Genomic DNA, 57,671 nt, shown 5'->3' on the forward strand with positions numbered 1-57,671 from the left:
TCTGTGCTTGCATCGTGTGAAGCAGGCTTTTCCTCGGCATAAGCCGCAAGAGAGAAGAGGGTTGCAGCTGCAGCAGCTAAGGTTGCTCCGGTTATACGATTCATGGTCATTCTCCAAATTTTGCTGGATAGGCAACAAGCACGATTGCTTGCTGACTCTTAGTCGTAGCAGATCAGCAAAATATGACGAAGATTTTTTTTATTTTTTTTGGATGATGGTGTCAGTATTTGTGTGGATTATTGTAAGTATTATCTATTCTAGTAGACATCACTTTGCTTGCCACTCGCAAGCTTCTGCTAGCCAGCACTAGCCAGCACTAGCCAGCACTAGCCAGTCAAACTGATCGACTAAATCTTAAGCGCCACAAGCTTGGGGAAAATAAGCGACCAGCCTATGCAAGTGATCTGCGTGTGTTAGTTGAAGATATTTACCGCAGAATTGGCAAGGTGAGCATGGCATTTACTCCGCCATGTTCATGCTGGCTTAATTCGAGCTTGCCATTAAAACGCTTGGCGATGGCGGCCACGATAGATAGGCCAAGCCCGCTGCCTTTTGTGCTACTACGCCGCCAGAAACGCTGGGTCACTAAGGCGAGCTCAGCGGGCTGAAGCCCCGGCCCTTGATCAATAATGCAAAAACAAATGGCATCTTCCAAGTAGTGTATTTCCACTCGCACCACGCTATTGGCTGGGGAGTAATTGAGTGCGTTATCCAGCAGATTACGCAGCGCCGTTACGGCCAGCGCTTGAGGTAGGGCAAGCTGATGAGCTGCGATTATTTCGCCTGCATCTATTCGTTCTGGCCGCTGGGGGGCGGCGTCTCTGATGGCAAGTTTTAAGATCTCGTTGGTAGAGGTGCTTTGCCCGTCATCCCAGCAAAAATCGCCTTCAATTTGGGCGAGGGTCAGTAGTTGCGTCAGCGTATGTTGTAGCCTTGCTACGCTTTCTTCGGCGTAATCTAAAGCAGTTTTTGCTTCTTCGCCTTCGGTAATGCGGGCGACTTGTAAATGGATTTTGATGGCGGTAAGCGGGGTGCGTAATTCATGCGCGGCATCGCTGGTGAGCTGGCGTTCCCGCTCCAGTGTTTGCTCTATTCGGCTGAGTAATTGATTTAAGGTTGTTACTAAAGGCAGCAAGTCTTTGGGAATATGCAGGGCAGAGAGTGGGCTTAAGGTTTGCGGCGTTTGGCCTGCAAGGGCTTGGCGAATTTTCTCTAGCGGCCGCAGCCCTTGCTTTACGCCAAACCAAAGCAAAAGCAGGCTGCCGATCAGCGCAACCATAAAGGGTAGCGTAGTGGCGAGCAGCACATCCTGCAGCATTTGATTTCTTTCGCTTAGCCGATCGGCGGTAGTGACGCGCAGGCCGAAGGCTTCGATGGTGTAGCTGCGCCATTGCTCTTTATTAATGGTTAAATCAGTAAAGCCCAGCGTTTTAGAGCGAGTGGCATCCGGATGAGTATGATCGGTGCGCGCCAGCACTTCGCCGCGTAAAGAGCTGATCTGGCAGGCTAAGCCCTTGCCAGCAGGTAGTAGCAGGGTATCGCGTTTTTTGCCTTTGGCCGCCGCATCCCAGGCGGCGGCGTTTTGCGAGATTAGCCCCGCTACCATTTGCGCCGACATGCTAAGGCGCTGATCCAAAGTGTGGCGAATTTGCCGGTCTAGATTATATAAAGTCCAAGCCGTTACACCGCCCCATAATAGGCTCAAAGAAATACCAATCAGCAGTAATAAACGCAGACGTAAGCTCATTGTTTGATTCCACCGTAGCGATAACCCATGCCGCGAATCGTCTCGATAATCTCGCCGCCTAATTTGCGGCGTAGATGATAGATATGCACATTGAGGGCATTGCTTTCGATTTCTTCGCTGAAGTCGTAAAGCCGGTCTTTAAGCTGCTCGGCACTGAGTATTCGATCTTTGGCTTGCATCAGTGCGGCCAGCAGTGCCATTTCCCGTCGGGATAAGGCGATGGGTTGCTCATTAAGGCTGACATGGCCGGTAGCAGGGTTGAGTTTTAATGGCCCGTCTTCAATCAGATCAACACAACGCCCAGCTACGCGGCGCTGTAAGGCATGTAAGCGGGCGACTAATTCATCTAAATCAAAAGGCTTCAGCAGATAATCATCGGCCCCTAGTTGCAATGCCATGACTTTGTCTTTAATTGAATCACGCGCGGTGAGCACCAAGATGGGTAAAACAATGCCTGTTGCTCTTAAGCGCGGCAGAAGCTTCATACCATCTTCGTCAGGCAAGCCAAGGTCTAGAATCAACACATCGCAATTTAAGGTGGCAAGCGCGGCCTCTGCCATTGCAGCACTTGCCACGCTGTCTACCGTGAGTTGATGAGCCCGCAAGCCTGCTTTAATGCCATGGGCAATTAAATCGTTGTCTTCTACCAGCAGCACGCGCATGGGTGATTTTTCTTTGCTCTGAATTCAGGCCGCAGATTATTGCACAGTTAATGTTGCCTTAATCCAAAGGCGACATCCTTACATTTCCGGTTTTGATTTTGGAGAGATTGATGTTGCGTTCATTATGGATAGGCCTGCTACTGGCCCTGCTATGGCTGCCTTTTGCTCAGGCTGAGGATAATTTTTTGCCACCAGAGCAAGCTTTTAAGCTGGTGGTGAGCAAGGAGCAATCTGGCCAGATTAAGCTGCACTGGGATATTGCCCAAGGCTATTACCTTTATCGTAAAAATATAAAAGTAGAGAGCCTGCCTGCGGGGCTTATTGAAAAAACAGAGCTACCCGCTGGTATAGCTAAAACGGATGAATTCTTCGGCGAAACCGAGGTATATTTTAATCAGGTGGATGTGCTGCTGAAAGCCCCGCATGCCAAGGTGCTGGCCATCAGCTGGCAGGGCTGCGCTGAAGCGGGGCTGTGCTATCAGCCGCAAACACGGCAAATTAAATTGGATCAGCTGGATGCCTTAGATAGACCCGCCAGCCCACTTAATCGTAGCGATAGTCAGTTGCCGGTGCTTAAAGCTGGGCCAGTAGCCGAGCTGGGTGAAGATCAGCAAATTGCACAGCGATTAAGCCAAGCGCATTTGGGGTGGATGTTGCTGATGTTTTTGGGCCTAGGTTTACTGATGACGTTTACCCCCTGCGTGTTACCGATGATACCTATTCTCTCTAGCTTGATTGCGGGCAGTGGGGCCACGCCTCGGCGCGGTTTTATTCTGTCATTGGCTTTTGTTTTACCTATGGCGTTGACTTATGCGGCATTGGGGGCCGCTGCGGCGATGGCAGGGGCTAATCTGCAGGCCTTTTTGCAAAATCCTTGGGCGCTGGGCGTGTTCGGCATGATTTTTGTGCTGTTGGCGCTGGCGATGTTTGGGGCGTACGAATTGCAGCTGCCCGCCGTAGTACGTGATCGGCTATCGCTTGCCAATCAAAAATCACAAGGCGGAACAATTGCAGGTGCGGCCACGATGGGGTTTTTATCGGCCTTACTGGTGGGGCCGTGCATGACTGCGCCATTGGCAGGTGCTTTGCTTTATATCAGCAATACCGGCGATGTATTGAAAGGAAGCTTAGCGTTGCTCTCAATGGGGCTGGGAATGGGCTTGCCACTGTTGCTGGTGGGTACGCTAGGTGCACGTTTTCTGCCGCGCCCCGGCATATGGATGAATCGGGTCAAAATGGTGTTTGGCTTTGTGCTGCTGGGTATGGCTATTTTGTTCATGGCCCGCATCATGCCGCCAGCACTGGCTTTGGCGTTATGGGGGGCTTTATTACTGGCGATGGCTTTTTGCCTGTGGGCTTTATTGCTGCCAAGCCAAGCGTGGGCAATCCGTAGCCTTGCTGCTGTGATGGCGCTTTGGGGCGCGGCAATGGTGCTGGGCGCTGCCGCTGGTAATCATAATCCGTATCAGCCCTTGGTTTTTATGCAGGCAACAGCGGCTCATTCCCAAGAGAGCCCTTTTTTGGAGCGTTTTATCACGGTGAACAGCACTGGCGAATTGGCTGCACAAATACAATCGGCCAGCGAAAAAGGGCAGTGGGCCTTGGTGGATTACTACGCGGATTGGTGCGTGGCTTGCAAAGAAATCGAGCGTGATGTGCTGGGGGACGCCCGCGTGCAGCAAGCCTTGGCGGGGATGAAGTTAATCCGCCCTGATGTGACGGCTTCGGGAGAGCAAAGCCAAGCGCTGCTCTCTGCTTACCAAGTGCTTGGCCCGCCCACGCTATTATTGATCGGCCCCGATGGCAAAGAGCGGCGAGCACAGCGGATTGTAGGCAAGCTGAGTGCCGATGCTTTTCTTGCTCGTTTAGCACAAGCCAAGTTATGAATAGCATGATGAGTATCGGCCCTTTTCCTCTGGCCTATGCAGTGTTGGGTCTATCGCTCTTGATCGGTGCAGGCGTGGGGCGCTATCTGGCGAAAGGGCTCGGCATCGGCTCCTTGCTGCTTGATCTTTTATGGGTAGGGGTGCTGGGCGCGCGCTTGGTGTTTATTGCCTTGTGGTTTGATCTTTACCCCTCACTTTGGGCCATGATTGATATACGCGATGGCGGCTACAACGTATGGGGCGGCTTGGTGGCGGCCTTGCTGTATGCAGCGTGGCGAGTGAGATTAAACATCCCTTTGCGCCAACCCCTTGCTTGGAGCTTGCTGGCTGGCGCATTGGCTTGGGGAGCCATGACAGCCATCGTGAGCATGCAAAAGCCCGCACAACTTTCCGCCTTGCCCTTGCAGCCTTTAGCGGGCACAAATACCACGCTGGCGAAATTAGCGGATGGTAAGCCGCTGGTGCTTAATTTATGGGCCAGCTGGTGCCCGCCTTGCCTGCGTGAAATGCCGGTGCTGCAAGCCGCTCAGGTGGTAGAGCCCCATATCCGCTTTGTGTTTGCAAATCAGGGCGAAGCAAATGCCGTTGTTGAGCAGTATTTGCACAAAAATAAGCTGAATTTAAGCCATGTACTGGTCGATCCTTTTAGCTTGCTAGCTAAGGAATACGGCGCGGTGGCGTTTCCAAGTACTTTGTTTTTTAGTGCAGATGGCCAATTACTCGACACACATCGTGGTGAGCTGTCTGCAGCTTCTTTAGCCAGTAAGCTTAAATTACTGCGCTCTGCCCAGTCAGAATAGGAATAATCCAATGAAAGTAATGATCGCTACATTAGTCAGTAGCTGCTTGATCATGAGCCATGCACAGGCCGCAGCCGATTGGCCTGCGCCGATTAAAGCGCTAGAAAGAAAAGGCATGGAAGTGCTGGATAGCTTTAAAGCCCCTGGCGGCGTAACAGGCTACGCTGCTTTGTATCAGCAGCAGCCGGTTACGGTGTATTTAACTGCCGATGGTAAGCAAGCAATTATTGGCTCGATGGTCGATAGCAAAGGCGAGGCGCTTAAGCAAGCGCCGGTTGATCAGCTATTTAGCAATAAGCTTTGGAAGCAGTTAGAAGATAGCCATTGGATTAGTGACGGCAATAAAAATGCGCCAAGGATTGTATATATGTTTACCGATCCTAATTGCCCTTATTGCAATAAATTGTGGAACGATGCTCGGCCATGGGTTAGCTCTGGCAAGGTGCAGATCCGGCATATTATGGTGGGCATTATTAAAAGCGATAGCATGGGCAAAGCCGCCGCGCTGATGACTGCCAAAGCGCCAGAGGCGGCGCTTTATCAACATGAAATACAGCATGCCAGCGGTGGGGTAAAGCCTTTGGCGCAGATCCCTAAAGACGTGCGCAGCAAGCTAGATGCCAATTATCAATTGATGCAGCGATTTGATCTTTTTGCTACACCCGTCACGTTTTACAAAGACAGCGAGGGCAAAATGCAAAAAGCACAGGGCGCACCATCAGCCGAAATGCTGCCCAAAATATTTGGCCCGCGCTGATTCAGGATCTTGCAGGCATAAAAAGGAGTGCTAAAAAATAGAGCCACTTAGGATTAAGTGGCTTGAATGAGAAGATTGAATGCGCCGCAGGCTTAGCGGCGCATTCTGGCATCCAGCTCTTCTACTTTACTGCGCGCCCAAGGTGTGCGGCGCAGGAATTTTAGGCTGGATTTAATCGAGGGCTCTTTTTCAAAACACTGAATCGGGATGCGGCGGGCCAGCTCTGGCCAGCCAAAGTGTTCAACTAAATCGCTCAGCATTTTTTCTAAGGTAATACCATGCTGCGGGTTATTGGTCTGGGTCATTCAGTGAGTTTCTGTTGTGATGATTAATTTGTGGGGGAGCTATATAGTGTGGCGGCGCGTACTGGCTAGTGCAGCGGCATATCAAATATCACTAGTGTTTTCTTTGCACCAGTGGAATGCTGAAGATGGCATTGAGCTCGACCGGATTATTAATTAAATCTTGCAGGGTATAGCGATCTAGTACGCTGTAAAACGCTTGCATGGCTTCATTGAGCACGCCTTTTAAACGGCATGCCGCGCTGATACTGCAGGTGGAGTGTTCGCGGTCGAAGCATTCCACCATGGGACTATCTGCCTCGCTTAAGCGCACTAGGGCACCAATGCTCATTTCATGAGCAGGGCGGGATAAACGCATGCCACCGCCTTTGCCACGGGTCGTGTCTAAAAAGCCATTACGGGCTAGAAAGCTCATGACTTTCATCAGATGATTGTCAGAAATAGCATAGGCAGTAGCAATCTCGCCCCGAGTGACAATGCCATCATTCTGTACACCAACGTAAATTAAAGTGCGCAAACAGTAATCGGTAAAAACATTCAGGCGCATTGCTGTTGTCCGGACTTTAAAATAAGCATTTATAATACATCTTCATTCGTAATAAGAATATGTCGTTTAATGCCAGTGTGCTGCACTTCCTAGAAATCAGCTGCGCTGATGCAGGCTCGCCGGTACCCATATCGAATCCACAGCCTTGCCCTGCATCAGTTTCAATACGCGGGATAAGCTTTCGCTGGCGAGCAGCTGGCTGTCTTGCACCACGGATTGAATGCCCCAAGGTAAGCAGTTCAGCAGGTTATGATCGTCAAAGGTCATTAAATGCTTAGGCATGCCATTTTGTTTTTCGTTGATATAGGCCAGTGCGCCTTCTAGCAAGGTGAGCGAGCCGGTAAACAGGCTGTCTGGATAATGCCCCAGCTTTTCATAGCATTCGGCCATCATGCTGTAGCCCGATGGGCGCAGGTAATCTCGCTGCCAAACCCAGTGCTCCTGTTCTGTTATGCCGCTGAGTTCTAGGCCTTTGCGATAGCCTGCAAGGCGGTCTTGGCTGGGGGATAAATCGGCTTGGCCGCCAAAATACACCACCTCTTGGCTGCCATTGGCGATGGTGTGCACCACTAAGGAGGTGACCGCATCAATGGCGTCGGTCACCACAAAGGGAATGGGGCAGTCTTTAATATGGCGGTCTACAAACACCAGTGGTAGGCGCAAAGACCATTTTAAATACTGCGTGGCATCGCTGCTGCAGGGCACCACAATCAGCCCGTCTACTTGGCGGGTGAGCAGATGCTCGATGCCTGCAGTTTCCATGCTGGCTTGCTCATTACTACTCATTACCAGTAATTGATAGCCTGCCTCACGGCAAAGCGGCTCTAAAGCTTGCGCAAGGCTGGCGTGGGCAAAGTTGCTTAGCTCCGGCACCAGTAAACCTAAGGTGCCACTTTTGCGCGAGCGCAGTGTTTTGGCCGATTGGGATGGTTGAAAATGATGCTCGCGCGCGATGGCAAGCACGCGCTCTTTAGTAGATTCGGCGATGCGATATTCGGCAGAGCGGCCGTTTAGCACTAGGCTAGCCGTGGTTTTGGATACATTGGCCAGACGGGCAATGTCATCCATAGTTAGGCGAATAAATTGACTCACGATGACTCAGTTCTTCATACACATTCAAGCGGCAAGGTTACCACGACCGTTTGAATTGTATACTTGTGATTTAAGGGAAAATTAAGCAATCGTTGCCCGCTTGCCAAGCAGGAAATTTTTGCATGCAGTGCGAAAATTCGGTACTGCTACAGAAAAAATATAGCCACTGCTTTAACTTAGGATAAGGGGCCGAGTCAAACCATTTTGGATCAACGCTAGAAAATTGGCGCACAAATGGAAAAATCGCCAGATCTGCTAAGCATATTTGATTGAGTCGCAAAAATGTAGTTTGTTCCAAGCATTGCTCTAAATGCTGCAAAAAGAGCTCGCCTTGGGTGCGATAATATTCTTGGCTGTGATCTAGATAGCGATCAGCGTATTTATATTGATCTAAATGCAATTTAAAAACTTGATCATTGTGAGTAATGAGTTCGCGGATAGATATTTGTAGCGCTGGGTTTTTTAGACAAAGGTAATCGAGCGGATCGTGTTGATTTAATGCCCAAAGCATAATTTCAAGGCTTTGTTCAATGATTTGCTGATTGCCTAGTACTAAAACAGGCACCGTGCCTTTGGGGGAAGCGAGCAGCATTTTAGCGGGTTTATTTCGCAGCATAATTTCGCGCAATTCAACGGCGATGCCGCTGTATTGAATCGCCATTCTGGCCCGCATGGCATAAGGGCAGCGGCGGAAGGAATAAAGGATGGGGAGCATGATCAATAAAGTAAATGGCTTAAGCGAATGATACGCCTTATTGATTGCTCCACGAGTGCGACTGGCTAGACGAGTATTGCTCTTGCTTTATCTAGTAGAGTAGATCGGTTCAAACTGAGTAAGCTATGATTTTTGATAGGGTGAAGCCCGATCGTATCGGCTTTCACCCAAACCCTTAGGCTTTCTTTAAGAAGCACGCTTTTAGCATAAAGTTGCCTGCATCCATCCGGCAATCTACTTCATGATCGCCACCAGAAACCAAGCGAATACTCTTCACTTTAGAGCCTTGCTTCAGCACAGTAGACGTGCCTTTTACTTTTAAATCTTTAATGAGTACAACCGCATCGCCATCAACCAGCACGGTGCCGTTAGCGTCTTTGATGAGCACATCATCGCTGTCGTCGCTGGCGGCTGCTTGAGGCCATTCAAAACCACAGTCGGCGCAGATATAGTTTTCTGCATCTGGGTAAGTGTTTTCTAAAGTGCACTGTGGGCAAGTGGGGATATTAGACATGATTTTTTTTCTAGACGTTGATTTAGATCGGCTGGATTATACGCCGTTGCTTGCATGGCCTTTCTTCTTAGCTAAAAAGTACCCAAACCTGTGTTTTAGTCTGGATTTTGGTGGGCAATATGCAAATCGATATACATAAAGGAGCCGGCGAGCTGTAATCCTTCTATAAGAAAAAAAGAAACCGACTATAAAACTTAGCTGGGATGGCATTAAATTTTAGGGACGCAGCAACAAGTTTTATAATTATCTAGTGCTTAGGCGCTGCTATGATTATGGCGGCGTATGATGTGATAAATATAAAAAAGTGATGTTAATTCAGTGGGTTACTGTTGTTTTGGCACTGTTAAGCTGCAAGTATGTGCACAGTAATCACTTTAATCCTTGCATCAATTGTTTTTTACAGGCATTATTGAGTCAGTGAGCGTGTGCTCACAATGTTTAGTTCAAGGTAAAGAGCAATGGCAACTGGTACTGTAAAGTGGTTCAACGATGCAAAAGGCTTCGGCTTCATCACTCCTGATCAAGGCGGCGAAGACTTGTTTGCCCACTTTTCTGCGATCACTTCAAGTGGCTTCAAGTCACTTCAAGAAGGTCAAAAAGTAAGCTTTGATGTGACAACTGGCCAAAAAGGTCAGCAAGCATCGAACATCCAGCCGCAATAATTTATTGCCGCTTAAGAAAAACCCCGGTTTTGCGCCGGGGTTTTTTATTGCCTATAAAATCATACCTACTTGTATCTGCAGTTTGTGTGGCAGAGTTTGAAAATATTCAGCCGTAATAGCAATTAAGCTGAAGTACTTGTTACTTCGGATAAAGAATCATCTGCGTACAGCGAAACAACGCGATGGTTTTTCCCGTTTCTTGATGGCTAACTACCGCATCCAAAACTTGGGTGGTTTTACCCTGATGGGCCACTTTGGTGGTGCAGCTTACTATTCCATCCCGTGCTGTGCCAAGATGATTGGATTTAAGCTCGATGGTGGTAAATCCCGTTGCTCCTTCTGGTAGATATGGCGATATAACCATAATCGGTGCAGCTATCAGCCAAGCTGATCACGCTGCCCACATGTAAATAGCCATTTGGAGGCAGTAAGCTTTTTTGAACTGGCATTACCGCGCTGACCTTGTCTCTAGATAATTCTGTAATCACAATCCCAAGTGCCCAGGCAGATACTCAGCGCCAAATTGATTGGCATCGTCTTTATCAAGCATGAATGGCTTTCTTTGCTGCTTAATTGTTCCTGATTATGCCTCTTGCTCAATCTCATTATAAATATCGTAGGGCGGGTGAAACCCGCGTATTTCTTCAGCATTGCTCGCGGGTTTCACCCGCCACCAATTCCAAAACCAAGGCAAGCACTCAAAAATTTCATCTACACAGAGCCCATTGAGCAAGAGGCATAATCAGGTAATTGTTTAATTTCACTGAATGCTCAGCAATAGCCCCAATGCTTTACTTAATGGCTATGCTAGCTGGGCTTGATATTGTCTTGTTAATTAGCATGCTTTGATACTCTTTTCTAAAAACTGAGGCTGTAGAGCAAAGTTTGGCATAAAGAGATTACACCCTAATCTGCACTTTATCTTTGGCATAAAAAACCCAAGCAATGAAGCTTGGGTTTTTTATGCTATATAAAATATTAAAACGCTGGAACAATGGCGCCTTTGTATTTTTCAAGGATAAAGGCTTTAACCGCTGGGCTATTCAGTGCAGCAATTAATTTTTTAATTGCTGGGCTGTTGGCGTTGTCAGCACGGGTAGCAATGATATTCGCGTAAGGGGATTGCGCACCTTCGATGGCGAGTGCGTCTTTGCTTGGGTTTAGGTTGGCAGCAAGGGCGTAATTGGTGTTAATCAGGGCGAGATCAACTTGGGTGAGTACGCGTGGTAGGGTGGCTGCTTCTAATTCGCGGAACTTCAATTTCTTGCTGTTTTCTACAATATCACGGCTTGTTGCAAGGATGTTTTTGCTGTCTTTTAGTTTAATCAAGCCGGCTTTTTCTAGCAGTAGTAATGCACGGCCACCATTGGTGGCATCGTTAGGAATCGCGACAGTAGCACCATCAGCCAGCTCTTTAAGGGATTTTACTTTAGTTGAATAAGCACCAAATGGCTCGACGTGTACATTGGCCACGCTTTGCAGATTAGCGCCCTTGCCTTTGTTAAATTCGTCTAAATATGGCTTGTGCTGAAAGAAATTAGCGTCGAGACGCTTTTCTAATAATTGCACATTAGGCTGCACGTAATCGGTAAACACTTTAATTTTAAGCAGTACACCATCTTTAGCCAGCTGTGGCTTTACAAATTCTAGTAGCTCGGCGTGAGGAACTGCCGTTGCACCGATGGTGAGCGTGTCAGCTGCATATGCATTTAAAGCCAGTGTTGCGGTAAGGAGAGCGAGTATCTTTTTCATAAAGATGATTCCCTTGAGAGTTGAGTGTGCTTGCTAAAAATGGCTTATGACTGGTTGAGTGTGCTTTGCATATAAGATCAGCACTCCACAGCACACAGCCAAAGTTTATTTACGGCTAAAGTGGCTCACTAAACGATCGCCAATCATTTGTAATATCTGCACCAAGATCAGCAGTAATACAACGGTAACCACCATGACATCAGTTTGAAATCGCTGGTAACCAAATCTAATCGCCAAATCGCCAAGTCCACCGCCGCCAATAACGCCTGACATGGCGGCATAGGATACCAGCGTGATTGCGGTAACCGTCATGGCGGCTAATAATCCTGGCAATGCTTCTGGCAGTAGCGCACCAAAAACAATTTGCCGTGTATTGGCACCCATGGCTTGGGTGGCTTCGATAATGCCTTTGTCTACTTCGCGTAGTGCTGTTTCAACTAAGCGGGCAAAAAATGGTGTTGCGCCTACTACCAGTGGTGGAATCGCCCCTGCTACGCCGAGCGATGTACCTGCAATCAGCACCGTAAACGGAATCATGATAATCAGTAAGATCACAAATGGCACAGAGCGCAATATATTTACTAAAAAGGACAATATGCTGTAAATCACCGGCTGATCGAGCAATTGGCGTTTGCCGGTTAAAAATAGCAAGATGCCTAGTGGCAGGCCCAGCACCAAAGTGAACACCAAGGAGCCAAGCAGCATCAGTAAGGTATCTTGCCCAGCCAGCCAGATCTCTGCCCAATCAATATTGGCCGTCAGTTGATTTAAAAGTTCCATTAACGTAATACCTCTACATCGATTCCTTCAGCGGCAAAACGCGCTAAGGCGGCGTCGATATCATCGCCACTCAGGGCAATGGTTAGCTGGCCGCAAGGTGTGTCTTTAATCCGTTCGATACGGCCGGCTAAAATACTAAAATCAACCGCGCAATCACGCGCTACCGATCCCAAAATGGGCTGATAGGTTGATTCGCCAATAAAAGTTAAGCGAACTACTTTGCCGCTAACATGCGCATAGTCGTCAAATTGCTTATTTTCATCGATATGCTCTGCTTCAAATACAAAGCGGCGCGTGGTGGGGTGCTTGGGATGTAGAAAGACTTGCGTGACTTCGCCTTCTTCCACAATAGCACCACCATCAATAACAGCCACGCGATCACAAATGCTGCGAATCACGTCCATTTCATGGGTGATCAAGACAATAGTCAGGCCCAGTTGACGATTAATATCCAGTAGTAATTGCAAAACCGATTGGGTGGTTTGTGGATCGAGTGCGCTGGTGGCTTCGTCGCAAAGCAATACTTTGGGGCGATTAGCCAAGGCGCGTGCAATGCCGACGCGCTGTTTTTGCCCGCCAGATAGTTGAGCTGGGTATTTATCTTTGTGCTCAGTGAGGCCAACCAGTGCGAGTAATTCATCGACACGTTTACTGATCTCGGCCTTGCTAAGTTTGCCAGCAATTTTTAAGGGAAAGGCGACATTATCACCAATGGTTTTGGAACCCAGCAAATTAAAGTGCTGAAAAATCATCCCAACTTGCTGGCGTAAGCCACGTAGCCCAGTGGTGCTTAGCTGGGTAACATCGTCACCATCTAGTACAATGCGGCCACCCGTTGGGCGTTCTAATAGATTGATAAGCCGAATCAGCGTGGATTTACCCGCGCCTGAATGGCCAATAATGCCAAATACGGTTCCGGCAGTAATCGATAAAGACACACCAGCAAGTGCTGGAATATCGCGGCCATCGACCCGATACGCCTTGCTGACGTTTTCAAGTTTAATCACGGTAGTGCAAACCTTGTGGGCTTGATTTAAAAAAAGCGGGTAAATCCCACAGAGTAATTCAGGATTGTATAGCCCCTTACATATAATCCTAAAATCTTTTATGCCATAAACTAAGCTCTATAAAGCATAAAACGGCCAAGCAGAACGCTGCCGAGCCGTTTTAATATAGAGATATAGCACTTTATGCCAGCTGCGTTGAATTATTTAATCCGCATAAGGCAATTGATAAATCAATTTTATGTAAGGATTATACCTGTTTCTGCTCTGCTTAGCCGCCATTGCGTTGGAGACTTGCCGCCGCTAAGTCATCTATTTATTTTAAAAGTTGTTGCCGCCATGCTTGGAGCGCAATAAAGGCCACTTGAGTACAGGCTATGGCTTGAATATGTAATTGTTGATTATCAGGCTGGCTTTCTAATAGGCCAAGGCTAGTACTGAGCTGATGCGCGCCAATTTGCCCTGCAATTCCTCTCGCGCTGTGTGCATGACGGCTCTTGTTCTCTAGATTACTTTCTGCTGGTATTGCCTCTAATAGTTGGCTAATTCTATCTAAACCTTTTTGTGCCATATTTACACATTTTTCTAATGAGTAAGCGAGCGCTTGGCAGGCCGCCTCTAAATCAAGGATTTCTTGTTCCGCTGTCGGTGGAGTAGGCAGTCTGGCTTGATTTTGTAGGGCGGCAAACAGTGTTTCTCGATGAAAAGGTTTTTCTATCCATTGGTCTATCCCTGCCGCCTGCAGCGTATCGGCTTGAGGGGAATGCCCCGCACTAAGTAGTAATACTTGTCCTTTAAATCCTAGTGCCCGCAGGCTGCGTGAGACTTGCATGCCATTCAGAAGCGGCATATGGTAATCCAACAATACGGTAGCAATAGAGCTATCGCAGCGCCATGCATTCAGTGCCGATAATCCATCTTCAACGGCCGTTACTTTTGCCCCAGTACTGATCAGTAGATCATTCAGCAGCTCGCGGTTAATGGCTTGATCTTCGGCAATTAAAATATGCTGACTATCTAGCCGTATTTTATTGGGAATTGCTAAGGTGGCTTGACAGCTTGAAACGGGCTTGATTTTAACGGGTACACAGAGGGTAAAGCTTGCGCCTTGCCCTAGCGTACTTTCTACATGCAAATTGCCCCCCATTAGTAAGGCAAAATCTTTACTAATGGATAGGCCAAGCCCTGCGCCGCCGGCGCGTTTACCTTGTAGAGTTTGCTCAAAGGGGGCAAATATTTTTTTGCAATCGGCGTCTGCAATTCCAGGGCCGGTATCACTGACTTCTGCAATCAGCCAATATTTTTCTTCGATTTGTTGCAAGCTAATATGTAATCGCACCAAGCCTGCTTCGGTAAATTTAATGGCATTACCTAATAGATTGACAAGTATTTGTCTGAGTTTTCCGGCATCTAATAACAATTCTCCTTGCACATCAGAATGTACCTCGAGTCCAATATGTTTAACTTTGGCTTGTTCATCAAATAGGGCATTAAGTTGGCGAGTTAATATCTCAATTGAGATAGGGCTTTCATCTAATTCGGCTAAGCCAACCTCTAAGCGGCTTACATTAAGTACATTACCAATTAGGCTTAATAAATAATCACCGCTATCTGCAATACGCGCTAGGCTTTGCATTTGTAGGGAGTTTAAAGATTCATCATGCTTTAATCGATCTACGTAGCCCAAAATAGAGGTGAGTGGGGTACGAATCTCATGGCTTACATGGGCTAAGAAATTGCCCTTAGCTAAGCTGGCCGCCTCGGCGTCACGCCTTGCTAAATCAAGTTCGTAAGTGCGTTGCATTACCAGTGCCTCTAGCTCTGAAGCTTCTTTTTCGAGTTGCTGGCGGTATACCATTTCTAGGTGTTCTTTTTGCCGATTAATTTCGGCAACGCGCAGTGCCATAGCGGCACTAAATAATAAAATCTCAATCACAATTCCTACCGAATTAAATCGGTAAGTGAGTGGGGTGTGGTCGATCACCCCAGTGCCACGTAAACCCCAGGTAACGGTGATTGAAACCGCATAAATAGCCCAAGCTAAGGCAAATAATTTTGCTCCAGAAACGCCATATCGCACCGCATAGAGGCTAGCTACAATATTAAGCATAAAGCCCACGCCGCCAATTTCTAAAACCAATAATGTAAATTGGGTGAAACCTAATAAAGCGCTGAATGCGCTTATTGCGCCACAGCCGATAATTCCTTTTAAGGCGATATCTAGCTTAGGGGTGATTTGCGCGGTTTTTAAATATTGCCGAGCAAATTGTGCTGCGCAAATATAATAAAGCCCACTTAATACATATAAAAGCGTTAGGCTGTATTGGCCTTGCCATAAAAATAAGGGCAGCACGCCTATGGCACTTAAGTGAGCAAGGGTAAGGGTTAAGAGATTTAAACCATAAAATAAAAAGGTTTTATCTTTTGATGCAAAAAAAACCGCCAGTGCGGCAAACGCTACCAAAAGCATAATCCCTGCCATACCGCCCCAGAGCAGCATTTCTTCATTATTCGCGTGGATAAAATTTTGCTCACCCCAAATTCGCACATCAGAAATAATGGGGCCGGCCATGTCTTCTTGGTCGCTATAAATCACGCGCATTAATACTTCGACTTGGGTATGGGCTGGGATTTTTTGTGAAAATACGGGCCTAATTGTGGCTAATGGGCGGCTTTTAGCACTTTGAGCCGCGTGAAAATGCTGTACTTGCCAGCTTTCCCCTGCAGAGCGGGTATAGAGGCTGACGCTAGCAATTTGTGCTTCGGTATATTCCACATAATTGACAATGTCGGCTGAGCTGGGATTATTTAGCACAAAGGAAAACCACACGGCATTCCTTGAATAGCCTAGCGAATGCCGCGCGCTTTTTTGCGCTTGAAAACGGCCTAAATCGCGCTGTACTGTTACTTCATTTACGTTCATTTCGCGGCTTGGATCTTGCCAAATTTTTAGCTCTTGCTCGAGTTGTACGCCTGGTAATTGACTATTGATGGTAAGTGCATGGCTAGGGCAAGCTATTAGCAAGCCAAAGCAAAAAACCAATCTGCTTAGCGATAAAATGGAGGAAAAATATTGGAGTGTCAGAGTAGGCACAGGATCGTTCTTAGTGAAGGTAGGCTAGATTATTTTATTTTTCCAGTAGCAAACTTTCTGCTTAAGTAACATAAAATAACAATTGAGTAATTATTTGCGCTAAAATACACTTGTTAAACTTAACTAATTTATAAGTTAATGGCCTAGTCAAGGCTGTTTACCTAGATAAAGCATGCCAGAAGCGTTTTTGCGTTTCGGCCTTAAAGTAATACGTTTCTTACCTGATTAGTAGCTTTGTTCAGCAAAACTTAAGCCTGAGTACGCTTGCTTTGAATTGCGTCATCTCTGAGTGCTTTTATCGGAGAACTAGAGCTTTTTTTGTGCCAAATACGCTAGATCCTGTACCTGACTCAAGTATTCAAGGGCAGGCTCTATACGGAAATGACGGCTAAAAGTGCTGAGTAAAGCAGCTCATCGGGTTTCTTTATCAATAAATCTAGTGGCCCAATCAGTGAAACTTACATTACTTGGTGGCTTTCCTACCAAGAAACCACTGATTTGCCTTAGAATAAGAACCATACTGTGACGCTACGAACTCATTCCCCCATTTGGTCAGATGCCACTCTTGACCAGCTAAAAATAAGCGCAGATCCCTTGGCGGATCAATGCATGCGCGATCTGATTCTGAGCGGTAATATTAGCAAGGCTAATCAGATTTTAGCTCAAATGGATACTTATATCGCATGGCCTAGCGATATGCCACCCAAATTACTCGATTATTTGGAAGCAACATCTAAGCTAGCCGCTGATATCGACATGCTACGCATAGCGCGGGCACAACAATTTTTTACTACTTATGGCATTCCTTTTGGGTTGAGCTTGATGTGCCGATCCTTACCTGTGTTATATGCGGGCAAAGTAGGTGGCGCACAGGTTTTAGCGGCAACTGGGCAGTTAACGGGGCATTTTGAGCGTAGAGCATCTGAAACGTTGCGTTTTATTTTAAATGTGGCCGAACCCAATAGCCTTGCTGTGGGTGGACAAGGTTTGCTGACTATTCGTAAGATACGCTTAATGCATGCTGCAGTTCGTCACTTTGCCCGTTCTAAGCGACGCAGCTCCTCGTATAACTGGCATGCAGATTGGGGGGTGCCGATTAATCAAGAAGAATTAATTGGTACTATGCTGGCGTTCTCGCAGCAGGCGATTGAAGGCTTGCGCCAATTAGGGGTTAAAGTTAGCAAGCAGCAAGAAGAGGATCAGCTTTATTTGTGGAAAGTGATTGGTGCCGCTTTGGGGATTATGCCAGAGGCCATGCCAAATAATCTGAATGAGGCGCGTGAGGTTTGGAAAGCGCTGGAGCGGCGTAATTTTGGTTACTCTGAAGCGGGCGTTATGCTTACTAATGCCCATGTGGCTTTCTTGCAAGCAAATCTCCCTGATCTTGCTGCAGGGCTAGTGCCAGAGCTAATGGCCACGCTATTGGGCCGTCGTAATGCCCGTTACTTAGGTTTAAAAAAACATAGTGCTTGGGGCTGGGTGCTTGATTTGCTGCGGTTTATTTTCCGTTTGAAAAGCCGCTTAGCCAATAGCTCGCATACTGCCGAAAGCTTTATGCAGGAATATGGCGAATATTTTATGGACGCATTACAAAAGCATTGGGCGGGGCCAAACCCTGGAACCCCTTTTCAAATTCCTGAGCAGTTGCACGTAACGAGCAGCGTTGCTGCAGATTTAGTGCCGAGCAAAGTATGATTCTATTTGGTGGTGCAATTAATAATCCAGACGCTTGGTTTAATACCGTGAGTGTGGATGGTAGTTTATATACTCCGCTGCAATTGGGTTTATTTGCGGTTGGCTGCCTGCTTTGGGTGTTGGCATATGGGTTTATTTTGCTGCAAGCTAAACGGCATCGTGCCGTAGAAATGGCGGTGATTGCTGCGGCAAGTAATTTGGCTTGGGAATTTGTATGGGGTGTTTTATTACGTACTGATATGGGCGTTTTTTTAGTTTGGACTTATCGTGCTTGGTTAATTTTTGATTTGTTTATCTTTTGGCAGGTATTGCAGCTGGGCTTTGGTCAATTTACTAATGCGCTATTCAAACAGCATTATAAAAAAATAGTTTGGAGTAGTGTGGTGTTCTTTATCTTGGTTTATTGGAGCATGACGCTTACTGGAATTGATACCCCAATCGGCGCACGATCTGCCTATATCTGCCAATTTATTATTAGCTTGCTTTGCATGACATTATTGATTCAGCAGCCAAGTGCGGTAGGCTATGCTTGGACAATTGCGTGGCTACGTACTTTAGGTACAGGCTTGATTTCGGTTTATATGTATCTTCACAATCCTGCAGATGTATTTATTTTGGTTTTAGCCGTTTCTTCAAGCCTTCTGGATGTGGTGTATTGCCGCTACGTTTGGCAGTTGCGCAAGCAGGCAAAACTAGCCTAGGCAAGTTATTACTTTATTCGCTTATTTTATGCGTAAGCAATAAAGCTTGCTTTGCTACATGATAGCAATCATCAACGTGGGCATTGCCAACTAGTTTCATTGCGCCAAAACTAATGCTGGCGGCCAAAGCTTGCCCTAAGATTGGGACAAATTTAGCCATTGATTTGCTGGCAACGCGTGCCCCAATTCGGCTTAATACTTTAAAAATAATGGGCTTGGTAATGACTTTGCCAATAAGTTGACTGCCAATACTAGTAATGCCAATTAAGACAATTTTTTTAAGCTGTGGATCCAACGATGCAATCTGGGCAGGGCTTAAGCCAAATTTTTGATTAATGGCAGGAATCATTTCTAATAGTAAGGTCATATCCGCACCAATATCCGCGCCTGGAATTGGAATCACCGCAGCCATTGCAGAAAGCCCTGCCCGTTTATTTACCATAGCTTTGCAATCGCTTCTTAAAGCATCGAGTTCTGCAAGTGAATGAGGAAACATGATGTTCCTTATTTGTGGATTTGCTACAGTGTACCGCTAAAGGCGCGGCTACAGGCTAGGATGCCATTAATGCCCATAGCCTAGCGTTTCGATGGTGCTAATTTTATTATCGATGGCTTTAATTTTCATCATAAGTCGGTCGGAGCCAAAGTTGTAAGTCCATTCTTGATGAAAAATGGGGGCTTTGTTGGGATCTGTTTTTTTATCGCCTTTACTATTGATATAGATGGCAGGCATGCTGTATTCGCGTTTATCCATTGGAGCGCCACATTTGGCTTCTGCTGCAAAAATAGGATCGCCACTGCTAACAAGCTGCTGACCACAGCGCATTGAATCTGCTTGGGCGGTCATGCTGGCAAAAAAGCAGAGTGAGATTAGATATTTCATATTATTTCCATTGGGTACGGCAAAAATACACCAGCTACATAGCCCTAAGTGCTAGCAGCGTTCATCGCTAGTAAGGGTGAGCTGGCAGGCTTATTCACTGAAATATACCTGAATTAAATCAATGGCATATGGGTTTTACTTTTCTTGCCATACTTTAGATAAAAGTGCTAGCTGCTTCGTGCTAGGTGGTTTTTGTATGCCTCAAGGCGTAATGAGTAGCGTCTTTTAATTAAAATATTTGTGCCGAAGCTGCTCTATTTTCCCCGTTTTTTCTGCTTGAACTAATGCCGCTTTTAGCCTAGCAAACTGTAGAGGATTAATTTTATTACTTAAAGCAAAGTAATAATCAAGATCATCATCAAGTACGGCAACGGTGCTTAATTGAGTATATTTAAGCCCTTGCTCGCGGGCTTGCCATGCCGCACCCCAGTCTAAAATTGCAATAATATCGGTGCGTTGCTTAATCAGCTTTTTAAAGCTAATGGCATCATTGGGGGATAGATCAAGTGATTTATCGGGGATAAAGCCAAGTTGCTGTAGTTTTTTAGCCGATGCTGATTCACGCACGGCACCCACCGTGTATTTTTTTGCATCTTCTACTGTTTTAGCCTGAATATGGCCACGATGAGCCAGTTTAATTAATACAATGCGCCGCTTGCTAATTGGGCCTAGCCATTGGTATTGCTCTTCTCTTGCGGGCGTGCGGGCGACGGTAAATAAAATGCTGTTTGGGTCTGCATCGGCAGTGGCAACTGCTCTAGCCCAAGGCAGTACCTCAATATCGATGTTAATACCTGCGTTATGAGCGATTATTTGCAGTAGTTCTACGCTATAGCCTTGTAGCTGGCCCTGCTGCAAATAATTAAGTGGTGGTAAATCCTCGGTATAGGCGTGTAGATCGGCCGCCATGCTTGAGTTAAATAGCACAATGGCAACCAAGCCTGATAAGTAGCGGCTTATTCTGCTGCTCATTTTTATCCTTTGCATACTATGAGTCTTTTTTATTTTAGCTGTGCAGAGTCACATTATTATTAAATACTATTATTGGCTTGATGGAGGGGCGTGCTTAATGATGCGCAGCAATCACTTCTAAAAATTCATTGCCATATTTTTCTAATTTGCGATCACCAATACCAGAAACACGTGACATTTCATAATGATCACCAGGGCGTAGCCGCACCATCTCTTTGAGCGTGACATCGCCAAAAATCACATAGGCTGGCACATTTTGCTCATCGGCTAGCTCTTTGCGTAAGCGGCGCAGGGCTTGCCAGAGTGTTTGGTCGGCAGCATTGCTAAAGTCGCTGCCTTTTTCGCCTTTGTAATTAAACTTCTCGGTGCGCTCACGTAAATACAGCGTGGTTTCACCCTTGAGTAGTGGTCTTGCCGCATCGGTTAGCTCTAAGCCGCCGTGGCCGGATGCGTTGAGGCGGATGGCTCCACGGGCTAGCAGCTGGCGAAACACCGCACGCCAGCTCGATTCATCCACCTCTTTGCCAATGCCAAAGGTGGTGATGCGCTCATGAAAATGCTCTTTGACCTTAGGCGTGGCCTTGCCCTGCAAAATATCGACTAAATGCCCAACCCCAAAGCGATTGCCGGTTCTAAAGATGCACGACAGCGCTTTTCTGGCCGCCTCGGTCATTTCCACCAGCTTAGGCGGGTTCAGGCAATTATCGCAGTTGCCACAGGGCTGGCTTTCTTCGCCAAAATAACCCAGCAGCGTTTGGCGGCGGCAGGCCGTGGCCTCCACTAGCCCCAGCATCGCGTCCAGCTTGCGGCGTTCTACCAGCTTTTGCATATCCGGCGAGGCAGAATTATCAATCATGCTATTGAGCAAAATTAAATCCTGCAGGCCGTAAGCCAGCCAGGTATTCGCAGGCAGGCCATCACGCCCCGCACGGCCAGTTTCTTGATAATAATTTTCTATGCTTTTGGGTAAATCAAGGTGGGCCACAAAGCGCACATCGGGCTTATCAATGCCCATACCAAAGGCAATGGTCGCCACCATGACTACGCCTTCTTGGCGAATAAACTGCTGCTGATTCTTGGTGCGCACGCTGACATCTAGCCCAGCATGGTAGGGCAGGGCGTTGATTTCCTTGCTGCGTAGCCAAGCCGCGGTGTCTTCAACCTTTTTACGGCTCAGGCAATACACAATGCCCGAATCGCCCTCGTGCTCGCGGCGGATAAAGGTGAGCAACTGATCACGGGCGTTTTTTTTCTCCACCATGGCGTAGCGCAAATTGGGGCGATCAAAACTAGAGACAAACTTTTGCGCGTCTTCGAGGCGCAGCCGCTCTATCATCTCGCTGCGCGTGGCGTGATCCGCCGTAGCGGTAAGGGCAATGCGCGGAATACCTGGGAATTCATCGGCTAAAAGGGATAGCGCCAGATATTCCGGCCTAAAATCATGGCCCCACTGCGATACGCAATGCGCCTCATCAATCGCAAACAAGCCAATCTGCGCACGTTTTAATAGCGCCATAAAACGTGGTGTAACCAGCCGCTCTGGTGCCACATACAGCATCTTGAGTTGGCCGCTGATAAAATCGTTTTCAACCGCACGCGCCTCATCTTGATTGAGGCTAGAGTTTAAAAACGCCGCCGCAACACCCAGCTCTTTTAAGGCATCTACCTGATCTTGCATTAGCGCAATCAGTGGGGATACCACCACGCCGCAGCCATCCCTGAGTAGAGCGGGGATCTGATAACACAGCGATTTTCCCCCGCCAGTCGGCATCAAAACCAGCGCATCCCCACCGCCTGCCACATGGCTAACAATAGTTTCCTGTTCACCGCGAAAACTGCGGTAACCAAAGACGTGTTCAAGAACTGAATGGGGAGACATGGCGAATCTTATGCGCAGCAAAGGGAGGATTGTACCCGTGTGTGGGGCGAAGCTAAAACTTGGTGTGGTTTGGAGGGATAATTTACGAGGCGTGAGTATGTAATGTAGCGAGGTAATGACCTGCCAGATTTTGGCATGAAGTAAAAATGGCGTTTTACCTGTTGTGTGTAATCAAGCTCAAAATCAACCTGCCGAAGTTACTGAAGCGTTATTTACTCAGTTGTTATAAATTTTCGCAATTCTCTGGTCGGATAAAACGCATTCAAGCTAAAGGGCTGATCAGCATAAAAAAAGGTCACCCCTGCGGGTGACCTTTTATTGATTTACAGCTTAGCTAATCTGTTTACTTAATCTCAGCCTCAGCTATCCCCAAGCGGCTCGCTAATCCTAAGCCATAAGCCGGGTCTGCTTGGTAACAGTGGCGCAGCTGGCGCACTTGGATTTCTTTTACCGTCACTTGGCTAAGCGCGCCGGCCATATTGCCCAGCAGGCGCTCTTGGGCTGCTTTGCCGATTAAGCGGAATAAATTACCTGCTTGGATGTAATCATCGGGCTGATCTTGCAGCGGGTTGTAGCGGTCGGCGCTGCCGTGAAGCGCCAAAGGTGGCTCGGCTGCGCTTGGGTCTTCAACTGGGCCACCAAAGCTGTTTGGCTCGTAGCTTGGGTAGGCGCTGCCATTGTAATTACCCGTTTGCATTTGCCCGTCACGGTGGTAATTGTGGAATGGGCATTTAGGGGCATTCACCGGTAGCTGGCCGTGGTTTACACCTAGGCGATAGCGCTGCGCGTCTCCGTAAGCAAATAAGCGACCTTGCAACATTTTATCTGGCGAGAAGCTGATGCCGGGAACCACATTGGCTGGGTTATGCGCCGATTGTTCCACTTCGGCATGGTAGTTTTCTGCGTTGCGGTTCAGCTCCAGAATGCCGACTTCATGCAGCGGGAAGTCACCGTGTGGCCAGACCTTGGTTAAATCGAAAGGGTTGATGGCGTAGTTGTCCGCCTCGGCTTCAGTCATTAGCTGTACAGCCATTTTCCAGCGTGGGAAATCGCCGTTTTCGATGCTGTTGTATAAATCGCGCTGCGAGCTTTCACGATCTGCAGCTACCACGGCTGCAGCCTCTGCATTGCTGTAGTTTTCAATGCCTTGCATGCTTTTAAAGTGGAACTTCACCCAAGTGCGTTTGTTGTCAGCATTAATCAGGCTAAAAGTGTGGCTGCCAAAGCCGTGCATCTGACGGTAGTTTTTAGGTAGGCCGCGATCGCTCATCACAATGGTGATTTGGTGCAGGGCTTCTGGCAGGCTGGAGAAAAAATCCCACTGCGAATTGGCGTTAAACATATTGGTACGCGGGTCGCGTTTCACCACGTGGTTTAGATCAGGAAATTTAAGCGGGTCGCGTAAAAAGAACACCGGTGTGTTATTGCCGACCAGATCCCAATTGCCTTCCTCTGTATAAAACTTCATCGAAAAACCGCGAATATCACGCTCGGCGTCCGCCGCACCGCGCTCACCGGCTACGGTAGAAAAGCGCATAAACAGCGGCGTTTCCTTGCCAATTTCAGAAAAAATCTTGGCCTTGCTGTACTGGCTGATGTCGTGCGTTACCGTAAATGTACCGTAAGCGCCCGAGCCTTTGGCGTGCATTCTGCGCTCTGGAATCACTTCACGATTAAAGTGCGCCATCTTTTCCATATACCAAACATCTTGCATCAGCATTGGGCCGCGGGGGCCTGCTGTCATGGCATGCTGGTTATCGCTAACGGGTGCGCCTGCTTGGGTGGTGAGTTTTTTCGATGTCATGATGTGTTTCCTTTGCAAAGATTGGGATCACTGCATCCAGCTAAGACTGGCAAGCAGTTCGCAAAAGAGTTCCCCAAGTGTGTCTTGCTTCATGGTGGCTCCTTGTTGAAGCGATTATGGGTTTTTATAATAGCTAAAACAAATTGATTGTTTAAATGTGATTGATAGATTTTATTAACCGAGGGCTAGGCCTGTATCACTTTTGACCAAGATGGGGGAGAGGACAGGGGCGTCTGATAGACGGCGGGAGTTTTAGGCGGGCAGATTGCGGAGATTGTGGATGGTGTAAAACGCTGATGTCATATACTCTGCGCAGTTGTAAGTATTATAAATTTCTAATATTCTCGATTCGCTGCACAGCAAATCGCGAGTAGCACTGCTTTTTTATAAAGGCCATTCTTCTGATGAAATATCAAGCACTTCTGAGTACGCTGATCCTTGCCCTAATGACGGGCTGTGGAGGTGGTGGTTCTGATTCATCTAGCACTGCTTCATCTACAGGCAGTGTGTCGAGCAACGATGCCGCTTTAATTGCTACCGCCGTTAAAAATGGCAGCGTAGCAGGCTTAAGCACGGCCCAGCGTGAGCCACTATTACAGCAGGCTTTAGCGCTGGCTAAGCGTTATCAGCAGCAGCAAAATGCCGCCTTGGGCGATATCTATGGCGCTGCTAATCTTGATTTAACGCTGAATATCGGCAAAAACAGCAATCTGATAGGCATTGGCTTATCGACCATTGCCAGCCCGCTCATCACCTCGGACGAGGGCCGTGGCATGGCGGCGATTGCGCAATATGGCAAGGGCCGTGGCTTAGCTTATGGTGCCGATGTTTTAAGCTGGATGGCGGCTCAATCAACAGAAAGCCAGCACTATCCCTTATTTAACCGAGCCTTTAATTGGGTGCTGACTGGCAAGGCTGCTGGCCCATTACCTGCCACAGTAAAATTTGCAACGGCAGGCTACGACGCTAAAACCGTGACTAAGCTGCTAAGCCGTATGGGTACAGCAGCCACCGGCTGTGATCTGGCCGTGAGCAGCTGCGGGCAGGATGCGGATGTGCTGATTTATGGTGGGGCGGTTAAAGATGAAGCGGCGCTGGCCAGCCAAGTGCGTAATTACTTGAATAGCGGTAAAGCGGTTATTTATATGCACCCCAATTGGGGCGATTCTGCAGGCGGGCGTAAAGTCTTGCAGGGCTTAGGTATGAGTTTGGGCGGCTATGGCGGTAATTATTTTGCCAGCACTGCCGGTACATCGGTGGGCAGCGGCCGTACCTTGAGCGATGTGCTGAAAGCGGGCGATAAGATGTCGCCGCTGGTGCAGGCCATTTCACAAATGAGCAGCAGTAGTTTGAGCCTTGATCTGAGCAAAGATAGCGCATCCACTGATGCTATTACGGCCTTACACAACGAGCTGGCTACTCAGCAAAGCGCCGGCGTTGATATTTTTGCAGAGCCGGTTAGCGATCTGCATCAGCTGCTGGTGCTATGGGCGGATCTCTATCGCCCAGATATTGTCTACGGCAAAATTAATCGTGAGACCCAGCCCGCTGAGTTTTTGCGCACCTACGCAGCTGATTCATGGCTGGTGTTTAACCGTGCTAGCACCACGGTGGCCAAAGCGGGGCAAGGGGACTTTATGCCGGTAGCGGCACAAAGCCTACCAGTGAGCAGCAGCGCCGAAACCATCGAAGTCACCATTGCTCAAACAGATGGCACTACCGCTATTGGGCGCGCTGCTGTGCCAGGCCAGCCGCTTTATATTGAAGTGAGCGGCGGCAATGGCAAGCTGGCTGTGCAGACCAACTACCTGCGTACCTGGGGTAACCCGCTGGTCGATGCGGTGAGCGAAGGCTATAAGCGGCCACGCCGCCCGCATTCATTCAGTATTCCGCTAAAAACCAGTGGTGAAACCGTTTTTGTTACGCCATCTGGTGGCCCGCTTTATCTGAATTACAGCGGCGCAACGCCTGGTCAAAGCGTCACGCTGAAGATTCGTGGCACAGCCAAATACGCACATTTTGATTTTACTAAGCCGCAAAGCGATGCCGAGGTTAATGAAGCGGTGGCGGCCTTAAATCGTAAGGATTTCGGCTGGCAGACGGCTAAATTTACCGGCGGTGAAATTCAGCAAACCGTGGCCTATGCCATTGAGGCAATGGGTAGTCTGGATCCAAAAGTTTATATCGTCGATCAAATTAAAGGCATGTTGTTCGATTCCAATCATATCGCCAACGGCTATAGCAATATGCCGATGTCGAGCAATGTAGCCACGTTCTGTACGTCTGCGGGTTGGACATGTGATGGGTCGGTGCATCGTGCGCCTGGTGTGCAGCATTTTGTGGGCTGGATTGCTGCCTGCGGTTATCTCTGCTCTGGTAATCCCTCTGATGGCTACGCCGGAATCAGCGGCACCGGCTGGGGCCATGCGCACGAGCTGGGCCACAATACCGTGCAACGGGTGATGCATATTGAGCTGAACGGCAAGGGCTGCTTGGTGGAGTGTGATAATAATATTCTGGCCAGCACCCATATGATGCGTCAGTTCGCATTGATCGGCTTAGATAATGGCCATATCACTGATCACCCAGCGCTTTATCAGTACATTGTAGAAAACCGGAAAAGTGGGAAGACTGGTGAAGCTCAGCGTGCCGATATGGAGGCACGTCTGTGGGGGGGCGAATCACAAGACCCAATGCGAGCGGTGCATTTTCAGCTGGCTTTTTTATTCAGCAAATATCGCGCTAAAGAAGCCGTGCCTAGCATGCAGGCCAGCATGGATTACTTTACCCTGCTGACCAAGGCGGATCGTTTAGTCAGCAAGGAGTGGGCCGCTGGCAATAAATATGGCATGAGCCGTTATGCAAATAACACCATCAGCAATCATGAGCTGCTCTATGTGCTGAGCTCTAAAATCATCGGCCAAGACGTGCGTAAAATCTTTGCCATGTATGGGCTGCCGCTTAGCCAAATGGCGCTTGATTCGGTGGCGGATTTACAGCTGCCTGTGGCAACAGAGCAGTTTTATGCGCTGGCGCAGAAGAAATTCAACCAAGTCTCAACGGGAAAATGGCTGGATTTATCAGCTACCAGCCCAGCTTATCCCCTGTAAATGACGCATGCGATAGCTTACGGTATGCGTGGGTTATTGCAGTGCTCTGGCTAAATATCTACAAAGCAGGCCATTCTGGGCACGATGTTATGGCATGGCGGTGCACACTAACCGCGCCTTATGCTCAGTAAAAATTTGTGTTTGTTTTGACTATCAGCGGCTAAAACGCCGCACTGGCCTGCTGCCAATAATGGCGGTGGGCTCTTCGCCAGCTGTTCAGCTTTATTTCTTTATCCACATCAAAAATCAGCGCGCCTTCTTGATCTGTGCGTAAGTTGATTGCTTGGGCGGCGGCGTAGCGGGCGGTGATTTCTGGCTTGGGGTGGCCAAAGCGGTTTAAATAGCCAGCTGAAAAAACAGCATAGTGTGGCGTTGTTGTCTCTACAAAGGCTAAGGACGACGATGATTTACTGCCGTGGTGTGGCACCAGCAGAATATCGATTTTTCCCAAGCCCTGATTAATCAGCTCGGTTTCTTCATGGATGCCGATATCGGCGGGGATGAGCGCAGTATGCTGATCATTTTCGATCAGTAGAGAGCAGCCGCGGGCGTTATCGGTGCTTGCGGAGTAGGCCGGATCGGGCCAGATAAAGCGAAAGCGCACTCCATCCCAAACCCAGCTTTTGCCAAGCTGGCAGTGTTGCCGGTTGATATGCAGTGAGGCGAAGAGGGGATGATCGTCGGGCAGGCTATGCCAGATGGTTTGAATTGGGATATTTTTGAGCAAGGGCGGGGCCGCGCCAATATGATCCATATCGTTGTGGGATAACACCAGTGCATCGAGCTGACGAATGCTCTGACTGCGTAAGGCAGGCAGCAGCACGCGCTCACCGTTTGGTAGCTGGCCAGTATCAAATAGCAACTGATGCTTGGCTGTTTGTACTAATACGGCCAAGCCTTGGCCCACATCCAGCACGGTAAGCCGGTAGCTATTGGCGGCGATGTGATTGGGCGTCGGTATAAACAGCGGCAGGCAGCAAATCAGCCCCAAATGTCGCCCCGGTACACCGCGTGGCAGCAGTAATAGCATCACCCCAAATCCTGCGGGGATAAGGGTGAGCGCGGAGGGCATATTAAACGCAAGACTGGGCAAGGTGCTGCACCATTGCAGCAGGTAGTCGGTGCCCGCAAACAAGCGCTCGGCGGCGTAGAGTAGGTAGCCAAAGGGATCGAGTAGGCCAAGAAGGGCGAGTGGTGTAATCAGCACACTCACAATAGGAATCGCAAACGCATTGGCTAAGGGTGAAACCAGCGGCAGCTGCCCAAACACCACGAGCAAGATGGGGGCAGAGGCGATGGTGGCGGCGGCCTGCGTGCTGATCCACATCTGCCATTTAGCTCCTTGCCCAATTTGCCGCCCTCCCGCCCAAAGCAGCGCGCCCACCGTCAAATAAGATAGCCAAAATCCAATGGATAACACCGCAAATGGATCAATGGCCACGGTGACGCATAAGGCGGCGGCCCAAATGGCACTGTTGGCGCTGGGCTGCGCCCGCCATAGGCAGAGCGCTGCAATAGCTAGCATAAAGAGGGTGCGCTGAGTGGGCACGGCCATCCCCGCCAGCAGGCAATAGCAAAGTGCGGTAAATACGCCAGCGAGTAGTGCGGCGCGTTGGGCGGCAAAACGTGCCGCTAGATAGGGAATACGCCGCCAACATGCTTTACAGATACCCGCTGCAATCGCCGCAAGCAAAGTAATATGTAAGCCCGAGATGCTGATTAAATGGGTAATGCCCGTGGCAGCAAAGCGCTGCCATTGCTCGGGAGGAATTGCACCCTGATCACCCACGGTGAGCGCAATCATCACGCCTTGATACGGCGCACCGGGTAGGGCCTGCTGAATTTTGCTACGTAGCTGGGCACGAATCCGATGCAGCCAAGCACGTTGATCGGGTAAAAGAACCCCCGATTTTACTGTGCCCGTTGCGCCGATGCCCTGCTGCAAAAACCAGCTTTCTAAATCAAAACTCCCTGGGTTACTTTGGCCATGCACTTGTTTTAGTTTCAGCAAGAAATGCCAACGCTCACCCGCTTTGACCCTATCTGGCGCGCCATACCATTGTAATTGCAGCTTGCTGGGTAAGGGCTGGCCGCTTGATTCTGGAATAAACAAAAACCGTGTGCCAAAACGCGTAGCCTGCGGCAAATCAGTAATATAGCCATCTACCTCAATCAGTTGCTGCTCAAGCGCTGGCTGAAGCCTATCCGCCATCCGCAGTTGCGCCCGCCAATTGGCCCAGCTAAAGCCGCAGCACATCACCGCCAGTAATAAAAAAATAAAGTGCTTACGCTGCAAGCTAAAGCAGACTAGCGCGGTGGCGATCAAGGGCCAAAGCACAGGTAGGGACGCTAGGCTTTGCAGCAGGCATATTCCACTTACAAAGCCCGCGATCAGGAGTAAATAGCGGGTCAGCATGTTTTAGCTTAGCAGGGTAACTAGTAATAACCATTCCGATGACATAGGCTATTGAAAGCGCTCTAGCAAAAGGATGTGGCAAATGTATCAATTGCATATAGGTAGCAAAAATTACTCTTCTTGGTCTTTGCGTCCTTGGCTGTTACTGAAGCATTTTAAGATTGATTTTCTTGAAAAAAGCGCGCCCTTGCTGGGGGAGTGTGAGTATCGGGAATACATTGAGAGTGGCCTGTATCCCTGTTTATATGACCAAGAATTTAATGTTTGGGATAGCTTGGCCATTGCAGAGTATTTAGCCGAAAAACACCCTGAGATGTGGCCAAAGGAAGTGCAAGCAAGGGCGAGGGCGCGCAGTATTTCAGCTGAAATGCATTCAGGCTTTACCAGCTTACGTAGCCTAATGCCGATGAATATTAAATTGCGCGCTCAAGGTGGCGAGCTAGTCATGAATGTAAAGCACGATGTTGAGCGAATCTGCTTTTTGTGGCGAGAGGCGCGTCGCTACGCCACGGCTGGGCATTATTTGTTTGGTGATTTTTCAATTGTGGATGCAATGTTTGCCCCCGTTGTTTGGCGTTTTCATTGCTATAACGTGGCCTTGCCCGATGATGCGGCTATTTATTGCGAATGGATGCTAGCTCACCCCGCAATGCGTGAGTGGGAGAAGTCGGCGTTGCTAGAAACCTTAGTCCTCCCGCAGCAGGATATGCTGCTTGAAGCCTTTGGCGGCCGCAGATAGCCAGCCAGTGCCGCTTGAGTCATACGTCAACAGGCCCTAGTGCTGTGAAAAATTGGCTGTAGCAAACTGTTCTTTGTTTGGTTTCTAAAGCAACAGCCTGATAAACTTCGCTCCATGGAAAATTTTGACGCAGATGTCATCATCGTAGGTGGCGGTTTGGTAGGAAGTGCCTTAGCTTTGGCGCTGAAACAGACTAGCCTTACGGTCATGCTAATAGAAGGCCGCCAGCCCGCTTGGGATTGGCCGCTAGAGTCTTGGGACCAGCGCATTTATGCCATTAGCCGTGCTAGCCGGCAATTATTGCAGCGGATTGGTGCGTGGCAACAGATGGATGCCACGCGTTTACAAGCTACCTCTGCGATGAAAATATTTGGCGATGCTCATGCCGCCTCTTTGCAATTTAATGCGCTGGAAGCAGGCGTGGATGAGCTGGCTTTTATGCTAGAAAACCGCGAACTGCAAAAAGCACTATGGGCTGTTCTTGCCGATTGTAGCCATATCCAAATTATTGCACCTGCTACGCCTAGCTTACTTAATGTGGATGAGAGTGGGGCTACGCTTAGCCTAAGCGATGGACGTCAATTGCGTGCGCGTTTGGTGGTGGGGGCGGATGGTGCAAATTCTTGGGTGCGTAGCCAGCTAGGAATTGAGCCACAGGTCACGCCGTATCAGCAGTTTGGCGTGGTGGCTAATTTCACAATTGAAAAGCCGCATCTTGGCGTGGCGCATCAATGGTTTATGCCCGATAGCATCTTGGCCTGGTTGCCATTGGCAGGTCATCGCATGTCGATGGTTTGGTCTTGTAATGATGCCAAGCGGGCTGAATTAATGGCGCTATCTCCTGAAGCGCTGTGCCAGCATGTTGCCGCAGCAGGCGGGGCAAGTTTAGGGGCTTTGCAGCTGATAACAGCACCAGCAGCTTTTCCTCTGCGCTTAAATCAATTGCCGCATACCGTGAGCGATAAGGTGGTGCTGATTGGCGATGCCGCGCACACCGTCCACCCCTTAGCAGGGCAGGGCGTAAATTTAGGTTTTGGTGATGTGGCTGAATTAGCGGCATTATTGGCACAAACGCCGGTTAATCAAATTGGTGATTATTTATTGTTGCGTCGCTATGAACGTGCGCGCAGTGAAGCGGTCTACACCATGCAAAGTGTGTGTCATGGTTTACAAAAATTATTTAATAACACCAATCCCCTGCTAAAAACTTTACGAAATCTAGGCTTAGGGGCCACTAACCAATTACCATGGCTAAAAAGACAATTGATTCGCCATGCAATGGATGCTTAGGATATTTATGAAAATGAAGTCTATTACTCAAGTTTTGATTGCTGCTGGTTTTTTAGCCTTAACGGCTTGCTCTGCATCGGCAGATAATTCTATTTCCCAGCTTAAGCAAAAGCTGGCAAAGCAATTACCTGGCCGTGAAATTACCTCGATCAACACCACGCCAATGAAAGGTATTTACGAGGTAGTGATTGCAAAGCGGCAGATTGTGTATACCGATGCTAAGGGTGAATATATCTTGGCTGGGGATATGATTGATTTGGCTAAAAAATCTAGCCTAACAGAGCAGCGTGCTGCTGAATTACAAAAAACAGATTTTAGCAAACTGCCTTTAGAGCAAGCCTTTAAAGAAGTGCGCGGCGATGGCTCCCGCGTGCTGGCGGTATTCTCTGATCCAGATTGCCCTTATTGCAAACGCTTAGAGCGTGAAAGCTTAAATGGTATTACGAATGTCACTATTTATACTTTCTTAATGCCTTTAAGCATTCATCCAGATGCAGAGCGTAAATCAAAAGTGATTTGGTGTGCAGCGGATAAACAAGCCGCTTGGAGCAATTTTATGCTTAAAGATCAAATGCTTGAAGGTAAATCAGATTGCGAAAATCCAGTTGAAAAAAATATGAAACTGGCCGAAACCCTTGGTATTAGCGGTACGCCTGCGCTGATTTTTAAATCAGGCCAAATTGTATCTGGGGCAATTCCTAAGGAGCAAATTGAGCAATTACTTGCTGCTAAGTAATTAAGCAATAGAACAAAAGCCAAGCATCACTGCTTGGCTTTTTTTATTTAACTAAGCGCGCCTGAAGTTTATCAAAGCTTTTTCTGAGCATTTTTTCTTCATACTGAAAGTCATCTTCTTTATTGATGCGGCTGATGCCAGACATAAAGTTGAGGTCACGAAAATTTTCTGTCCCAGAAATAATTTGCTCGTTCTGGGTAAAAGTATAAGTAAACGAGATCTTGGGGCTGTAAATATCTTTAATGACACGTACCTCATTCATCCGGCCCGCTAGCATCGGGGGGATATCACCAGCGAGGTCAAAATCAGTGACGGTGATTTCTAGCTGACTATCAGCAGGCAGTTTTTGACCTAAATCGGCAAATACTTTTTCCATGTGCGTAAATAATCGCTGTTGAAAGCGATCTTGCTGCTCGTGGGTGGCACGAATATCTGTGTACTTGTCGGGAGCTTGCCATATTACTTTGGCATTAGCCGCCCATGCACTAGCATTAATCAAGGTGAGCAGGCCGATACTTAGAAAAATCTTTTTCATCATGTTTCTCCTTTGCGTACTTCATTGAGCGTATATCTATATTTCTTAAATTAACACAATTAAAACAGTAGCTTATATTTTCTTATGCGTTTTTTAAATATGACAAAATGCTAACTTGGAGCGTAAATAGATACAGATGATCGGCATTTCTCAAGTTTATCGAGTAAATTTAAAGTGCTTTTCTTTGTTAAACAAGTGAATTGTCTACACCACACTGCAATTGCATGTAATGATTGCTATTAGAGATGTATAACAACAAGGGTTGCCTATTTTAAGTAGCGCAGGCTATGCAAGTGTTTAACGAAAAAGGAAATCTTCAATATGGATGTTTTGTACTATTGGAAAGATGTAAAAGCAGATATGGCTGCTGGACACATTGGCTGGTTTCGCTCGTCTCGTGGCAAATTGAGTGAGTTGAGCGAAAGTTTTCCTGATCGTATCTGGGTGATTAAAACCCCCACGGGTAAAAAAGGCAGTGTGCAATTATTAGCGTGCCTGCGCTGGAGCGATAAGGCTGCAGTGAAGGTGCCCGTGGTAGATGTGCAGTCGACCATTTTTTATGATCCTGCCCATGTGCAAAGTATTTGGTTTGATGGCTCCGATAGCGATGAAGCAATCGAGATGACCAGTAAATGGCTGCGTGAGCATTTTTCAGCTGCAGTGAGGGCTAATTTCCAAGGGGACAATGGGATTCATGCCCTGCGTGGAGATACCTTGCGTCAGTTAGAAAAAATCTCGCACCATTTTGCTAGCCGCCCCTTCCTTGCAGAAGAAGCAGAGGTTTTAAATAAGTCTTAAACAGCGCTATTTGCAAGCTAGCTACACCGCCGCTCCGGCAATTGATTTTTGCAGGAGCGGCTTTAGCCGAAAAAAACACCAACGTACTCAAGGCCAAGGCGTTGCCATCGTGCGGATAAGCTTTTATCTACATACTTAGCGCTTTGCATTCAGTACATACGCTGTTAAGGTTCGGCCAATGTTTCTCCTGTTTGGCAGTACCTTATGACACCAAAAAAAGAATTCCCTGCACTTAAAAGCAGCCTGCATCCCCGTAACCCCCATCGCGGCCGTTACGATTTCCCTGCACTGATCACCAGCTGCCCAGATTTAGCGCCCTTTGTGGCTCCAAATGCCTATGGTGATGAATCGGTCGATTTTGCTGATCCAGCTGCAGTTAAAATGCTTAATCGCGCCTTACTCAGCCATTTTTACGGCATTAAAGAATGGGGTCTACCCGAGGGCTATCTTTGCCCGCCAATTCCTGGGCGAGCTGATTACATCCATACCATGGCCGATCTGCTGGCAAGCAGCAATAAAGGCGTGATACCACGCGGTGCTGCGGTGCAAGTGCTCGATGTAGGCGTTGGAGCCAATGCCATCTACCCCATGCTGGGCAAGGTGGCGTATGGCTGGCAGTTTGTTGGCTGTGATATTGATGATTTGGCACTCGATAATGCCTATGAAATCTTTGAGCGCAATGAAGTCTTAAAAGACGGCCTTATTTGCCGCTACCAAGCCAATGCTGAAAATATCTTTGAAGAGATGATTAAGCCTGCAGACTTATTTGAATTTACCCTGTGCAACCCGCCATTTCATTCATCTGCTGCGGATGCTGCAGGGGGCACGCGGCGTAAATTACGCAGCTTAGGCACAGGGCACGCCAAGGGCAAGGGCCTGCCACCGCCGGTACTTAATTTTGGTGGACAGAGTAGTGAGCTGTGGTGCGAAGGTGGTGAGATGCGTTTTGTGCGCAGCATGATTTCGCAAAGCCGGCCGTTTAGGCAGCAGTGTTTGTGGTTTTCTACTCTCGTTTCTAAGCAAGATAACTTGCCACTGGTCTATCAAGCACTAGAGCGAATTGGTGCGGTGCAGGTGAAAACACTGGACATGGCACAGGGCAATAAAATCAGCCGCGTGGTAGCGTGGAGCTACTTTACTGAGGCAGAGCAAAAAGTGTGGGCCAAGAGCCGCTGGCGTGGCTAGTCTTATTGCTGGGGAAGTGAGTCTCAGCTAATGCGAAGTAAGGAGCTGTGTATGGAAAAGTTTAACCATCATTTTCGTGCTTTATTTCAGCAGCTGGGCCTGCCAGCCAGCGATGGGGAGATTGCCGCTTTTATTCAGCAGCATTCCCCCCTTGCAAAAAATATGGCATTGCCAGACGCTGATTTTTGGAGCGTCAGCCAATCACAGTTTTTACGCGAGCAGCTGGCCGATGATGCGGATTGGGCAGAAGTCATTGATCAGCTGGACGTGGCTTTGCGCTAAGGAGGCTTACTCCAATCCTATCCGCTTAAGCAATCTGCTATGCGTAGGGCGGGTGCAACCCGCGTTTTTCAGCATCGATCAAAGGTTGCACCCGCTCCCGCTCTACAAGCTTGGCTTAAGATTCTAAGGTGAGCAACGACTGGCTCCTTGTACACCCTAAAAATACCGATTCCCACAATGAAATAAGCTTAAGTTGACAGGATTGGGGCTTACTCGCCCATCAATCATCCCATCCTGCGTAAACCGGCAGTACTTTCCAGCATTGTAATTGGCTGGCTTCCACTTGTAGCGTGCTTTGGTTTAGTAACCAGCTGGCAAGGTTGCTGCGCATATAGGCCAGCTCATCGCCACATAGGCCAAGTAAATCCCGCGCTAGGGCTGCCGCATTCAGATAGAGCTCGCCTTCAACTATGGGGGCGGTGGCTAAATAATATTGCCCCTCGATTAAAGCCAGCCAATACGCTCTCTCTTCGGCCTCTAATACCGCCAGCGTGCCACGAGGCTTGCTGGCTAATTCGCTTGCCACTAAATGGCCTACGGCCTGAAACCATTGCCAGTTTTCTATGGTATGCGTATCTGCGCCGTATTCTGGGATATCAATATTGATTAGAATCACTTTAATCCTTATGCATTGGGGTGTTCAATTTATGCGATCTGTGTTTCCTAAAATATTGCGTATTGGCATAAAACGCATCGTCTTGTATCTGCCACCAACCTGGAATACCTAAATAAGGTAGAGGGGGGAGCTGGCGAGGGGTTTTTAATTGATCATCATTTATAAATTGGGCTAATTGCTGATCTAATTGTGCGCATTGCTCAGCTATTGTGAGCTTAAAAAAATCAGCAGTTACTTTAATTGGCCAGCATTTGCCGGTGAGGCCCAGAAATGGCTCTAGCAGGTTTTCGTAATTAGCGTGCCCAAAGCTGAGTACGTTTATTTTGACGCCCCAATCCTCTTTATGCTTTTGAAATAAATCCTGCCATTGATGATTAATGAGTAATTGCAATAGCGCATCGTCGCAATAGGGCAGAATTAAGCCGCACTCATCAAATAGAGTGGCGGCATCACGCACGGGGCCACGAGGATGATCAGGGGTGAAATGGCGCATATGCAAGGCGGTAATGGCCGCTTTGCTATGGGGGAAGGCACACCAAACCAAGGCATTAAAGCAATCGTGCCAATTATCTGGCCGAGTGGCAACATGGCCATGCTGAGCAATGGCGATTTCGTAATAGTCACTTAGTGATTCGGGTGGCACAAAGCGAATCGGCAGGCCTTGCTGGTTGCGGGCAAGGGGGCCAAGTGCATCCCAATCTGCATGCTGAGGAAAGTGTTTAAACTGTTGAATAAACGGCAGTAAGGGCTGGTAGGGAGCTTGCAGGGAAAAGAAATCGAGTGGCCACATGGGGCAGTGTGAAACCTTAGGAAAATGCGCTGATTGAAACGCTTAAAAATGTGATGCCACGCTATTAAAAAAACACGCTAAATCAATTGTTTATTGGGGCAATTAATAAATAAAGGGTGAGCATATACCCACCCTTTATGGCTTTTACAGTACGGCTAAAGCGGCCACGTAGTTAGGCTCTTCTTTGATTTCTGAAACCAGTTCTGCGTGTAAAACATGATTGTTTTCATCTAAAACGATTACGGCACGGGCAGAAACGCCTGCCAGTGGGCCACTTACAATTTCAACGCCGTAGTTGCTGAGGAAATCACGGCCGCGCATGGTAGATAGGCTCACCACGTTTTCGAGGCCTTCAGCGCCGCAGAAACGGCTTTGTGCGAATGGCAAGTCGGCAGAAATGCACAGTACCACGGTGTTTTCTAAGGTAGAGGCTGTTTCATTAAAGCGGCGAACCGAAGCTGCACATACACCGGTATCCACGCTTGGGAAAATATTTAGAATTTTTCTGCTACCTGCAAAGGTAGCCAAGTTTGCATCGGACAAGTCTTTAGCAACAAGGCTAAAGTCTTGTGCTTGTTGGCCAACTTGTGGGAAAGAACCTTTGATTTCAATGGCGTTGCCGCCCAGAGTCACTGCAGACATGTATGTTTCCTTTGTGGCTATTGATGGGGTAATTTCGATATTAATTATCTATTAGCGCAGCATTGAATAGCAAGCAGCATAGGCTTGCAATATGTACAGATGATGGCGGGATTTGTTTTTTTAAGTTTGATTGTTTTCTTCATCAATATCTAATTCAAGCGGAGCGTCTTCTTCTTCAATTGGCGGGAACAGGCATTCGGCCATCTGGCCATAATCGGGTTCAAAGCTAAGATCGGCAACCAGCTCGCTATACATCACGATATCGTAGCTATTTAACCCAATTAGCGCCGTTGCCATCAAGCCCGAGAGGGGAACATCCGTAATCATCACGCCGTAGTCTTTGTGAAAATCACGGCCACGCAGGGTACAGAGTAGTTGTACACGGCGAAAACGCTCTTGCTCCATGGCCCGAGCAAGGGCGTAGGGCGTATCTACAGAAATCACGAGGATGACGGTTTCTTCAGGCCAATCCAGCGATAGTTTTTCTAGTTGGCGAGCAATGTTCAGGCCGATTGCGCTATCAATACTTGGAATCACGGCAATGACTTTGGGCTTGCCAGCAAAGCGGGACAACGGCACATCGATCAGACTGGCGTCTACTAAAAGAAAGCTATGGGCATATTCGCCAATAATAGGGAAATTGCCCCCAACATTAATTTCAGTATGGTTGAGTAAAATAGTGGCCATGATCTATTCCGTATCAGTGATCAGTAAGTAGGCAATTGTTGTCAGCAGCCTTGCCGCTTGCAACTGATAATAATTGCTCCTCTACCAACATCTTTGTTTAAATAACTATAGCCCGTGAGTGCTTCATCACAAGACCTTAATGCCCTTTTGTTGTAAGGGGAGACTAAGGGGCTAAGGATAATTTAATTGGCTAATTTAGTCATGACCTAGCCGCTTTAGCCTGCAATTTCACAGTGTGAACGGTTAGAGGGCTTCTTTTAAGGGGCCTTAATCGGCGTGCTATCAAGGATAAAACCAGTAGATGGAGTACGCCGTGGAGTGCAGCTCGCCTAAGTCGATTTGTAGAAAGGCCCGTAGCTCATCTTGTGCATCAAATTGCAGACGTTTTTTATCGTGGCTACTGAGGTATTCGCTGGGTTTAAACACCTTTTTAAGCACGATATGCTCTTGATCATCGGTGAGGGTGACTTCTAGCATCGGCAATGCTTGCTCGTATTGAGCCAAGTTTCGCAAGGTGGCATTGAGCTGAATAATATTGGGAAACTCGGGCACGTAGCTGAGCTCCGACCATTCTGAACGCAGCATCTCGGTGTTTTGAGGTAGCGGCATGCTGCAGCCTAATGCTTGGCAGGCGCTAATTAGCTTTGGCCTTAGCCAAGGTAGCTCCATCGAGATTTGGGTGCGCTGGTGGTAGGCCAGCTGAGCGGCAAAGCTCAACATCAGCAGCACAATCACCGCCATATAAACGGCATACCATTTGGAGCGGAGCACTGGGGCTGGGGCAAGCAGATGATCGTCATCCATATAGATGGGGCGATAGCTGCTGGTCTCTTTTGCGGGTGGGATAACAGCGGGTTCTGACATTGCTTCTGCCAAAGCAGGGGCCGTTTGTTGAGGGGCTGGCTCGGTGATTTCGGCACTGGGCGCATGCGCTTCCGTGGCGGGCATCGCCTCATACTGGATATCTGCTGCGGAGCTTTGCATGGCCATTGCCACAAAATCAACTCTAGGCTCAGCGATGCTGGCGGCTTGCTCGGCAAAGGGGAGCGGCTCTGGGCTGGCGGTGAGTGGCTCAGCTGGAGGGCTATCTACTGCCGTATTGACAGGATGCGATGCTGCTTCAGTGGCAGTGTTTTGTGTGCTGCTGAGCGTTTCTGCAAGCTGCTCGCTTTCTAAGCAGTCTTTGGCATTAAAGACAAATGCGCAGCGCCCACAGCGAACTTTTCCGCGATGGGCTGCTAGCTGCGCTTCCGTTACACGAAAAGCGGTTTGGCAGTTTGGGCAACGGGTGATGTCATTCATATTACTTACGCGTGCCTGATAAACAAACCCAGCCATCTTCGATTTGTGGTGTATTCATGGCAAACCATTGGCTGTAAATAGCGATCACATCATCGGCTTGCTCGGCCAAAATACCGGATAAGGCAATACGGCCACCCAGTTTGACTTTAGCCGCCAACATGGGCGCGAGTGCTTTGAGTGGATTGGTCAGAATATTGGCAATTACCACATCGTAGCTGGCAGTAGGCTCGGCATCTGGCAAATAAAACTGAACTTCAACGGCATTTTGTTCAGCATTTTGTCGTGAGGCAGTCATGGCTTGCGGATCGATATCCACCCCAACAGCAGAAGCTGCACCAAGCTTTATACCGGCAATGGCTAAAATTCCAGAGCCACAACCGTAATCAAGCAAGGTTTCGCCGCCTGCCAGATTGCTGTCTAGCCATTTTAAGCAAAGGCGGGTGGTGGGGTGGCTACCCGTGCCAAAGGCCAGGCCTGGATCGAGCTGAATACTGATCGCGCCAGCATCTGGGCATTCGTGCCAAGTGGGGGTGATCCACAGCCGATTAGAAATAGGGATAGGATTAAATTGGGATTGAGTCAGGCGTACCCAATCTTGTTCCTCTACACGCACCACATCAAATGAAGGCGCGCTTAACTTTAGGGTGTTGCTGGCCGCAGCCACAATCAGCGCGGTATCGATGTCTTCATCAAATAGGGCGAGCACAACGCTCTGCTCCCACAACTGATCGACTGGCTCACCAGGCTCACCAAAAATAGGCTTTTCTGCATCAGTGCCGGCTGCAGCGTCTTCAATGCTAACGGAGAGCGCGCCCAAGTCAAACAGCGCGTCTGAAAAACGCTCTGCATGGATGGATTCGGTGGTGATGCGTAGTTCTTGCCAAGCCATTTTTGTATACCTGTTAGTGTTCTTCCCCGCATTGTCGCATTCCCCCTTAGTTTTGAGAATGTTTTTACTTGTAATAAGCAGGGATTGGGGCGTGATTGGCTATATCAGCTGTGTTTGTATTTAAGCTTTGCTGTTGCTTACGTAGATGTGATGCAGTGCATAAAATGCGATCTACAAATAGTAGGCAAACCTCAAATAACATTGGGTGCAGCCAGTAGAGCCCCTACAAGAGGCAATTTTTATGGCAGTTTCTTATTCAGGCTTTCCCTAGGCTGATATCAAACTTTGATATGCGTCAATAATTCTGTGGCACCTCAGCGGCATGATTCCTATTAAATTATTCAAGTCATAGGGAGTGATGCGGCAATGGCACTATTTTTTGAGTGGACTGATGAGTTATCGGTGGGGATTCAGGAAATTGATGAACAGCATAAGGTGCTGATTGATTTACTGAATGAATTACACGATGCAATTCGCCAGCACCATGGTAGCGAGGCTTCTGTCCAGATCTTGGGGCGTTTGGCTGATTACACTCGAACACATTTTACCGTGGAAGAAAGCTTGATGCGGATTTTGGGTTATCCAGATTACGATGCGCATAAGCAACATCACGAAGATTTAATAAATCAAATGAACGAGCTACAACTTCGCCTAAGTGCTGGTGAGGCGGTGACTTTTGAATTGATGCGTTTTTTAAGGCACTGGCTCACTAATCATATTATGGAAGGTGATAAACGCTATACCGAGCACTTTTTATCCCGTGGGGCGCAGGCAAAGTGGCATAAAAAAAACTGGTTGGAGCGCTTCTGGGCCTAGTTATTGGCAGGCTTGATGTCAAAAATGGGGCTTAATGGCTTGTTTTAAAAGAAAACTAGCACCGCGATAGAGAGGGGTAGTCAAAAGGTGACAATATTGTGTGGCTAAAGTTCCGATTTATTGAATAAAAAAAGGCCATAAGCTGATCTAGCTGCTGGGCACAGGTGGTTTAAGCCGCTTTGATGACCCATAGCAAAAAAGCTGGGTAGATTTTGTGCGGTTCAGCGGCTAGAATGGCCCGCTTTGCTTTATTCACACGGAACCGACCCTATATGTTCATTCCATCCGCGTTTGCTCAAGGCGCCGCACCGGCGGCAGAAATGAGCTTTATGTCTTTCCTTCCTATGATCGTGATTTTTGTTTTGTTCTGGTTCATGTTGATCCGTCCACAACAAAAGCGCGCCAAAGAACAACAAGCTTTGTTGGCTGCTCTTGCTAAGGGCGATGAAGTGGCAACCAGCAGCGGTATTCTGGGCCGAATCATTAAGGTGAACGAGCAGTATGTCACTCTTGAAATGGCCGACGGCGTAGAAATCTTGATCCAACGTGCTGCAGTTGCTGCGCGTTTGGAAAAAGGCACTATTAAAAACAACAAATAAAGCCAATAGGCGGTGACTTTGTTTTTCAAACAAAGCATCGCCTTTGCGCATTCTGGGTCCCGTTATGAATCGCTACCCGATTTGGAAATACCTGTTAATTATCTTGTCCGTTGCTTTAGCAACGCTCTACACCCTGCCTAATTTATTTGGCGAAAGCCCAGCGGTACAAATTGCCAGCGTTCGTGCCACTGTAAAAGTGGATACTGCGCTGCAACATACTGCCGCAGATATTTTAAAAAATGCGGGCATAAAGACTGAAGACGCTTTTTTTGATGGCAACTCAGTTAAGTTTCGCTTTAAAGACACCGAAGTGCAGCTCAAGGCTAAAGAAGCTTTGCAAACTAAGCTGGGCGACGACTACAGCGTGGCCTTAAATCTGCTGTCTGATACGCCTTCTTGGTTAACAAAAATTGGCGCAAAGCCAATGTCCTTGGGCTTGGATCTACGTGGTGGTGTGCACTTCTTGCTTGAAGTGGATATGAAAGCTGCGGTTGATAAGGCGCTAGAGAAAACTGCAGGTGATGTTCGCCGTGAGCTAAAAGACAAGAAAATTCGCTACGGCCGTATTGCCAGCACCAGAGATAGCGTAGAAGTGCAGCTACGGGATGAGGCCACAACGCAAGAAGCCGTTAAAGCTTTGCGTAAAGTCTTGCAGCAGCGCCAAATTGATGTTGTCGACAATAAAATTGTGATTTCATACTCTGCAGCCGCCTTACAGCAGCTGAAGAATGATGCGGTTAAGCAAAACATCACCACTCTGAATAATCGTGTTAATGAGCTGGGTGTTGCCGAGCCGATTATTCAGCAGCAGGGTGAAGGCCGTATCGTAGTGCAATTGCCTGGGGTGCAAGACACTTCAAAAGCCAAGGATATTCTGGGCCGTACTGCCACGCTAGAAGTGCGCATGGTAGAAGACGATCAAGCCAAAATGTCTGAAGCGCTGAATGGCAATGTGCCTGCGGGCTATGAGTTGTTGAATGAGCGTGGCCCAAATGGCCGTGTTAGCCCTATTTTGGTGAAAAAAGATGTTGAGCTCACAGGCGATAATATCAATGACGCGCAAGCGGGCTTTGATGATCAAAACTCAGCAGCAGTTCACTTAAGCCTTGATTCAACTGGCGCGGCTATCTTTAAAACGCTCACCAAAGAAAGTATTGGCAAGCGCATGGCTATGGTCTTGGTTGAAAAAGGTAAGGGCGAAGTGGTGACGGCTCCGGTGATTCGTTCCGAAATTGGTGGCGGCCGCGTGCAGATTTCTGGCTCGATGGGCGTGGCTGAAGCGAATGATACTGCGCTGTTATTACGCGCTGGCTCCTTGGCAGCACCCATGAATATCGTGGAAGAGCGCACCATTGGCCCAAGCTTGGGTAAAGACAATATCGCCCGTGGCTTCCACTCCACCCTTTACGGTTTCTTGGCGATCTCCGTGTTTATGATGATCTACTACCGTGTATTTGGTGTGGTATCTACTGTTGGTCTTGCCACTAACTTATTATTCTTGCTGGCCTTGCTGTCTTTACTTGGCGTAACGCTGACGCTGCCAGGTATCGCCGCGATTGCATTAGCACTGGGTATGGCGATTGATGCCAACGTGCTGATTAATGAGCGGGTGCGTGAAGAGCTGCGTGCAGGGATGACGCCACAGGCCGCAATTCAAAATGGTTATGGCCATGCTTTTGCCACCATTTTGGATTCCAACGTCACCACCTTGATCGCCGGCCTTGCGCTGCTGATCTTTGGCTCTGGTGCGGTACGTGGTTTTGCTTGGGTGCATTGCATTGGTATTTTAACGTCGATGTACAGCGCGGTCTTTGTTTCTCGCGGCATCATTAACCTCATTTATGGCGGCCGTCGTGTTACGACGCTGTCTGTGTAAGGGTGCATCGCCATGATTGAATTTTTTCATATAAAGCGTGATATCCCGTTTATGAGCTACGGCAAGCTCACAACGGCGATTTCGCTGGCTACTTTTGTGTTGGCTGTGGTGTTTTTGGTAATGAAGGGCCTGAATCTTGGCGTTGAATTTACTGGCGGCACGGTGATGGAGCTGCGTTATAGCCAGTCGGTTGATTTAAACAAGATCCGTGAAAAAGTGGATGGTTTAAAGTACGGCGAAGCCCAGGTGCAGTCCTTAGGCACAACCCGCGATGTGATGGTGCGGATTCCTAATATCAAGACTAAAACCAGTGCTCAGTTATCCAATGAAGTGTTGAATTTACTCAAAACAGATCGTAGCGATGTTGAGCTGCGTAAAGTCGAGTTTATCGGCCCATCGGTGGGTAGCGAGCTGGTGACGCACGGCGCAACCGCGATTTTACTGGTTTGCTTGGGGATTATTGCTTACTTGGCGATTCGCTTTGAATGGCGTTTTGCGGTATCGGCGGTGATCGCCAATATGCACGATGTGATCATTATTCTGGGCTTCTTTGCTTTATTTCAGTGGGAATTCACCCTGACTGTGCTGGCAGGTCTTTTGGCTGTGCTGGGTTATTCTGTGAATGAATCGGTGGTGGTGTTTGACCGGATTCGTGAGAATTTCCACAAGCCAAATCTACGTGGTAAAACCGTACCTCAAGTGATTGATAACGCGATTACCGCAACGATTAGCCGTACCATCATTACCCACGGTTCTACCGAGTGCATGGTCTTATCTATGCTGGTTTTTGGTGGCGCTGCATTGCATGGCTTTGCGATGGCGCTGACCATTGGTATCGTGTTTGGTATTTATTCATCGGTACTGGTGGCCTCGCCATTGTTGCTGATGCTAGGCGTAACCCGTGAAAACATGGTTAAGCCGGTTAGAATCAAAGAAGAAGCAGTGGTATAAAGCGAGGGGCGCGGCAGACGCGCCTGAGAATATCCATTGGTGTTGTTTTAACGCCACCCAAAACGCCGGCGATTTGATCGTCGGCGTTTTTATGTTTAAAGAGAGAAAACATGGAATTCAATCCAGTAGATGTTTTTCTGCACCTTGATGTGTATTTGGCCGAGATTATTCGCCAATATGGCAACTGGGTTTATGCCTTGTTGTTTTCGGTGATCTTTGTAGAAACTGGCGTGGTGATCATGCCTTTTTTACCAGGTGATTCGCTCTTGTTTGTAGCGGGGATGCTGGCGGGTGGTGGGCATATGAATTTGTATGTCTTGATGGGGCTGTTATTTACTGCTGCGGTTTTAGGTGACGCGGTTAATTACACTATTGGCCGTTATTTTGGCCATAAGCTCTTTGCTAATAAAGATTCTAAAATATTTCGTCAGGATTATTTGCAAAAAACCCATGCTTTTTATGAAAGGCACGGTGGTAAAACCATTATCCTGGCGCGTTTTGTGCCGATTGTGCGCACCTTTGCCCCTTTTGTGGCCGGTATGGCCGCAATGAGTTACCACCGCTTTTTGATGTTTAATCTGATTGGCGCAGCGGTTTGGGTAGTTTCTCTGCTATCGGCAGGTTATTTCCTAGGTGGTATTCCTTTTATTGCTAAAAACATTGGCTCAATCGCCATTGCTTTAGTGCTTATTCCTGCATTACCGGTGGTGATTGAATTTATTAAAATGAAATTTGCAAAGGCAGAGGCATGAGTCAGGCGTTTCACACTGAAAAAGCCGCCATGCGGGCGGCTTTTGATAAAGCAGCCAGCAGCTATGATGCGGCGGCGGTGTTGCAACGCGAAGTCGCGGATCGCATGTTTGAGCGCTTGGATTACATCAAAGTGAATCCAAGCGTGGTATTGGATGCTGGCTGCGGTACAGGCTACTGCGCTCCACAATTACGTGAGCTGTATAAAGACGCGCAGTTGATCGAGCTAGATTTAGCGCCAGGCATGTTGCAAGTGGCAAGAGCCAAAGAAGGCGGCGGTTTAAAAAAGCTGTGGGCCTCTATACGTGGCCAAGGCGCGGCTTATCTTTGCGCCGATATTGAGTCGCTACCGCTAGCAAATGAATCGGTCGATGTGATTTGGTCTAGCCTAACTTTGCAGTGGTGTAATGAGCCTGATGCGGCGTTTGCAGAATTTACCCGCGTATTAAAGCCTGGCGGTTTATTGATGTTTGCCACTCTTGGGCCAGATACTTTAAAAGAGCTGCGTGCGTCTTTTGCGGCGGTGGATCAAGCCCAGCATGTGAATCGCTTTATTGATATGCACGATTTAGGCGATGCCTTGGTGAAAAATGGTTTAAGTACTCCAGTGATGGATATGGAGTACCTCACCATGACTTACGATAGCGCCAAGGCCGTGATGCAAGATCTAAAAGATATTGGTGCACACAATGTGGCTCAAGGCCGCTCGCGTGGTTTATTGGGTAAGAGCGCATGGCAAAAGGTGGTGGCCAAGTATGAAACCTTTCGCACTAATGGCGTGCTGCCGTGTACCTATGAGGTGGTCTATGGTCACGCATGGAAGCCTTTAAATAAACCGGCGAGAAAGAGCGCCGATGGCAGCCAGATTATTGAATTTAGGCCAAGATCAGCATGATAGAACCACGCTATTTTATAACCGGCACGGATACCGATGTCGGCAAAACCATTGCCACCGCCCAGCTATTACGCGCCTTTGTGGCGGCAGGGCACACGGCGGTAGGGATGAAGCCCGTGGCGGCGGGATGCGAGTGGCGCAATGGCCAGCTTTACAATAGCGATGTTGCGGCCCACGCTGCGGCATCTAGCATTCAAGCCCCTGCAGCTTTGGTTTGCCCTTATATGTTTGAAGCGGCGATATCACCGCATTTGGCGGCAAGGGATGAAGGGCAGAGCTTAGATTTAGAGCATATCGTTTCTGCCGCCAATCAATTACAAGCATGGGCTGATGTGGTGTTGGTAGAGGGGGCAGGGGGCTGGTTTGCGCCATTGTCGGATAAACACAATATCGCTGATCTTGCTTTACGCTTACAATCCCCCATTATTTTGGTAGTAGGAATGCGCTTGGGATGTTTAAATCATGCCTTATTAAGTGCGCAGGCTATTACTGATAGTGGCTTAAGGCTAGCGGGCTGGATTGCCAATCAGATTGATCCAGAAATGCAGCGCTATGCAGATAATATCGCTTATTTGCAAGCGCATTTGCCCGCTCCTATGCTCGCAGAAATCGCCTTTGAGCAGAATGCACAAGATTTAACTTTGTCTGCACAAGCAATTACGCTACTTGCTTGTGGGACGAGTGCAAAGCAAGCTATAAACAATTAATATAAGGAAAATAAAATCTATGTTGAGAGTTTTATTGTGCATGCTATGTTTTGTTTTGCTCTCAGCTTGCTCAAAGCCAGAGTATCAAGGTAGTGATATTAGTGGTGCTTCGCTGGGCGGTGATTTTACTTTAATTGATCACAAAGGTAAGACGCGAACTTTGGCGGATTTCAAAGGTAAGGTTGTGGTGATGTTTTTTGGCTATACTCATTGCCCCGATGTTTGCCCAACCACGATGATTGAATTAAAAAACGCAATGCAGCAATTAGGCAGCAAGGCGGATCAGGTTCAAGTTTTATTTGTTTCAGTCGATCCAGAGAGAGATACTCAACAAGTATTAAACCAGTATGTCCCCGTTTTTGATTCGCGATTTTTAGGCCTTACAGGTAACACAACACAATTAGCTGAAGTGGCAGGGCGTTATAAAATCATTTATCAAAAACAAATGAGCAGCAGCGGGGATTACACGGTTGATCATAGCGCCGGTAGCTATTTGTTAGATAAAAGTGGTAAGCCAAGGGTGATGGTAAGTTATGGGGCTGGGGCAAGTGTCTTTGCACATGATTTAACCCTTTTGCTGAATGAATAATAAATTAAGGCGAGAAATCCGTGAGTGAAAGCGAGCAAGTAAGTCCAATACCAGAGGGTGAGGATATTGGGGCATTTCGGATTACCGCGCCGATGGAGATAGGCGCTGTGCTTCGCACACTGGCTCAGCGTGGTGATTTTATTACCATTTATTTAAATGAAGGGCGTGAGCTGCTGCTATCGCGTATTTTAGAAGTCGACATCAAAGGTAAAACGTTTATTTTTGATGTGGGTGGCAACGCAGCCAGCAATCAAATGCTACTTAATTCTGCTAGGTCGCTAGTACTGGCTGTACCAGATGGGGTAAAAATTCAATTTGCTGTGGGCATTGTGCGCAATTGCCAGTACCAAGGTGGCCCTGCCTTAACCACGGTTTTTCCAGCTGATTTAATTAAATTGCAGCGGCGCGAATATTATCGATTACCTACGCCGGTGGCGCGGCCTTATCGCTGCCAATTGCCTTTTGCTAATAACACCCACGACTGGCTGAATGTACACGATGTATCTTTAGGTGGTATTGGTGCTTGGGTGCCAAGCGAGCTTAAGCCGCAAATAGAGGTGGGTAAAGTCTATAGCGATATCCCTTTTGATTTTGGCCCTGCTGGCGTGATGAAGCTTAATTTTGAAGTGCGCTCTTTGCGCCACTTAGAGCAGCGCCCTGGGCATTTTGCATGGATGTTGGGTTGCCAATATGTTAATTTACCAAGGCAAATTGAAGCCAATATTCAAAGATTAATGGCGCAGCTTGAAGCAGAAAGAAAAGCATTAACCGGTTAATTTTTTTAGATAGATTTCATGTAAAAAGGGGCGAATTGATCGCCCCTTTTTTTATTTGTTGGCTAAAAACTGCCCAACATCTGGCCATTTTAATTGCAGGCGCAAGTCTTGTTTTAAGCGATGATTATTTAAACGCCGTGATTCATTTAAAAACGACATTAAACTAGCCGATAACACCGCCGGTGCTTCGGAGCGTTTAATCCGTGGTGGGTGTGGCTGGCGAATAGAATCCGCAACTAAATCAAAATAATCGCCCATTTTATGCGGCTGATCATCCGCCACATTCATCGCCCGCAATGGCTTGCCACGAAACAGCGCCAAGCTAACCGCATGGGCCAAGTCATCCGCATGGATGTGATTAGACCAACTATCTTCAGCATGAATTAATGCGGGGGTGGCTTGCATAATCCGCTCGGTGGGCAAGCGATCCGCAGCATAAATCCCTGGCGCACGTAAAATAGCCAATTTGATTTTTTGTGACCTAGCCCAAGCTTTTAAGCTGCTTTCTGCCGCAACACGGCGAATAGCGCGGGCTGATTGTGCGCGCAGTGGCCGAGTTTCATCCACCCATTCACCCTTGCAATCGCCATAAACGCCGCTGGTGCTGATGTAGGCAAGGTGGCGAGGTGTTAGAATTGCAGACTTATCCACGCCGGTGTAGCGTTCCATCTTGGCGATAAAGCGCTTGCAGCGGAGATCATCCTCGCCATTGGGCGCAGGAGGCGCGCTATAAACCATCCAGCGGGCGAGGCCCGATAAGCGCCGTAGGCTCTTTGGCTGGTCTAAATCGCAGAGTACAGGAATCACCCCAAGGCCGCGTAGCCTGGCAGCCGCCTCAGTATGACGCGCGGTGGCATAGACTTTAAAACGTTGGGTTAACCAAGGCAGGGCGCGGATGAGTACATCGCCGCACCCTATAATAAGTAATCGATTTTTTCGCATAGCGGATCGCAATGAGCAAGCAACTTACTATTTTACCAAGTGGCCAACAAATAGCCATGAATGAAGATGAAACTATTTTAGACGCCGCAATGCGTGGCGGCTTTAATATGGCTTACGGCTGCAAAAATGGCGCGTGTGGCTCTTGTAAAGGCAAAGTGATAACTGGTGAAGTCACCCACGGGGATCACGCCGAAAGCGCCTTATCAGCGATGGAGCGTGAAAATGGCTACGCGCTATTTTGCTGTGCCACAACGGATGCCGATATTACGATTGAGTGCAAAGAAGTCACTGCCAGCAAAGATATCCAAATCAAAACCCTGCCGTGCCGCGTGCAAAGCATAGATAAAGTCTCACACGATGTAGCCGTATTGTCTTTAAAGCTGCCAAGCAGCGAAAAACTGGCCTTTTTGGCGGGGCAATATATTGATATCCACACCAAAAATGGCAAAAAGCGCTCGTTTTCGATCGCCAATGCGCCGCACGATGCCGAGTATCTGCAATTACATATTCGCCACGTAGCCGGTGGTGAGTTCTCTGATTACGTGTGGAACACCATGAAAGAGCGCGAAATCATGCGCTTTACCGGCCCGCTGGGCTCGTTTTTCTTGCGTGAAGACAGCGATAAGCCAATTTTACTGATCGCCACCGGTACGGGCTTTGCGCCGATAAAAGGGATTTTGGAGCACGCCTTTAATAACGGTATTCAGCGCGAAATCGTACTGTATTGGGGGGCGCGTACGCTGGCAGATATCTATATGCCAGAGCTGCCATCGGTATGGCAGCAACAGCACGCCAACTTTACGTTTATCCCTGTTTTATCTGAGCCAAGCGATGCGGATGCATGGAATGGCCGTACCGGTTTGGTGCATGAAGCGGTGCTGGATGACTTTGGCAGCCTAGCCGGTTACCAAGTTTATGCCTGCGGCGCACCGGTGATGGTGGAAGCGGCTTATACGCATTGCGTTTCTCGCGGCTTACCTAGTGATGAATTTTTCTCTGATGCCTTCTTTACTTCCAAGGACTTAGCGAAATAATTGGATTAGGTGCTTGCAAAAATAGGCCTTATCAATTAATCTGCGTGCCTTCGCCGATGTAGCTCAGTTGGTAGAGCACCTGACTTGTAATCAGGGGGTCGCGAGTTCGATTCCTGCCGTCGGCACCAAGTATTTAAAAAGTAAGCTTAGGCATACTTTGCAGTAGATTTAGTAGCAAGGCTTTATTGCCGATGTAGCTCAGTTGGTAGAGCACCTGACTTGTAATCAGGGGGTCGCGAGTTCGATTCCTGCCGTCGGCACCAGTAATACCGTAGTAAAACCTAAGTTTACTTAGGGGTAATAAAGTTAATGCCGATGTAGCTCAGTTGGTAGAGCACCTGACTTGTAATCAGGGGGTCGCGAGTTCGATTCCTGCCGTCGGCACCAGTATTAACAAAAAGGCCTCAGCTTATGCTGGGGCCTTTTTGCGTTTGGGCGAAAACACTGTTTACTTTTGAATTTGGCTGGTAGATTGCTTTTTCAAGCCTTAAGTAAAAGTGCCAAGCCATAGATTGCAGAACAAGGCTATATCTAGAGGCGCAGCAAGCAGCGCTCCTAAGAGCTTATATCCTACGTTGATAATCTGCCGCGCTTTACACGCCGTTACAAGTCACAACGTAAATGATCTTCAGGCAAAAGCAAAACCGGTATAGGATGCGCTTCATTCATTTTATCAACCGTACTGTTAAAGGAGAACCATCATGCACCACACCTCTACATTCTCCGCAGTCCGCGCCTAGGTTGATCGAGTCTCTGTAACACCTCGTATTGCCCAAGGCCTCGGCCTGCCACATCCAGCATTTTTAAAATCTGATATGGATTTATCATGGGCAATCACGTTCAAATTTTGTCTGAGCGCGTTAATTTAATCGCTGCTACAGATACATGGATCGAAGGCGATGCGATCCAACAACTCAATAACACCGCCAAGCTACCCGATATGCAATATGTTTCTGGCATGCCTGATTTACATCCTGGGCGTGGCTATCCGGTAGGCGCTGCTTTTTTCTCATCAAAGCAGATTTATCCTGCCTTAATTGGTGGCGATATTGGCTGCGGCATGGCGCTTTGGCAGACTAATCTGGATGCCAAAAAAACTAGCATCAGCAAACTTGAAAAGAAAATCGGCAATATCGACGGGGCTTTGGGCGAAGAATGGCAAGCGTTGATGGCTAACTTGCTACCCGCTGAGCTGGGTTTCCGGCAAGCGCTGGGCACCATTGGCGGCGGCAATCATTTCGCAGAATTGCAGTGTTTTGATGAAATTCATGATGCCAAAGCATTTCAAGCGTTGGGCCTACACAAGGCGCAATTACAGCTGCTTGTTCACAGTGGCTCCCGTGGCTTGGGGCAGTTTATTTTGCGCCAGCATATTGATCGTTATGGGCATCAAGGCTTGCAGGCGGATTCTGCCGCGTGCGTCGGCTACCTTACCGAACACAATCAAGCCGTGCAATTTGCAGAAGTCAATCGTCGACTCATTGCGCTGCGCATTTTGGCTAAGCTCGGCACTGAGGGCCGTCAGATTCTCGATATCAATCACAATCTGGTGCTGCCCGCTCAAATGCACGGCATGCAAGGTTGGATTCATCGCAAAGGCGCTACGCCTGCCGATCAAGGTGCGGTGGTGATTCCAGGCTCGCGTGGCGATTACAGCTATCTGGTGTTGCCGATTGCCAGCGATATGAGTCTGCAATCGCTCGCGCATGGGGCGGGGCGAAAATGGATGCGCAGCGAGTGCAAAGGGCGCTTGAGTGCGCGTTATACCGTCGCGCAACTGAGCCGCACCAAACTTGGCAGCCAGGTGATTTGCGCCGATCGCGCACTAATTTATGAGGAAGCCCCCGAAGCCTATAAGCCCGCCAGTAACATCATTTCGACCTTGGTCGGAGCGGGTTTAATCAAAGTGATTGCGCGGCTCAAACCAGTACTGACCTACAAAACCCGTGGGGAGTGCTGCGAATGATGTTAGTTCAATTTTCTGCGGCGCAAGGCCCAGACGAATGCCAATTGGCCGTAGCCAAAGTACTTAAACAATTTCTGCTTGAAGCGGTACAGGCCAAGCTGGTGGTTGATGTGCTGGAGCAAGAGCGGGGGGATAAATGGGGTAACTATCGCTCGCTGCTATTAAGCGTGGATGGGGATGGCGCAGAAAGCTTAATCCAGCAATGGGAAGGCAGTATTCAGTGGATTTGCACCAGCCCCTACCGCCCCAAACATCTGCGTAAAAACTGGTTTATTGGCGTGTTTCGCTGTGCAGTGCAGGATGGCGATGTATTGAGTGAAATCCGCTTTGAAACCACGCGTTCATCCGGCCCAGGTGGCCAGCATGTGAACAAAACAGAATCAGCCGTGCGGGCAACGCATATCGCAACCGGGATCACGGTGAAAGTGCAAACTGAACGCAGCCAGCACGCCAATAAACGGTTGGCTGAGCTACTGATTGCGCATCGTTTAGCGTGCCGTACCAAAGAGTACCTCGGTGCGCTGCGTGCAGAGCGACGCCTACAGCATTACCAGATTGAGCGCGGTAGCCCGAAGCGTATTTTTAAAGGTGAGAAGTTTGAATGCACCATAACTTAGCGTGATTGCACTGCAAGACGACGCGGGTATTTAAGATGATCGGCCTCTGGGTTTGAAGCCGAGGGCTGATTTCTTAATCAGACTAGGTATCGCTGTTGAAATAGCCATTATCACAGGTCTAAACAGGCGTGCTGAAGAAAAAACCTCAAGAGAAAAACACTGGAAGGACATGTGTGAAGCTGTAATCTTTCATGATTGCAGGCCAAATGAGGCGGCATGCTTATTTGTTCATTATTCATTGTTGATTTTTATCTTGGTTGGCGCTTATGCACTCTGTAAGATGCTGTTCTTGTATTGTTTGTTAAAAAATAATGACTTGGAGTCATTGCGATGACCATCAAAATTGACGTGATAGTAAGCACAAAGCTCGGTTTTGCTTCTCAGCAAAATGCGGTGCCAGTACTTCGCGAATTAGAGATCAGCAATAATGGGGAATCTGATTACGATGGCCTCACCTTAGTTTTGACGGCATCGCCCGCTTTTCTTGAAGCCAAAACATGGAAAATTGATCGCTTGCCCAAAGGCGATAGTCTGCATATCACTGACCGTGATTTAAAGCTCAATGCCGCATACTTGGCCGATTTGACTGAGAGCTTAAAGGGTGAGCTTAAACTAAGCCTCTGCTATGCCGACCAAACTCTGGCGACAGAGACGTTTGACATTGAAATTCTTGCTAACAATGAATGGGGTGGCGCTGGCGTGATGCCAGAACTGCTCGCTGTGTTTGCGATGCCAAATGATCCTGCTGTGGATCGGCTATTAAAATCGGCATCCGACGTATTGCGCAAAGCGGGCAAGAAAGATTCGATTGATGGTTATTCAGGCCAGTCCAGAACTAGAACTTGGGAGCTAACATCGGCGCTTTGGTCATCCGTTTGTGGTTTGAGGCTGAGCTATGCTTTGCCGCCGTCTAGTTTTGAAATGCAAGGGCAAAAGATAAGAACCCCCAGCAAAATTATGGATGGTGGTGTCGCAACTTGCTTAGATACTGCGTTACTTTTCGCTGCGTTAGCGGAGCAAGCTGGCCTTAACCCTTTGCTGCTGCTCACGAAAGGGCATGCCTTTGTCGGGGTGTGGCTTCAACCACAAGAGTTTTCACAGCTGATTACAGATGAAGCATCTGCCGTCCGCAAGCGGATTGAGTTGAATGAACTTCTGGTTTTCGAGACCACATTAGCAACGCAAGCAATTGCCCCTAGTTTTAGTCAGGCGGTTGAAGCTGCAAAACGGCAGATCAATGATGAAGATTTCATCATGGCGATTGATTTGCGGCGTGCGCGTATGCAGCGCATTCGGCCTTTGGCTTTATCGGGCCAACGTTTTCAATTTGATCAGTCGGTTGCTGAAAAGCCAGCATCGATTGATGCGTTGGAAGAGGCTCCATTACTGCCTAGTTTTGATGTTGAAATTCAAATTGAACCTGATAGCCCTGCTAGCAAACTTAATCTTTGGCAGCGCAAATTACTGGATTTAACGACACGTAATCGCTTGCTGCATTTACCCGACAGCGCGAAGTGTGTGCGTTTGATTTGCCCTGATCCTGCAAAGCTCGAAGATATATTGGCAGATGGAAAACGAATTCGCGTAGTTGCCATGCCTGATCTAGAGGCTGGTGGTCGCGACCCAGCACTATACGAGCAACAAAACCGCGAAAATTTACGCGATGAATACGCTCGCTCTGCTCTAAATAGGAACGAAGTTCTCGGTACGCTTGAAAAAGCCAAGCTGGATAGCGCTTTGGTGGATTTATATCGCACTGCGCGTAGTGATCTGGATGAAGGCGGAGCAAATACGCTCTTTTTAGCTATCGGCTTATTAAAATGGAAAAAGTCTGCCGATGATCCAAAATCCTACTCGGCACCACTCATCTTACTGCCAATCAAACTAGAAAGAAAAAGTGCGCTATCCGGCGTCACCATGAGCATGCTCGATGAAGAGCCGCGTTTTAATCTGACTTTGTTAGAGTTGTTGAGGCATGATTTTGAATTAAATATCCTAGGCCTCGATGGTGTACTTCCTGCCGATGAAAGTGGCATTGACGTTGAAGGGATTTGGAACACGGTGCGCCGTGCCGTTCGGGATATTCCTGGTTTCGAGGTGACGCACGAATTGGTGTTAGGCACATTCTCATTTGCCAAATACCTGATGTGGAAGGATCTGAGTGATCGCTCTGAGCAATTACTAAAAAGCCCATTGGTGAAGCATTTGCTTGAGCGCCAAGCCGAAGGTAGCGATGGCATTGCCTACAATGATTTTCCGCGAGCCGAAGAGCTGGACCAAAAAGTTACGCCAGCCCAGTTGTTTACGCCGCTGCCTGCCGATTCGTCGCAATTGGCGGCCGTGGTGGCATCAACGGCAGGGCATAGCTTTGTTTTAGATGGGCCACCCGGAACGGGTAAGTCGCAAACGATTGCCAATATGATTGCCCACAATCTAGCGCTGGGTCGTCGCGTTTTGTTTGTTGCTGAAAAAATGGCCGCGCTTGATGTGGTTTATCGGCGCTTGGAAGAAAAAGGCCTTGGCGAGTTTTGCCTTGAATTGCATTCGAGCAAGACTTCAAAAATTAGCGTTTTGCAACAACTAGAGCGAGCGTGGGATACGCGCGAATTATTGTCAGCAGAGGAATGGTCTACCGAGGCAGCTCAGGTTCAGCGATTGCGCGATAAATTAAATGGCGTAGTGAGATTGTTGCATAAGCGCTGGCCGAACGGGCTTTCTGTTCATCAGGCTATGGGGCGTGTTATTCATCATGGCTCGTCTGCAATACCGCGCCTTAACTGGCCTAATGGCACAAGTCATGATCTGCTTGCAATGACACAACTACGGGATGTGGCTCGCCGCTTGGATCTAAATAGTTCAGCAGGGCAAGCATTCTCCACTAGCTTTAAATTATTATCGCAAACCGATTGGTCAAATGGCTGGCAAGAGTCGCTGGTTGCCGCTTCGCGTGAATTGTCTACCGCGATTATTGAACTGAACGAAGCTCAAGCAAACTTCATTAAAGCAAGCCAACTGCCGCTAAAAGCAAACCAACACAACGAGATTGCTCGAATCATCATCTTCGCAGAGGTCCTAGAGAAAACACATGGTGTTGATCTGGCATTTGCATTTTCGGTCAACGCCACGGCAAAAGTGACGGCTGCTCGCCAGGCAATGGCGCTGATGAGTGAATATCGCAAACTTGAACCCGCATTATCCTTGGTTTACTCGGTAGAAGCCTGCCGCCGAATTAATCTGGAACAGATGGAACGCAACTGGATTGATGCGACCAGTAAATTCTGGTTTTTAGCCAGTTTCGCGAAGAAAAAGGTTGCGCGCCAATTAGCCGCAGAAGGTGGATGTGTTGGTTTTCCAGATGTCGTTGCCGATTTAGCAAAATTGCAGCAGCTCAAAGCACTGCTGAGTGAGCTAGATAAACTAAGTATTGAATTGCAGGGTATTCCTGGCTGGGCATCTTTAAATAGCAATATTCCGCAGATGGATGCTGCTCTACTGTTGAATGACAACTTGCGCTCAGGCATAAGCGGCATGGCGCAATCACCCGAGCATGCTGTTGAACTTCGTAGTGCAACGGCCAGATTGGTGGTCGAAGCGAATGAGCTTTTGGGGGCAGATGGCGTAATTATCTCTGCGCTCAATCGGTTCAAATCAGCCTTCACACGTTTAACGCATGGGCTTGAGCGCTTCAAATCACTGAGCACCACCGCCGAAACCCATCCCGCCGAAATTAATGCAGATCTAGCTAGCCTTCACGATATGGCGGATGCCATCTGCAAACTGGAAATGCAGCTTAAATCTTGGTGTGATTGGTGCCGTGTTCGGCATGAAGCACAAGAGTTAGGTTTAAAACCATTGGCTGATGTCGTGGCAGAGAATGCGCTGCTTGTTGGTGGCGCTTTAGAGGCATTTGAAACCGCTTATGCACGTTGGTTTGCAAGCCAAGTGATTGATGCAGAGCCATTGCTGCGTAATTTTGTGTCTGCTGAGCACATGAGTGATATCGAAGCTTACCGTCAGGCCGAAGATCATTTGTCTAAATTGTCGGTTCGCTATGTGCGCGCCAAACTATGCGGCTTGATTCCATCGAAAAATGATACGGGCAAGCAGGGCGGTTTTGCCATTCTCAAGCATGAGTTGCAAAAGTCGCGCCGCCATAAACCTGTGCGTCAATTGGCCGTTGAAATGGGCGATGCCATGCAGAAACTGGCTCCTTGTATGCTGATGAGCCCGTTGTCGATTGCGCAATATTTGCCCGCTGATTTAGCTTTGTTTGATCTGGTCATTTTCGATGAGGCTTCACAGATTGCGCCATGGGATGCGATTGGCTCAATCGCTCGCGGCAAGCAAGTCGTGATTGCAGGTGATCCACGACAAATGCCACCAACCAGTTTCTTTAATCGCGGCGCTTCTGCATCGGAAGACGACACCGAAGACGACATGGAAAGCATCTTGGACGAATGCTTGGGTGCTGGTATTCCTAGCCACAGTTTGAGCTGGCATTACCGCAGTCGGCACGAGAGCTTGATCGCTTTTTCCAATCACCGTTATTACGACAGTAAGTTGATTACCTTCCCAGCACCAGAAACACGTGCCAGCGCCGTTGAGTGGCGATATGTCGATGGTGTTTATGCGAAAGGTAAAGGGCGCACTAATCAGGCCGAAGCACAGGCGATGGTCGCGGAGACCGTACGCCGTCTCACCGATCCGCAATTTATAGCGCAAGGCCTAAGTATTGGCATCATTACGCTCAATAGCGATCAGCAGACCTTGGTTACCAATTTGCTTGATCTAGCGCGCCAGAAACATCCTGAAATTGAACCGTTTTTCCAAGAAGGCCTCGCCGAGCCAGTAGTGGTAAAAAACTTGGAAACCGTGCAGGGTGACGAGC

General features: G+C 48.2%; 52 protein-coding genes and 3 tRNA genes (1 of these 55 running past the window's edge). 29 read left to right on the plus strand and 26 right to left on the minus strand.

The genetic code is table 11. The features are described from left to right. Positions 1-427 precede the first annotated feature (427 nt). Both Q0R17_RS14395 and Q0R17_RS14400 read right to left on the minus strand, forming a co-directional pair. Positions 428-1,747 (minus strand): ATP-binding protein, encoded by a 1,320-nt coding sequence (locus Q0R17_RS14395; RefSeq protein WP_293935988.1) that lies wholly within the window; start codon positions 1,745-1,747, stop codon positions 428-430. Then, entirely contained in the window at positions 1,744-2,409 is a 666-nt protein-coding gene (locus tag Q0R17_RS14400; protein ID WP_293935989.1) for a response regulator transcription factor, read from the minus strand. The genes Q0R17_RS14395 and Q0R17_RS14400 overlap by 4 nt, the downstream gene beginning before the upstream one ends. 110 nt (positions 2,410-2,519) lie before the next feature. Between Q0R17_RS14400 and dsbD the strand changes: the two genes are divergently transcribed. Genes dsbD through dsbG form a run of 3 tightly spaced genes read left to right on the plus strand, consistent with a single transcriptional unit; the run spans position 2,520 to position 5,852 of the window. Next, positions 2,520-4,295 (plus strand): protein-disulfide reductase DsbD, encoded by a 1,776-nt coding sequence (gene dsbD / locus Q0R17_RS14405; protein ID WP_293935990.1) that lies wholly within the window; start codon positions 2,520-2,522, stop codon positions 4,293-4,295. Positions 4,296-4,300: 5 nt separating this feature from the next. Then, entirely contained in the window at positions 4,301-5,095 is a 795-nt protein-coding gene (locus Q0R17_RS14410) for a TlpA family protein disulfide reductase (protein ID WP_293935991.1), read from the plus strand. Between the two features lie 10 nt (positions 5,096-5,105). Next, positions 5,106-5,852, plus strand: coding sequence for a thiol:disulfide interchange protein DsbG (dsbG, locus tag Q0R17_RS14415; protein WP_293935992.1), 747 nt, complete (start codon positions 5,106-5,108; stop codon positions 5,850-5,852). Positions 5,853-5,944: 92 nt separating this feature from the next. Here dsbG and Q0R17_RS14420 read toward each other — a convergent pair whose 3' ends face one another. The 5 genes from Q0R17_RS14420 to Q0R17_RS14440 form a co-directional block, all read right to left on the minus strand. Beyond that, positions 5,945-6,157 (minus strand): VF530 family protein, encoded by a 213-nt coding sequence (locus Q0R17_RS14420; RefSeq protein WP_293935994.1) that lies wholly within the window; start codon positions 6,155-6,157, stop codon positions 5,945-5,947. 91 nt (positions 6,158-6,248) lie between these two features. Continuing rightward, complete coding sequence (locus Q0R17_RS14425; protein ID WP_293935995.1) at positions 6,249-6,701, minus strand: Rrf2 family transcriptional regulator; 453 nt, start codon at positions 6,699-6,701, stop codon at positions 6,249-6,251. Positions 6,702-6,797: 96 nt separating this feature from the next. Then, positions 6,798-7,793 carry a LacI family DNA-binding transcriptional regulator gene (locus Q0R17_RS14430; protein WP_293935997.1) on the minus strand — a complete coding sequence of 332 codons (996 nt, stop codon included), beginning with the start codon at positions 7,791-7,793 and terminating at the stop codon, positions 6,798-6,800. Positions 7,794-7,863: 70 nt separating this feature from the next. Continuing rightward, a complete protein-coding gene (locus Q0R17_RS14435; RefSeq protein WP_293935999.1) occupies positions 7,864-8,508 on the minus strand; it encodes a glutathione S-transferase in 645 nt (214 codons plus the stop codon). A gap of 175 nt (positions 8,509-8,683) precedes the next feature. Next, complete coding sequence (locus tag Q0R17_RS14440) at positions 8,684-9,022, minus strand: zinc ribbon domain-containing protein YjdM (protein WP_293936000.1); 339 nt, start codon at positions 9,020-9,022, stop codon at positions 8,684-8,686. Between the two features lie 458 nt (positions 9,023-9,480). On the opposite strand from Q0R17_RS14440, the gene Q0R17_RS14445 reads away from it, so the two are divergent. Then, positions 9,481-9,684, plus strand: a complete 204-nt coding sequence (locus Q0R17_RS14445) for a cold-shock protein (RefSeq protein ID WP_130107085.1) — start codon at positions 9,481-9,483, stop codon at positions 9,682-9,684. A 139-nt stretch (positions 9,685-9,823) separates the two neighbouring features. On the opposite strand, the gene Q0R17_RS14450 is transcribed toward Q0R17_RS14445, so the two are convergent. From Q0R17_RS14450 to Q0R17_RS14470, 5 genes are all read right to left on the minus strand, one after another. Next, positions 9,824-10,048 (minus strand): PaaI family thioesterase, encoded by a 225-nt coding sequence (locus Q0R17_RS14450; protein WP_293936001.1) that lies wholly within the window; start codon positions 10,046-10,048, stop codon positions 9,824-9,826. Between the two features lie 614 nt (positions 10,049-10,662). Further along, positions 10,663-11,436, minus strand: coding sequence for a MetQ/NlpA family ABC transporter substrate-binding protein (locus Q0R17_RS14455; RefSeq protein WP_293936003.1), 774 nt, complete (start codon positions 11,434-11,436; stop codon positions 10,663-10,665). 105 nt (positions 11,437-11,541) lie between these two features. Continuing rightward, positions 11,542-12,216: a methionine ABC transporter permease gene (locus tag Q0R17_RS14460; protein ID WP_293936005.1), complete on the minus strand. Its 675-nt coding sequence runs from the start codon at positions 12,214-12,216 to the stop codon at positions 11,542-11,544. Continuing rightward, complete coding sequence (locus Q0R17_RS14465) at positions 12,216-13,223, minus strand: methionine ABC transporter ATP-binding protein (RefSeq protein ID WP_293936006.1); 1,008 nt, start codon at positions 13,221-13,223, stop codon at positions 12,216-12,218. Before Q0R17_RS14465 ends, Q0R17_RS14460 begins: the two co-directional genes overlap by 1 nt. 313 nt (positions 13,224-13,536) lie before the next feature. After that, complete coding sequence (locus Q0R17_RS14470; protein WP_293936008.1) at positions 13,537-16,245, minus strand: hybrid sensor histidine kinase/response regulator; 2,709 nt, start codon at positions 16,243-16,245, stop codon at positions 13,537-13,539. Between the two features lie 678 nt (positions 16,246-16,923). Here Q0R17_RS14470 and Q0R17_RS14475 point away from each other — a divergent pair. Both Q0R17_RS14475 and Q0R17_RS14480 read left to right on the plus strand, forming a co-directional pair. After that, positions 16,924-18,009: an oxygenase MpaB family protein gene (locus Q0R17_RS14475; RefSeq protein WP_293936010.1), complete on the plus strand. Its 1,086-nt coding sequence runs from the start codon at positions 16,924-16,926 to the stop codon at positions 18,007-18,009. Next, positions 18,006-18,710 (plus strand): hypothetical protein, encoded by a 705-nt coding sequence (locus Q0R17_RS14480; protein WP_293936012.1) that lies wholly within the window; start codon positions 18,006-18,008, stop codon positions 18,708-18,710. Before Q0R17_RS14475 ends, Q0R17_RS14480 begins: the two co-directional genes overlap by 4 nt. A gap of 13 nt (positions 18,711-18,723) precedes the next feature. Here the strand turns inward: Q0R17_RS14480 and Q0R17_RS14485 are convergent, their stop codons facing one another. From Q0R17_RS14485 to Q0R17_RS14505, 5 genes are all read right to left on the minus strand, one after another. After that, positions 18,724-19,206, minus strand: a complete 483-nt coding sequence (locus Q0R17_RS14485; RefSeq protein ID WP_293936013.1) for a hypothetical protein — start codon at positions 19,204-19,206, stop codon at positions 18,724-18,726. Positions 19,207-19,272: 66 nt separating this feature from the next. Next, a complete protein-coding gene (locus Q0R17_RS14490; RefSeq protein ID WP_293936014.1) occupies positions 19,273-19,593 on the minus strand; it encodes a DUF2845 domain-containing protein in 321 nt (106 codons plus the stop codon). Between the two features lie 225 nt (positions 19,594-19,818). Then, a complete protein-coding gene (locus Q0R17_RS14495; protein WP_293936015.1) occupies positions 19,819-20,565 on the minus strand; it encodes an ABC transporter substrate-binding protein in 747 nt (248 codons plus the stop codon). Positions 20,566-20,659: 94 nt separating this feature from the next. Next, positions 20,660-22,444: a DNA helicase RecQ gene (gene recQ / locus Q0R17_RS14500; protein WP_293936016.1), complete on the minus strand. Its 1,785-nt coding sequence runs from the start codon at positions 22,442-22,444 to the stop codon at positions 20,660-20,662. A gap of 343 nt (positions 22,445-22,787) precedes the next feature. Next, positions 22,788-24,248: a catalase gene (locus Q0R17_RS14505; protein WP_293936017.1), complete on the minus strand. Its 1,461-nt coding sequence runs from the start codon at positions 24,246-24,248 to the stop codon at positions 22,788-22,790. 404 nt (positions 24,249-24,652) lie between these two features. On the opposite strand from Q0R17_RS14505, the gene Q0R17_RS14510 reads away from it, so the two are divergent. After that, positions 24,653-27,358, plus strand: coding sequence for an ImpA family metalloprotease (locus Q0R17_RS14510; RefSeq protein WP_293936018.1), 2,706 nt, complete (start codon positions 24,653-24,655; stop codon positions 27,356-27,358). 160 nt (positions 27,359-27,518) lie between these two features. Here Q0R17_RS14510 and Q0R17_RS14515 read toward each other — a convergent pair whose 3' ends face one another. After that, positions 27,519-29,774, minus strand: coding sequence for a DNA internalization-related competence protein ComEC/Rec2 (locus Q0R17_RS14515; RefSeq protein WP_293936019.1), 2,256 nt, complete (start codon positions 29,772-29,774; stop codon positions 27,519-27,521). 82 nt (positions 29,775-29,856) lie between these two features. Between Q0R17_RS14515 and Q0R17_RS14520 the strand changes: the two genes are divergently transcribed. From Q0R17_RS14520 to Q0R17_RS14530, 3 genes are all read left to right on the plus strand, one after another. Next, on the plus strand, positions 29,857-30,513 hold the full coding sequence (locus Q0R17_RS14520; protein ID WP_293936021.1) for a glutathione S-transferase: 657 nt from the start codon (positions 29,857-29,859) through the stop codon (positions 30,511-30,513). Positions 30,514-30,627: 114 nt separating this feature from the next. After that, the gene (locus Q0R17_RS14525; protein ID WP_293936023.1) at positions 30,628-31,803 is read left to right on the plus strand and encodes a UbiH/UbiF family hydroxylase; all 1,176 of its coding nucleotides are present in this window, start codon (positions 30,628-30,630) and stop codon (positions 31,801-31,803) included. 7 nt (positions 31,804-31,810) lie between these two features. Then, entirely contained in the window at positions 31,811-32,539 is a 729-nt protein-coding gene (locus Q0R17_RS14530; protein WP_293936025.1) for a DsbC family protein, read from the plus strand. A gap of 43 nt (positions 32,540-32,582) precedes the next feature. Here the strand turns inward: Q0R17_RS14530 and Q0R17_RS14535 are convergent, their stop codons facing one another. Continuing rightward, positions 32,583-33,077 (minus strand): DUF3016 domain-containing protein, encoded by a 495-nt coding sequence (locus Q0R17_RS14535; RefSeq protein ID WP_293936026.1) that lies wholly within the window; start codon positions 33,075-33,077, stop codon positions 32,583-32,585. A gap of 318 nt (positions 33,078-33,395) precedes the next feature. Here Q0R17_RS14535 and Q0R17_RS14540 point away from each other — a divergent pair, with 318 nt between their 5' ends. The 3 genes from Q0R17_RS14540 (at position 33,396) to Q0R17_RS14550 (ending at position 35,339) form a co-directional block, all read left to right on the plus strand. Continuing rightward, positions 33,396-33,872, plus strand: a complete 477-nt coding sequence (locus Q0R17_RS14540) for a hypothetical protein (protein WP_293936028.1) — start codon at positions 33,396-33,398, stop codon at positions 33,870-33,872. Between the two features lie 204 nt (positions 33,873-34,076). Continuing rightward, the gene (gene rlmF, locus Q0R17_RS14545) at positions 34,077-35,057 is read left to right on the plus strand and encodes a 23S rRNA (adenine(1618)-N(6))-methyltransferase RlmF (RefSeq protein ID WP_293936029.1); all 981 of its coding nucleotides are present in this window, start codon (positions 34,077-34,079) and stop codon (positions 35,055-35,057) included. A gap of 51 nt (positions 35,058-35,108) precedes the next feature. Next, a complete protein-coding gene (locus Q0R17_RS14550) occupies positions 35,109-35,339 on the plus strand; it encodes a DUF2789 domain-containing protein (RefSeq protein WP_293936031.1) in 231 nt (76 codons plus the stop codon). Positions 35,340-35,559: 220 nt separating this feature from the next. On the opposite strand, the gene Q0R17_RS14555 is transcribed toward Q0R17_RS14550, so the two are convergent. The 6 genes from Q0R17_RS14555 to prmA all read right to left on the minus strand — a co-directional run bounded on the left by Q0R17_RS14555 (position 35,560) and on the right by prmA (position 40,265). Then, positions 35,560-35,955: a hypothetical protein gene (locus tag Q0R17_RS14555; protein ID WP_293936032.1), complete on the minus strand. Its 396-nt coding sequence runs from the start codon at positions 35,953-35,955 to the stop codon at positions 35,560-35,562. A 1-nt stretch (position 35,956) separates the two neighbouring features. Beyond that, on the minus strand, positions 35,957-36,745 hold the full coding sequence (locus Q0R17_RS14560) for a DUF3025 domain-containing protein (protein WP_293936033.1): 789 nt from the start codon (positions 36,743-36,745) through the stop codon (positions 35,957-35,959). Between the two features lie 144 nt (positions 36,746-36,889). Continuing rightward, the gene (gene tpx, locus Q0R17_RS14565; RefSeq protein WP_293936034.1) at positions 36,890-37,387 is read right to left on the minus strand and encodes a thiol peroxidase; all 498 of its coding nucleotides are present in this window, start codon (positions 37,385-37,387) and stop codon (positions 36,890-36,892) included. A gap of 120 nt (positions 37,388-37,507) precedes the next feature. After that, entirely contained in the window at positions 37,508-38,074 is a 567-nt protein-coding gene (locus Q0R17_RS14570; RefSeq protein ID WP_293936035.1) for a peroxiredoxin, read from the minus strand. Between the two features lie 282 nt (positions 38,075-38,356). Continuing rightward, positions 38,357-39,376, minus strand: coding sequence for a DUF3426 domain-containing protein (locus tag Q0R17_RS14575; RefSeq protein ID WP_293936037.1), 1,020 nt, complete (start codon positions 39,374-39,376; stop codon positions 38,357-38,359). A 1-nt stretch (position 39,377) separates the two neighbouring features. Beyond that, complete coding sequence (gene prmA, locus Q0R17_RS14580) at positions 39,378-40,265, minus strand: 50S ribosomal protein L11 methyltransferase (protein WP_293936039.1); 888 nt, start codon at positions 40,263-40,265, stop codon at positions 39,378-39,380. Between the two features lie 366 nt (positions 40,266-40,631). Between prmA and Q0R17_RS14585 the strand changes: the two genes are divergently transcribed. The 9 genes from Q0R17_RS14585 (at position 40,632) to Q0R17_RS14625 (ending at position 48,224) form a co-directional block, all read left to right on the plus strand. After that, positions 40,632-41,081 carry a bacteriohemerythrin gene (locus tag Q0R17_RS14585; RefSeq protein ID WP_293936040.1) on the plus strand — a complete coding sequence of 150 codons (450 nt, stop codon included), beginning with the start codon at positions 40,632-40,634 and terminating at the stop codon, positions 41,079-41,081. Between the two features lie 272 nt (positions 41,082-41,353). Next, positions 41,354-41,680: a preprotein translocase subunit YajC gene (gene yajC, locus Q0R17_RS14590; protein ID WP_293936042.1), complete on the plus strand. Its 327-nt coding sequence runs from the start codon at positions 41,354-41,356 to the stop codon at positions 41,678-41,680. Positions 41,681-41,744: 64 nt separating this feature from the next. After that, on the plus strand, positions 41,745-43,556 hold the full coding sequence (gene secD / locus Q0R17_RS14595; RefSeq protein ID WP_293936043.1) for a protein translocase subunit SecD: 1,812 nt from the start codon (positions 41,745-41,747) through the stop codon (positions 43,554-43,556). Positions 43,557-43,571: 15 nt separating this feature from the next. Further along, on the plus strand, positions 43,572-44,507 hold the full coding sequence (gene secF / locus Q0R17_RS14600) for a protein translocase subunit SecF (RefSeq protein ID WP_293936082.1): 936 nt from the start codon (positions 43,572-43,574) through the stop codon (positions 44,505-44,507). 110 nt (positions 44,508-44,617) lie between these two features. Next, entirely contained in the window at positions 44,618-45,259 is a 642-nt protein-coding gene (locus Q0R17_RS14605; protein WP_293936044.1) for a DedA family protein, read from the plus strand. Then, positions 45,256-46,152: a malonyl-ACP O-methyltransferase BioC gene (gene bioC / locus Q0R17_RS14610; protein ID WP_293936045.1), complete on the plus strand. Its 897-nt coding sequence runs from the start codon at positions 45,256-45,258 to the stop codon at positions 46,150-46,152. Before Q0R17_RS14605 ends, bioC begins: the two co-directional genes overlap by 4 nt. Beyond that, the gene (gene bioD, locus Q0R17_RS14615; protein WP_293936046.1) at positions 46,149-46,859 is read left to right on the plus strand and encodes a dethiobiotin synthase; all 711 of its coding nucleotides are present in this window, start codon (positions 46,149-46,151) and stop codon (positions 46,857-46,859) included. Before bioC ends, bioD begins: the two co-directional genes overlap by 4 nt. Positions 46,860-46,878: 19 nt before the next feature. Further along, positions 46,879-47,448, plus strand: a complete 570-nt coding sequence (locus tag Q0R17_RS14620; RefSeq protein ID WP_293936047.1) for an SCO family protein — start codon at positions 46,879-46,881, stop codon at positions 47,446-47,448. A 20-nt stretch (positions 47,449-47,468) separates the two neighbouring features. Next, a complete protein-coding gene (locus Q0R17_RS14625) occupies positions 47,469-48,224 on the plus strand; it encodes a flagellar brake protein (RefSeq protein WP_293936048.1) in 756 nt (251 codons plus the stop codon). 51 nt (positions 48,225-48,275) lie between these two features. Here Q0R17_RS14625 and Q0R17_RS14630 read toward each other — a convergent pair whose 3' ends face one another. Continuing rightward, the gene (locus tag Q0R17_RS14630; protein ID WP_293936049.1) at positions 48,276-49,166 is read right to left on the minus strand and encodes an NAD-dependent epimerase/dehydratase family protein; all 891 of its coding nucleotides are present in this window, start codon (positions 49,164-49,166) and stop codon (positions 48,276-48,278) included. Positions 49,167-49,177: 11 nt separating this feature from the next. Here Q0R17_RS14630 and Q0R17_RS14635 point away from each other — a divergent pair, with 11 nt between their 5' ends. The 7 genes from Q0R17_RS14635 to Q0R17_RS14665 form a co-directional block, all read left to right on the plus strand. Further along, positions 49,178-50,200: a CDP-6-deoxy-delta-3,4-glucoseen reductase gene (locus Q0R17_RS14635; RefSeq protein ID WP_293936051.1), complete on the plus strand. Its 1,023-nt coding sequence runs from the start codon at positions 49,178-49,180 to the stop codon at positions 50,198-50,200. A 52-nt stretch (positions 50,201-50,252) separates the two neighbouring features. Beyond that, positions 50,253-50,328 (plus strand) — tRNA-Thr (locus Q0R17_RS14640). 59 nt (positions 50,329-50,387) lie between these two features. Beyond that, positions 50,388-50,463: transfer RNA gene (locus tag Q0R17_RS14645), tRNA-Thr, on the plus strand. 48 nt (positions 50,464-50,511) lie between these two features. Continuing rightward, positions 50,512-50,587, plus strand: a tRNA-Thr gene (locus Q0R17_RS14650). A gap of 439 nt (positions 50,588-51,026) precedes the next feature. After that, positions 51,027-52,166, plus strand: coding sequence for an RNA ligase RtcB family protein (locus Q0R17_RS14655; protein ID WP_293936052.1), 1,140 nt, complete (start codon positions 51,027-51,029; stop codon positions 52,164-52,166). Continuing rightward, the gene (gene prfH, locus Q0R17_RS14660; protein ID WP_293936054.1) at positions 52,163-52,783 is read left to right on the plus strand and encodes a peptide chain release factor H; all 621 of its coding nucleotides are present in this window, start codon (positions 52,163-52,165) and stop codon (positions 52,781-52,783) included. The genes Q0R17_RS14655 and prfH overlap by 4 nt, the downstream gene beginning before the upstream one ends. A 330-nt stretch (positions 52,784-53,113) precedes the next feature. Continuing rightward, a protein-coding gene (locus tag Q0R17_RS14665) for a DUF4011 domain-containing protein (RefSeq protein WP_293936056.1) crosses the window boundary here: on the plus strand, positions 53,114-57,671 show its 5' portion. It continues 713 nt past the right edge of the window; only the first 4,558 of its 5,271 coding nucleotides appear in the window; it begins with the start codon at positions 53,114-53,116; the stop codon falls past the right edge of the window.

The sequence above is a fragment of the Iodobacter sp. genome (assembly GCF_025352645.1).
Taxonomy (GTDB): Bacteria; Pseudomonadota; Gammaproteobacteria; order Burkholderiales; family Chitinibacteraceae; genus Iodobacter.

What these genes read in the sequence shown, in the direction of transcription:
- yajC (WP_293936042.1), top strand. Translation starts at nt 41,354, where the DNA reads ATGTTCATTCCATCCGCGTTTGCTCAAGGCGCCGCACCGGCGGCAGAA.
- Q0R17_RS14540 (WP_293936028.1), top strand. Translation starts at nt 33,396, where the DNA reads ATGGATGTTTTGTACTATTGGAAAGATGTAAAAGCAGATATGGCTGCT.
- Q0R17_RS14475 (WP_293936010.1), top strand. Translation starts at nt 16,924, where the DNA reads ATGCGCGATCTGATTCTGAGCGGTAATATTAGCAAGGCTAATCAGATT.
- Q0R17_RS14535 (WP_293936026.1), bottom strand. Translation starts at nt 33,077, where the DNA reads ATGATGAAAAAGATTTTTCTAAGTATCGGCCTGCTCACCTTGATTAAT.
- Q0R17_RS14630 (WP_293936049.1), bottom strand. Translation starts at nt 49,166, where the DNA reads ATGCGAAAAAATCGATTACTTATTATAGGGTGCGGCGATGTACTCATC.
- Q0R17_RS14420 (WP_293935994.1), bottom strand. Translation starts at nt 6,157, where the DNA reads ATGACCCAGACCAATAACCCGCAGCATGGTATTACCTTAGAAAAAATG.
- Q0R17_RS14495 (WP_293936015.1), bottom strand. Translation starts at nt 20,565, where the DNA reads ATGAGCAGCAGAATAAGCCGCTACTTATCAGGCTTGGTTGCCATTGTG.
- dsbD (WP_293935990.1), top strand. Translation starts at nt 2,520, where the DNA reads ATGTTGCGTTCATTATGGATAGGCCTGCTACTGGCCCTGCTATGGCTG.
- Q0R17_RS14460 (WP_293936005.1), bottom strand. Translation starts at nt 12,216, where the DNA reads ATGGAACTTTTAAATCAACTGACGGCCAATATTGATTGGGCAGAGATC.
- Q0R17_RS14605 (WP_293936044.1), top strand. Translation starts at nt 44,618, where the DNA reads ATGGAATTCAATCCAGTAGATGTTTTTCTGCACCTTGATGTGTATTTG.
- Q0R17_RS14575 (WP_293936037.1), bottom strand. Translation starts at nt 39,376, where the DNA reads ATGAATGACATCACCCGTTGCCCAAACTGCCAAACCGCTTTTCGTGTA.
- secD (WP_293936043.1), top strand. Translation starts at nt 41,745, where the DNA reads ATGAATCGCTACCCGATTTGGAAATACCTGTTAATTATCTTGTCCGTT.
- Q0R17_RS14450 (WP_293936001.1), bottom strand. Translation starts at nt 10,048, where the DNA reads ATGGTTATATCGCCATATCTACCAGAAGGAGCAACGGGATTTACCACC.
- Q0R17_RS14425 (WP_293935995.1), bottom strand. Translation starts at nt 6,701, where the DNA reads ATGCGCCTGAATGTTTTTACCGATTACTGTTTGCGCACTTTAATTTAC.
- Q0R17_RS14655 (WP_293936052.1), top strand. Translation starts at nt 51,027, where the DNA reads ATGGGCAATCACGTTCAAATTTTGTCTGAGCGCGTTAATTTAATCGCT.
- Q0R17_RS14435 (WP_293935999.1), bottom strand. Translation starts at nt 8,508, where the DNA reads ATGCTCCCCATCCTTTATTCCTTCCGCCGCTGCCCTTATGCCATGCGG.
- Q0R17_RS14525 (WP_293936023.1), top strand. Translation starts at nt 30,628, where the DNA reads ATGGAAAATTTTGACGCAGATGTCATCATCGTAGGTGGCGGTTTGGTA.
- Q0R17_RS14620 (WP_293936047.1), top strand. Translation starts at nt 46,879, where the DNA reads ATGTTGAGAGTTTTATTGTGCATGCTATGTTTTGTTTTGCTCTCAGCT.
- Q0R17_RS14445 (WP_130107085.1), top strand. Translation starts at nt 9,481, where the DNA reads ATGGCAACTGGTACTGTAAAGTGGTTCAACGATGCAAAAGGCTTCGGC.
- Q0R17_RS14480 (WP_293936012.1), top strand. Translation starts at nt 18,006, where the DNA reads ATGATTCTATTTGGTGGTGCAATTAATAATCCAGACGCTTGGTTTAAT.
- Q0R17_RS14520 (WP_293936021.1), top strand. Translation starts at nt 29,857, where the DNA reads ATGTATCAATTGCATATAGGTAGCAAAAATTACTCTTCTTGGTCTTTG.
- Q0R17_RS14395 (WP_293935988.1), bottom strand. Translation starts at nt 1,747, where the DNA reads ATGAGCTTACGTCTGCGTTTATTACTGCTGATTGGTATTTCTTTGAGC.
- dsbG (WP_293935992.1), top strand. Translation starts at nt 5,106, where the DNA reads ATGAAAGTAATGATCGCTACATTAGTCAGTAGCTGCTTGATCATGAGC.
- bioD (WP_293936046.1), top strand. Translation starts at nt 46,149, where the DNA reads ATGATAGAACCACGCTATTTTATAACCGGCACGGATACCGATGTCGGC.
- prmA (WP_293936039.1), bottom strand. Translation starts at nt 40,265, where the DNA reads ATGGCTTGGCAAGAACTACGCATCACCACCGAATCCATCCATGCAGAG.
- Q0R17_RS14550 (WP_293936031.1), top strand. Translation starts at nt 35,109, where the DNA reads ATGGAAAAGTTTAACCATCATTTTCGTGCTTTATTTCAGCAGCTGGGC.
- Q0R17_RS14510 (WP_293936018.1), top strand. Translation starts at nt 24,653, where the DNA reads ATGAAATATCAAGCACTTCTGAGTACGCTGATCCTTGCCCTAATGACG.
- Q0R17_RS14570 (WP_293936035.1), bottom strand. Translation starts at nt 38,074, where the DNA reads ATGGCCACTATTTTACTCAACCATACTGAAATTAATGTTGGGGGCAAT.
- Q0R17_RS14455 (WP_293936003.1), bottom strand. Translation starts at nt 11,436, where the DNA reads ATGAAAAAGATACTCGCTCTCCTTACCGCAACACTGGCTTTAAATGCA.
- Q0R17_RS14440 (WP_293936000.1), bottom strand. Translation starts at nt 9,022, where the DNA reads ATGTCTAATATCCCCACTTGCCCACAGTGCACTTTAGAAAACACTTAC.
- Q0R17_RS14505 (WP_293936017.1), bottom strand. Translation starts at nt 24,248, where the DNA reads ATGACATCGAAAAAACTCACCACCCAAGCAGGCGCACCCGTTAGCGAT.
- recQ (WP_293936016.1), bottom strand. Translation starts at nt 22,444, where the DNA reads ATGTCTCCCCATTCAGTTCTTGAACACGTCTTTGGTTACCGCAGTTTT.
- tpx (WP_293936034.1), bottom strand. Translation starts at nt 37,387, where the DNA reads ATGTCTGCAGTGACTCTGGGCGGCAACGCCATTGAAATCAAAGGTTCT.
- Q0R17_RS14400 (WP_293935989.1), bottom strand. Translation starts at nt 2,409, where the DNA reads ATGCGCGTGCTGCTGGTAGAAGACAACGATTTAATTGCCCATGGCATT.
- Q0R17_RS14530 (WP_293936025.1), top strand. Translation starts at nt 31,811, where the DNA reads ATGAAAATGAAGTCTATTACTCAAGTTTTGATTGCTGCTGGTTTTTTA.
- Q0R17_RS14560 (WP_293936033.1), bottom strand. Translation starts at nt 36,745, where the DNA reads ATGTGGCCACTCGATTTCTTTTCCCTGCAAGCTCCCTACCAGCCCTTA.
- Q0R17_RS14635 (WP_293936051.1), top strand. Translation starts at nt 49,178, where the DNA reads ATGAGCAAGCAACTTACTATTTTACCAAGTGGCCAACAAATAGCCATG.
- prfH (WP_293936054.1), top strand. Translation starts at nt 52,163, where the DNA reads ATGATGTTAGTTCAATTTTCTGCGGCGCAAGGCCCAGACGAATGCCAA.
- Q0R17_RS14490 (WP_293936014.1), bottom strand. Translation starts at nt 19,593, where the DNA reads ATGAAATATCTAATCTCACTCTGCTTTTTTGCCAGCATGACCGCCCAA.
- bioC (WP_293936045.1), top strand. Translation starts at nt 45,256, where the DNA reads ATGAGTCAGGCGTTTCACACTGAAAAAGCCGCCATGCGGGCGGCTTTT.
- Q0R17_RS14585 (WP_293936040.1), top strand. Translation starts at nt 40,632, where the DNA reads ATGGCACTATTTTTTGAGTGGACTGATGAGTTATCGGTGGGGATTCAG.
- Q0R17_RS14485 (WP_293936013.1), bottom strand. Translation starts at nt 19,206, where the DNA reads ATGTTTCCTCATTCACTTGCAGAACTCGATGCTTTAAGAAGCGATTGC.
- rlmF (WP_293936029.1), top strand. Translation starts at nt 34,077, where the DNA reads ATGACACCAAAAAAAGAATTCCCTGCACTTAAAAGCAGCCTGCATCCC.
- Q0R17_RS14515 (WP_293936019.1), bottom strand. Translation starts at nt 29,774, where the DNA reads ATGCTGACCCGCTATTTACTCCTGATCGCGGGCTTTGTAAGTGGAATA.
- Q0R17_RS14410 (WP_293935991.1), top strand. Translation starts at nt 4,301, where the DNA reads ATGATGAGTATCGGCCCTTTTCCTCTGGCCTATGCAGTGTTGGGTCTA.